Here is a 57,671-nt window from a genome sequence, read left to right on the forward strand (position 1 = left end):
AAAAACAAAATCCACGACGAGGTCTCAATGGAGGCGATCGCGCGTCGCACGCCGGGCTTTTCCGGAGCAGAGCTAGCTAACCTACTGAATGAAGCAGCTATTCTCACAGCACGGCGACGCAAAGAAGCGATTACCATGCAGGACGTGGAAGACGCGATCGACCGTTTGACCATTGGCTTAAGCCTAACGCCGCTGCTGGACAGCAATCGGAAGAAAATGACGGCCTATCACGAAGTGGGTCACGCCTTGCTGACTACACTACTGAAGCACGCCGATGCGCTCAATAAAGTCACTATCATTCCGCGCTCCGGTGGCATCGAAGGCTTCACCCAGTCGCTACCCGATGAGGACGTTATTGATAGTGGGCTCTATACTCGCAACTGGCTGTTAGACCGCATCACAGTGGCGCTGGGGGGGTTGGCCGCTGAGGCCGAGGTCTTTGGCGATTTAGAGGTGAGCACAGGCGCAGGTGGCGACATCAAACAGGTGACGAATTTGGCGCGGCAGATGGTCACGCTCTACGGCATGTCAGACCTGGGCCCTGTTGCTCTCGAAAGCATGGGCAATGAGGTGTTTTTAGGCCGCAACATGATGCCCCGCTCGGAATACTCCGAAGAAATGGCCTCTAAGATTGATCGACAGGTGAGGGCGATCGCCAACTTCGGCTATAACCGCGCCCGCGAAATCCTGCGAGACAACCGTGCTCTAATTGATTATCTGGTTGATCGCCTGCTGGAAGTTGAAACGATGGAAGGCGACGAATTCAGGCAGATTGTCAGACAATACACTGACATTCCTGAAAAGCGGGCAACGCCCACCGAAGTGACGGCCTAGTAGACTATGGCAGAAGTAGGCTCACCCTATAAAACGCTCGGAAAGCTTATCTGCCTCAATTTTGTAGAGCTTTGCTCTTCTCGTAGAGTATTTTGAATTCCGCGTAGCGGTACTAGGCTATTGCCGAGAAGCTCTCGGTCAGGTCACCTCAGGACATGGCTTTGGCAACGAAGTTTGTTGAACTTCAGCAACAAATTAGGCTGGGAATTCACAGAACCCTTTAGTGTGGAGTGGTGGGGAGCTGGCCTAGGTTCGCTGAATAACTATTCAAAATAATGCCGCTAACTATCCTAGTAGTGGAAGACGATGAGGGAACGCGAATATCTTTGCAAGATTATCTCGAATTAGAGGGATACCTTGTTGTCGTCGCGGAGGACGGCTGGAAAGCTCTACAGGCTGTCAGTGAGTTTCAGCCGCAGCTCATCATCACAGACATCAGCATGCCTCGGATTGACGGCTATGCTTTTCTGAAAAGCCTGCGTCAACAGCCTGCTTGGCGGTTGCTGCCTGTTATCTTGCTGACCGCTCGAACGGCTACTCAGTCTAAGGTGCAAGGCTATCAGGTAGGCTGCGATGTCTACATTGAAAAGCCCTTTGAGCTAGATGAAATTGGTGCCGTGGTGAAAAACCTGCTGGCGCGATCGCAGCTCATCCAAACCGCCTGGATGCAGTACCAAACCCTTCCCGAACCTGTTCCACCCGCCGATCAGACGCCAACTATCCCCAATGAGCCGCTGGAACCCGTCCTCAATTTTTCTTTCACCGATCGCGAACGATCCGTGCTAGACCTGCTGACAGAAGGCATGTCAAACGCACAAATTGCCGCCACACTGTTCTTGAGTCCCCGCACCATCGAAAAGTACGTGACTAGCCTGCTCCGTAAAACCGACACCAGCAACCGAGCAGAACTCGTCCGATTCGCCATGGATCATCATTTGGTGGATTGAAGCTTAATCTTGAGGTGATTGGGTCACTCTGACCTGAAAGTCACTGCCTGAAATTCCCCAAATTGTTATCCGTTCCATGCAAATTGTTCTATTGAGGGTATGCCACAGGTCTCAAGCACCGGTTGTGGAAGGAAAGGGGGAAATACTGCCCAAAGCTTGAAAAGACCCAACTGAACCCTCTTTCTGCGAGGTCCAGGACGGCGGATTCGTCCTGGTCGTAGGCCGAAGGACGCGCGAAGCTGGGGGGCTGAGAAAAAGAAATTTCCCCCAGTCGCCCGCTATAACGAAGCCGGTAGAGTCGTCGTATGACCCATTGTAAGCAGCAGCCAGAAGCCCTACCGTCGTCAACTTTGACTGACTTTATCAATGGATAGCAGACTGGGGGATTTTAGGGGCTATATCGAACTGGCTATCGGGTTAATTGTCTCTGAACTTAGCCATACCGAACAGCGAATTACGCTGCTCTGAACAGGACCAAAATTTAATGAACCGTTCCTGAGATAATGGTCAGTAGCCACAATGGCGTCATAGCGCGATCGCCCCACTCCGAATATTTCTCAATGGCCTACTACATCTCCCCTCGTTTCCTCGACAAGCTTGCCGTTCACATCACCAAAAATTACTTGAACTTAGACGGCGTGCGCGTGCCGCTCATTCTAGGCATCCACGGACGCAAAGGAGAAGGCAAGACCTTTCATTGTGAACTGGTGTATGAGCGCATGGGCATTGAGGTTGTGAATATCTCGGGGGGCGAACTGGAGAGTCCTGATGCAGGAGATCCGGCCCGACTGATCCGCTTGCGCTATCGAGAAGCCGCTGAACTCGTGCGCGTGCGCGGCGTTATGGCTGTTCTAATGATCAACGATTTGGACGCTGGGGCTGGGCGATTTGACGCCATGACCCAATACACCGTCAACACTCAGCTCGTCAACAACACGCTGATGAACATTGCGGACAACCCCACTAATGTTCAACTCCCAGGCAGCTACGACGACAAGCCCATCCAGCGAGTACCCATCATTGTCACCGGGAATGATTTTGCCACCCTCTACGAACCCCTCGTCAGAGATGGCCGCATGGAGAAGTTTTATTGGCAGCCAGACCGCAGCGATCGCATCGGCATTGTCGGCGGCATTTTTGCACCCGATAACCTCGGTCAGGGGGCTATCGAGCAGCTCGTCGATACCTTCCCCCAGCAGGCGATCGACTTCTATGGGGCACTGCGTGCCCGCATCTACGACGAACAGGTTCGCGACTTTATCCACTCCGTCGGCATCAGCAGCGTCTCCAGCAAAGTGGTCAATTCCGATAAACCACTTCAGTTTGCCAAACCTACCTTTACCCTGTCTCATCTCCTCGACGTGGGACAGCAAATGGTCAGCGAACAGCGTTATCTGCAAGAGATGCGGCTAGCCGATCAGTACAATCGTGCCCTGCGGGAGCGATCGCTGCCTACCCACAGCCAACCTGCTAGCCCGCCGACCCAACCGTTCTATCGTGCCTACGACGCCCCGACCAGCAACGGCAATTCCCAGTCCTCTCAATCCTCCGAATCCCAACCCGTCAGCTTCCGAGTTAATCCGCAATCCAGCAGCAAACTCTCCACCGAAACCGTCAACCACGTACAGTCCTTGCTAAATCAGGGCTACCGTGTTGGCTTGGAACACGTCGATCAGCGCCGCTTCCGCACCAATGCCTGGAAAAGTTGCTCAACCGTTCACGCCCAGGACTCCAACGAGGCGATCGCAACCCTAGAACAGTGCCTAGTCCACTACCCCGACGAATATGTGCGCTTAATCGGCATCGACCCCAAAAACAAACAGCGCGTTTTAGAACACATCATTCAAAGACCCCATCAAACATGAGGGAGGACGTGACTCTGTTGTTCCTCTTTCTACCCTCTACCCTCATCCTGCTTGCCCAAGACTCAGCGCAGCCTTTTAGAATAGACAAACGTGATTGTTAAGGGTCAGCGAACGACTATGCCAACGCTTCAAGAAATTGCGGGTTACGCCGCAGACAGTGCAAAGAAACAAGGCATTCAAAAATACGACGTGTATGGGTCCTCGGTGGACGAAACGAGTGTTCAGGTCGATAGGGGAGAACCCAAACAGGTCAAGGCATCGCAGCGATCAAGCGTCATTGTGCGGGTGTGGAACGAGCAGGGTTTAGTCGGCGTGACAACCACCACGGATGTTGACCCCAATGGAATTGACCTAGCGCTACAGACTGCCGCCGATGCCAGCACTTTTGGCGCTAAAGATCACGTTCCCGACTTTAGTCCCGAGGCCACCGCGCCCGTGGCTGCATTGGAGTATGAGAAGGCTGCCCCTGCCGACGTTCAAAAGCTAATCCAGACCCTCGTGGATGCTGAGCGAGAGTTGTTGGAAGCTCATCCCGCGATCGCTTCAGTGCCCTACAACGGCATTGCCCAGCGCGATGTGGACCGCTTCTACCTCAACAGCGAGGGGGCGCTCCGGCAAGAGGGACGCAGCTACGCATCGGTCTATCTCTACAGCAAAACAGAACAAGACAATCGCAAGCCGCGATCGGCTGGAGCCATGCAGTTTGATCGCGGTCTCAACAGTTTGGACGTTCAAGCCTGCATTGATGAGGCCAGCGAAAAAACGATCAGCCACCTGGATTATCACAAGATTGATTCGGGTAAATACACCGTCGTTTTCTCGGCAGAAGCCTTTTTAAGTCTGTTTGATGCCTTCTCCAACCTGTTCAATGCCCAGAGCATTTTGGACAATCGCAGCCTGTCTACGGCAGAGTCCCTAGGAGAGCAGGTCGCTGTTCCTCTACTCACCGTCTACGACGATGCTCTCCACGCCGAGAACATCAGCGCTGAGACCTTTGATGGCGAAGGCACCCCCACCCGACGACTGCCCATCATCACAGACGGCGTTTTACGCAATTTCATTCACAGCGCAGGCACCGCTAAACGCATGGGAGCCGAGCCGACCGGACATGCCAGCATTGGTGCCAAGGTCAGCGTCGATGCCAACTTCTATCACATTATGGCCGGACAGCCTTCGAGTGAGACGCTGAGTCTGGATACCGCTGAAAACGTTGTCTTTATTGATGACGTACAGGCACTTCACGCGGGCGTCAATGCTTTGCAAGGCTCTTTCTCACTGCCTTTTGACGGCTGGTTGGTCAACAAAGGCGAGAAAACCAGCATCGAATCAGCCACCGTTGCAGGCGACTTCCGCGATTTGCTGAAATCCATCATTCACGTCGAAGCCGAAGCCGAAGTCACTCCCGGCGGTGTCTGTCCCCGCATTTGGGTTGAATCGCTCTCCATTACCGGAGAAGGCTAAACCTGAGACGTCTGCGTCATTCTTTTAGGGCTAAATCAACAGCGGCAGCGGCGTGGAGTGCTGTGGTGTCGAGCAGGGGAATCGACAAATCAGCTTGCTGAATCAGCAGGGTGATCTCGGTGCAGCCGGCAATAATGCCTTCTGCGCCTGCCGCTTTCAGCCGGTTGATGATGGTCAAGTATTCCTGGCGGGAGGCGGGGCTGATTTTACCTAGACAAAGTTCGTCGTAGATGATGCGGTGAATCGTAGCGCGATCGCCCGCTTCTGGCACCAGCACGCTCAGTCCATGCTGCTCCATCAGTCGATCTTTGTAAAACGCCTGCTCCATCGTGAACTGAGTTCCTAACAGGCCAACGGTCTGTAATCCTTGAGCTTTAATGGCCGCAGCGGTAGCGTCGGCAATGTGCAAAATGGGCATATCGATGGCGGCGGCAATCTCAGGCACGACCTTGTGCATCGTGTTGGTGCAGATGACCAGAAAGTCACCTCCCGCCGCCTGTAGCGATCGCGCCGCTGTGGCCAACGCCTTTCCGGCGGCAGCCCAATCCCCTTGGTGTTGCAGTACCTCAATCTCGTGAAAATCGACGCTGTGGAGCACAATCTTGGCAGAATGCAGTCCACCCAGCCGCGTTTTCACCCCTTCGTTAATCTGCTGGTAGTACAGCACCGTACTTTCCCAGCTCATTCCGCCTAACAGCGCGATCGTCCTCATATCTCGATCTCCATTCTCCTACCGACGCAAAATCTGACAAACGAGAGCGCCAACTCCGTCCGCCTCAAATTCTACCGTCACGTCTTTGAATGGACCGGCCATGGGAGTTTGGGTGCGATCGCGGCAGTCATATCGGGTCAGCGGTTGTCGCTTGCCATCTATTGTTGCGTCCACTCGATAGCGCCAGTGATACTTAGCGCTGCGCTTGACCCTTTCCAGGCAGATGTCCTGTCCGGCAGATTGACGACAGGTCGCTGCTTGAGCCACGTCTGCAAAGGACAGCAGGCAACTACACCCCACCGCTAAAGCTATGCCAAAACCCAATACTCGCGTCATCATCACGGGAACCGGTTTCTCTTTTCTACTCAACTACTCCCCACTCCCTATTCCCCACTCTTCACTCCCTTCAGACTTGACCCAAACAATATGAGCAAAGCGATATTTGAGCGATCGCAACTCCAAAATGTGATTAGTTTGCACTACCGCCCAATAGAAACAACCCCAGCATCGTGATACTGTTCCAGGCGCTATGGAGCAGCATGGGAGCGAGTAAATTCCGAGATCGCGTATACACGACACCTAAAATCATGCCCAACACCATCAAGGGCAAAACCTCTGACAGACTGAGGTGGGCGATCGCAAATACGAAACTGCTCAGCACAATGGCATTGCCGACCGACATGTATCGGGTCAAAGAGGGAAGCAAAAACCCTCTAAACAGAAATTCTTCGAACAGAGGCGCAGCGACAGAAGCAGTGATGAAGAAGATCGTGAGGGCCGCTGGATCTTGGGCCTCAAGGACCGTTTGCAATAGGGGATTGCTGCCGCCTTGCCCCTGCCAAATCTGCTGATTCAGAACCGAGACCGTCAGCATTAAAGGGAGCGCCACAATGTAGCCGCCAATTCCCCATAGAAACCAGTTACTTCGAAAATTGAACCGGAACCAGCCTTTGGGGAGAGGGCGATAGGACCGGAGGGCAAAAAAGAGAACCGCGATCGCCCCGACTGACATGGTTAAGTAATAGGCCAAAGCAAATAGAGCCTGACCGCGAATACCCTGGGTAGCTAACGGTCCTCTAAGGGGACTGATCAGCAAGGGGACAACCAGTTGCCCCATAAACAAAAATCCGCCGACCACCACCAGCCAGATCGTTTCAGCCGACCACGGCGTTTCCCAACGCTGATCGCGATTTCGGGCAAGCAGGGAATCAGCACCTTTCACCAATCGCTGCAAGCCAATGAAGATGAGTAAGCCGATTCCTAAAAGAGAGCCAATCGCGGGCAGAACACCGACAGTTGCCAAGGTGATCAGCAGGCCCTCCGCGTTCTCCGTCTCTGCGGCCTGAATCTGCGCCAGCTTTTCGGAGGCTTGGGTGCGATCGTACAGTTCTTCCAACGCCCGATTGCGAAACCAGCCCTGTAAGGTTTGGTCGAGCAGCACCTCGCTATCGGCAGGTACAGCATCACCCTGCCAAAGCTGAGTCAGTGTATCAGCAGTGAGCCAAAGCTGACTGCCTCTCGCCTGTCGCTCTTTCACCGCCTGCCAATGGGTCAGGGCCTCTGAGACGTTCCCCTGTTCCGCTTCGAGAATTCCCAATCGCAAGTCCAGCAAGTCCAGGAGTTCGGCCTGTCCCTCCAAAGCCGTCTGTAAGCGAGGGGAAGACTGTTCGGGGGCGATTGCTGTAGTCTCTTCCAGGGTTGCCAGCGCCGTTTTACGGACCGACTCATAGGTCTTTTGAGCTTCCCGCAAGGGTTCTTCCCCAAGCAGATTGCGGCGGAGTAGTGTGACCTGCTCTTCGGAGAAGCCGTCCCCCTCCCACGCAGTGGCCTGCAACAGCAAATCGGTTTGATACAGTTCCAATCGGCTAGCGACCTGGGGTTCATTCCAACTAGCAACGAGCGCACCGCCCATGAGGACGCTGACAATCACCGTCATGAGGATCAGCAAGATGCGACGAATTGTCGTAGGAAACTGAGGTGAAATTTCGGTATCCATATCGGAAATATTGAGTCAGCAAGGCACTGCTTTTCAGCGTACCTGCTATTTTGCCTTAGCGACAGGGTTCCGGCAGGTTGTCAGCGGGAACAGGCTGCCGGCAACAGTTGTCGATGCTGAAGTGCGAAGTCCAGCAGGTGAGCTGCCACGCGATCGCACACCCCCGGCTGCCCCATACGCTCTCGCAGTTTGCCATAGCCTACCAGCATGGCCTGACGAGCGTCGGTGTCCTCCAATAGCCTCAGACTGGCAGCGGTAATGCTTTCGACGGTCGCTTCCCACTGAATGAACTCCGGCACAATCTGTTCATTGAGAAATAGATTAACCGGGGAAACAAAATCGACTTTGAAGTTGAGCAAATAGTAGGCAACACGGGCGGTAATAGGATTGAGGCGATAAATGACAATCTGCGGCACGTTCATCAAAGCGACTTCTAGATTAACGGTGCCAGATTTGTTGAGCACCAGATCAGCCGCCGCGATCGCCTGCAAGCTATCGTTGTCGATCAGGCGAGCGTTGATCGATGAACGAGCGATCGCGGCCTCAATTCTAGAGCGGAGCTGATTCATCGAAAGGGGAATCAGGAATTCGACTTGCGGCTGCGATCGTTGAATCTGTTCAGCTACCGATAGCATCAGCGGCAGAATATAGTTCACTTCCTGATAACGAGACGCTGGCAGCAGCGTCACGACTTGAGCATCGGGTGCTATTCCCAGCTTTTGCCGGGCGACAGCTCGTTCTGGAGGCGACTCCAACTTGTCTACCAAGGGATGGCCAAAATAGCTTACGTCAGCACCATATCGACGATAGTATTCGGCTTCTTGTGGAAAAACCGCTACCATTCGGTCCGAAATGTCGACTAACGCCTGAGTGTCCTTCTGATTAAAAGCCCATACCCACTGTTGAGGAGCAATGTAGTAAGCCGTGGGTACACTCGGAAAGTGTTTTTGTAGAAACTTTCCCAAGGATAAATTGGACACCATGTAATCAATGAAGACCAGCAAATCCGGTTGCGTCTCTCGCAAAAACTGATGTGTCCGCCGCTGCATGAGAAAACTAGGAATGGCATGGGGGAGCGCCTCCAGCAGGCCAACAGAACCGATTGGCGTGGTGTCTCCAATCAGCTTAGCTCCCGCTGTTGCCATACGATTTCCGCCCAACGCAGACACTTCCAGGGATACACCCAAAGCGTTTGCTTGGCGATGCAAGGCCTGAACCAAGTAGCTGCCCTGTAGATCACCGGAAACTTCTCCAGTACTCACCAAAATGTGGAGAGGAGGGCACTGGACTGAGCGATCGCGCGAATTCTCCATTAGCTTGCCGTGCCGGACTTCTTGCTAATATCACCGGCCATTGGACCACGGCGTTTGCCTCCGCTTGCAGACGATTGCAGAAACGCCTGAAGATGCTGAACGTGTTCATTATTGGGCCACTGGTCCAAGCTAGAGACGGCTTCTTGCAGTGCCAGGTCCGAACGATACAAAGCTCGATAGGCTTCCTTCAGTTCTCGATAAAGACGGCCTTCCTTTGAATCTGCAATCCCGCTTCGGCGCAAACCTACCACATTCAGGCCCCGCACTCGGCACGGGTTGCCTTCAACAACCATATAAGGAGGAACATCGCGGTCAATACGGCTCATACCGCCTAGCATGGCAAATCGCCCAATTTGGACAAACTGATGAATCCCCAACACGCCGCCAATGACCGCATTAGACTCAATTTCAACATGGCCAGCCAAAGAGACCGCATTAGCAATGATGACCTGATTACCAATGACGCAGTTGTGAGCAACATGCACATAAGCCATCAGCAAATTGTCATCCCCAACCACGGTTGCCTCGCCAGCATGAGTGGCGCGGTTGATCGTGACGTACTCCCGAATGCGGTTGTTGTCGCCAATTTTGACCAGACTGATCGAACCGTCGTACTTCAAGTCCTGCGGTTCGATGCCAATGACCGCCCCTGGAAAAATTTGATTGCCCGCCCCAATCTCGGTGTGGCCGTCAATCACAACGTGGGCACCAATGTCTGTTTCAGGTCCAATCGTAACTTTTTCGCCAATCACCGCATAGGGACCGACTTTGACTGTGGGATGGAGAGTTGCCCCCGAATGAATCACCGCTGTTGGATGAATAAGCGTAGTCAAGGACATGCCTCCAGAACCCCGAGTATCAGTAAGACGCACAGACATTGTTAACAAATAAAGGGTTTCACTAATCAACAACGGAGAACATTAGGTCTCCTTCACACACCAACTGACCCTCGACTTCCGCTCGGGCATGCATTTTGCCAAACCGCTGGCGCTTAACGGTCAGCAAGGTCACCGTCATGACTAACTGATCTCCAGGCACCACGGGCCGCCGGAAACGCACTTTGTCGATGCCTGCAAACATGCAGAGACCATCAATTCCAGGCAGTTGAGTCAGCACCACACCGCCGACTTGGGCCATAGCCTCGACAATCAGCACACCCGGCATGATAGGACGTCCTGGAAAGTGCCCCTGAAAGTGGGGTTCGTTAAACGTCACGTTTTTGATCCCAATCGCCCTTTCCCCTGGAACATAGTCAAGGATGCGATCCACAAGGGCAAAGGGATAACGATGGGGCAGCAGTTCCTGAATTTCTTCCAGGGTAAACGTTGTTTTGGGGGTAGCTGATGTCACCTCCTCCGGGGGGGCTTGCACGGCGGAGGTGCCTTGGTTGGAATGAGTGTTTACCACGGTTGTCATCGGTTTCTTCGCAATGGCTGAATAGCCAAATCCTGCTACTGTCTTGAGTCTTTGCTAATTCTCCCACTTGAGAGCTAATTTACAAAGGAAATCTTAAGGAACAGTCTTCAGCCAGAGCGCAGTCTAAATGACGGCGGTAGCCTGCGAAAGTGCCTTAGCGAGTTGAGTGTGTAAGGCATGGCTAGCCTTGTAGGCCACGACGTGGGCTGTCGGAAGCGCCCCTAGCAGGCTGAGGTCGCCAATCAAGTCCAGCAGCTTATGACGAGCAGGCTCATTCTCAAACCGTAGGGGAGGATTGACCCAACCTTCGCGATCGCACACCAAAGCATTCTCCAGGCTGCCCCCTTTAATCAATCCCTGCTGCCGCAGATACTCAATCTGGTGTGCTAGCCCAAAGGTCCGAGCCGGAGCCACCTCATCCACAAAAGACTGGGTATCTGGCGACCAGCTATACCACTGATTGCCAATTGCCGGTAAATCAAAGTCGATGCCATAGGTGAACCGGGCTGCTGGAGCAGGCATAGCAACCACAAAGGCATCCTGATCGCGCACCCAAATGGGCTCACTGACAGTGATGACCGGGCGATCGCCTGATTGCACCTGACACCCTGCTGCCTGTAAAGCCTCTACCCAAACTTGGGCAGAGCCATCTAATAGCGGCATTTCCGGACCATCCACTTCAATCCGAGCATTGTCGATCCCCAAACCAGCCATTGCCGCCAGTAGATGCTCAACGGTTCTCACCGTGGCGTCACCCACCGCCAGTTCCGTCGAGAGCATTGTCTGTCTGACCGCCTCAATCCGAGCTGGAATCACAGGTGCATCTGGCAAATCCGTACGGACAAACACTCGCCCCGTGTGCGCTGCCGCCGGTTGGATCCGCACCTGAGTTTCAACGCCAGAGTGCAGGCCAATCCCGACTTGGGCCACTGCCTTTTCAACCGTTTGCTGCTGCGGCAGCGAAGTGCTAACCGCTGTTTTCATTCCGGACGGGATTGTCTGCGTCATTGTTTTAGAACCGTTCACCAATACCGAAGTGTAATCGTCCGTCACCCTGATCGCTGAAGCCATAGTCCACCCGAATTGGACCTAGGGGGGTTTGGACTCGGACACCAGCACCATACCCAAAACCGCTACCGGGTTTATCCCGATCAGGTCCAGGTGAACCAGGAACTGAATCCCCCGTGCCCAGATCGCTGCCCACATCTAGGAACACAGCCCCTCCCAAGAATGAGAAGAGGGGGAAACGATATTCCACAGACGCTTGTAGATAGGTCTGCCCGGTTCCCAGTTCGCCTTCCTCGTAGCCCCGGACTGAGTTAGTGCCCCCCAAGGTGAATGCTTCATAGGGTGGGAAGTCGCCCAAGATGGTTCCCCCCTGAACATTGATAGCAATGGTTTGTGCACCTTCATTGAAGTTCAAGAGAGAAACGGGAATGTAGTAGCTGTAGCTGGCTCTGAGGCGATTGAAAAAGATACTGCCCTGACCCAAGGGAATCGACTGTTCAGTCCCCAATCGCAGAACGGAGCCACTGGTTGGCGCGAAGGAGTCGTTTCGTAAATCCTGCACCACCCCAAACTGCACTGTCCACAAGTCATCGGCTCCAGTGCCGCTAGCCGTGAGTGGATTCCCAGCCTCGTCTTCCGTAAAGGTATCCCCGTCGCTATCGGTTGTTCGAATCCGCTGGTAGAGCGTCCCTAGAGAGGCCGTCCAGTTATTGCCGAGGGGACGCCGGAAGGTAACACCGCCGCCAAACCGTTGAATCCGAACGCGATCGTCATTCGCCAGATTGATTTCGTTATCGCCGCCGTCAAAGACGAGGGAAACGGAGCGACGAGCAAAGCCGCTGAGGGTATAGGAGGTGCGGTTAGGATCCCCACCAATCCACGGGTCGGTAAAGCTAACGTCGAACAGAATATCTCGGGTACTGAGCTGCGCCTCAGCTGAAAACTTCTGGTTGTTGCCACCAAAGTTGTCTTGGCGATAGCTCAACGTCCCAAACAAGTCACCAGTGAAGTTGAAGCCCACACCCGCAGCAACGGATCCTGTGTTGCGCTCAACAACGTTAACGGTGACATCCACCTGCCGGGGATCTTTCTCACCCGGATTCAACGTCAGACTAATATCATCAAAAATGCCTAACCCAAAGGCTCGCTGTAGATCCGTTTGAATTTGATTTTGCTGGAACACGTCCCCTGGCTCGGTTTCAAATTCACGCAGGATGATGAAGTCTCGGGTCTTCCCAGCAATGGGGTCACCCTCCTCGTTTTCAGTGAGTCCCTCTTGTGTCATAAACCGAATGTTGATGTCTTCGATGACCCCTTCAGCGACTTGTAGCGTGACAACACCGTCCTCGCCAATGGCTGGAGCGGCGATCACCTGCGCCAACACATAGCCGTTGTCCTGATACCAGTTGTTGAGTTCGAGGATGCCCTCCTGGAATTCCAGAAGGTTGATGATTTCTCCGTACTGGGGCTCGAAGATGTCATCGACGATTTCAGTGGGCAGAACTTCGCTCCCCTCGATTTCGACTCGACTGAGTATCGGGTTCGGTTCTACCACGTAAGTCACTCGGACCCCGAGCGGCGTATCCGAGGGAACCGCCCGCACGTTAGCAAAGAAGCCAGTGGCAAAAATATTGTTGATGTCTTGCTGAATTTGCGATCGCGTCGTGGTCTGCCCAGGACGAGTACCAATCGCATCATAGACCGTATCTTCTAGCTCCAATTCAATGGGCTGTCCGGTAGGGTCGGCCACTGCTACCTCAGCCACCAGCACCTGAGTCTCAGCAGTCGCCTCGTCCTCCGCCTCATCCGTCTCCTCGTCGTCTAGCGCCTCATCCGCTTCGTCGTCCTCTGCCTCATCTATAACATCAGGCGTCTCGACCTCTGGCGCTACCTCTTCGGGGCTATCGGCAGGGACATCGTCCGGTTGCTCAGGCAATTCCTCAGTTTGAGCCAGATTGAACCGGACATCAAAGCCAACAGCCTCGGTTGAGATATCAGCGGCTGATGTCGCGATATCAGCCGCACTTTCGCTAGCGGCATCACTGACTTGGTTTAGCTGATCAATGCTGACAAACGTCGAAGTCGTTTCAGAACTATCACCGCTCGGGAAAGACAGATCGACTTGAGTGTCTGCGCTTGCTGCGGATGAAACAGGCTCCTCAAGGGTTTCCTCAGAAGCGGCAGATGCTTCGGTTTCAGCGATCGCTGGCTCCCGCTCAACCTCAAGGGGAGCGATCGTGGTGGCCGGCTGCTCAGGAGAATTAACCAGCTCAGCAACGCTAACTGTACGGGCACCGATCTCTTCTGCCAGGATTGGCAAGGTTTCGCCGCGAGCTTGAGAGGCAATTCCCAATGTCGCTGAAAGAGTCAGAAGTGCTATGAGGCTAGGGGATTGACGCATACTGGCTACGACTAAAGTAAATGGAAAGTACAGAAAAGCGCTAGCTGAGGTGTTGAAACGGATGACGTTTCAACAGTTTCTGCTGACCTTTGCGATAAACGGAAAGATTTTACCGCATTGGGCGAACTACTTTAGGCTGATCTGGGCCAGAATTCTTTGAAGGACTTCTTGATAAGCTTCAGCAACTTGACCTAAATCTTTTCGAAATCGGTCTTTATCTAAAATGCGAGCAGAAGCGTCTGTTTCTACTCGATCCCAAAGGCGGCAAGTATCCGGGCTGATTTCGTCGGCCAAAATAATGCTCCCTTGATCATCAAGGCCAAACTCAAGCTTGAAGTCAACTAAGATGATTTGACACTTTTCAAAGAAAATCCGCAAAGCAGTGTTTATTTGATTAGCTAGACGAATCAAGTCTTTTATTTGTGCCTCGTCAGCCAGTTGCAGGGCTCGAATGCGATCGCGGGTCAGCAGCGGATCGCCCAGTTCGTCATTTTTGTAATAGAACTCCACTAAACTCGGCTTCAGCGGAGTCCCCAACGCTATCCCGGTCTGTTTACACAAACTTCCCGCTGCCACATTCCTAACGACCACTTCTAGAGGAATGATGTCAACTCGGCGGACTTGCATTTCGCGATCGCTGATCGTCTCGATCCAGTGCGTCGAAATGCCCTGAGATTCAAGGAGTCGAAACAGATGGGTTGCGATCGTGCAGTTGAGCTTGCCCTTATCGGCAATTTGGCCCTTTTTTTGAGCGTTAAACGCCGTTGCATCATCTTTGAAATAGCTAACTAGAACGCCGGGATCCTCCGTTGAATACAGGACCTTAGCCTTACCTTCATAAACCTGCTGGCGTTCCATCGTGAATCGTCTCTACTTCGTTGTCATCGTGTGCACCCCATCCCAGTCAGGCGGCGGTGGGTTGTTCAGATAAGCTCGGGCACGGTTGATATGAATACCGACAGCGCGATCAGTTTTCAACTCAGCCGCCTTCTCGAAAATTTTAATCGCCTTCTTGAACTGCATACTGGTATAGGCAGTACGACCCTCTTGATACAGTTCCAAAAAGTCTTGCATGGTCTGGTCGAGGGGATTCTTTTTGAAATCCAGCAGTTCAAAAATGCTGACAGGCTGAGTTTTGCCTTTCACACGGGTTTTATCGAGTTCACGCACCCATATTTTGTCTTTGCAAAGCTCGTAGGTGTGTTCACTTAACACGATGTCACAGCCGTACTGTTTCGTGACGCCTTCTAGACGCGAGCTGAGGTTAACACCATCGCCAATCACGGTGTATTCCATCTTGCGCTGCGACCCAATGTTTCCAGAAACGACTTCCCCAGAGCTGATGCCGATACCAATACGAACTTTGGGCTGACTCTGAGCGACACGCTCCTCGTTGAAGGTGACCAACCGCTGACGCATATCTAAGGCAGATTGGACGGCTGCCCAAGCATGATTTTGTAACGGCAAAGGAGCACCATAGACCGCCATGATGGCATCTCCAATGAACTTATCCAGGGTGCCTTCAAAGGTAAAAACGGCTTCCACCATCGTCTCGAAATAGGCATTGAGCATCTCCACCACTTTGTCGGCTTCCAGATTCTCGGTAAGCGTTGTGTAGCCTCGAATATCTGAAAAGAGAACCGTGACCTCTCGCCGCTCGCCCCGCATCAGCATGTCCTCACCCAATGCCATCACTCGCTCAGCCACGCCCGGCGTCATGTAGCGATAGAGCGTTGTCTTCATCCGCTTCTCTTGGCTGATATCTTCCAATACCAACAGACCGCCACGCACCCCACCTTCAGGATTCGTGAGGGGATTAACCGTTAAATTGATGCTCCGCTCCAGGATCTGCACCTGTCTACGATTGAAGGGAACTGTGTCGTGCTTGTGACCCCAAGGCCAGAACTGATCGGGATCACTCAAGTCGGGTAGCAGCAGCAGCGCATCGGCGGGAGCTGGAGGCTGATTCGCCAGCATCGCTGTTGTAATCGGCGCTGCCATCTTCAGCGTTTGTTCTGGCACATAGTGCTTAGCCCCCGTCTCTAGGCTGTCTTCTAAGCGAAACTGGAGTTTTTCAATCGGAATGATCTCCCAGACATAGCGATTGACGAGCTGTTGCTCCCAAGCATCTCGCAGGGTGCGATCGCTATCATCGGTTGATTCAGGACAGCCCAAAAGTTCCAGAGCCGCGTCATTGATTGTGACAACTCGACCACTCATGTCCGTGGAAATAACAGCGTCTGACAGGCTTTGCAGAATGTCTTTCTGGTACTGCTTTTCCACCAGAACATTCTCAAACAGCTGAGCATTCTCCAGCGCAATCCCTGCCTGAATGTTGAACGCCCGCATAAATTCCTCATCAGAGCTGTTGAAAGACCCTTGCTTCTTGTTGATTAGCTGAGTGACCGCTATCAGCTTGCTAGAGGAATCAAACACAGGCATACAGAGAATATTGCGAGTTTGATAGCCCGTTATCTTATCTGAGGAGGGGTCAAATCGGGGATCTTGGTACGCATGGGGAATGTTCAGCGTCTCCCCGGTAGAGGCGACAAATCCCACAATGCCTCGATCCGCTGGAATACGTAACTCCATCAGCGTCTGTTCATCGCCCGACTTCACCTTCGACCACAGCTCATTCTTGGCCTCATCGATAAGCCAAAGCGTGCTCCGGTCTGCATTCATCAAATCTCGGGCCTCTGCCATAACGGACTGGAGGGTCTTCTCCAGTTCCAAACTTTGCTCCAAAGAAGAGATCGCCTTCAACAGCGAAGACACGCCCTTCTGATTTCGAGCTGCAATGTAGAAAGAATTGCAGCTTTCCAAGATGATCCCAATAGACGAGGCAAACTCCCGAAAGCTGCGCTCATCCTGGCTGTCGAAAGGGATCGGCTTACCGTTGGAGTCCAGCTTATTCAACAGCTGAACGACGGCAACAACCGTTTCCTCGGTTTTATTGAAAACGGGAATACAGAGGATGCTATGGGTCCGATAGCCCGTCTCCTGATCCGTTTTACTGCTAAATAGACTGCTCGAATAAGCATCAGCAATATTAAGACATTCCCCTGAAGCGGCAGCATGTCCAGCGACGCCTCTTCCTAACGGAATGCGAATTTCTAAGCGTCCTTCACCGTCTCCCTGAGCAATTTTGGACCAAAGTTCTTGTTTATCCCAATCCACCATAAAAATGGTCGTGCGATCAGCGTGGAGAATCTGACCAATTTTCAGAGTGAACGCCTCCAGGATTTGCTCCAGCATCGTCTCCAAGGCTTCGTTGTTGATCATGTCGATCGCCCGGAGAAAATGCTCAAACTCTCGTGTGATCTGCTCTAAGAGATTAATGAATTGCGGAGCGGGCAAATCTTTTACCCGATGGGTCAGACTCCCTTGCCGATTCGCTTGGGAGAAGGTCGCCAACATGCTTGAGTTAGACGGTGCCATAGTGGATCGCTGCTATAAGCAATGAAGATGAGAGGGAAAAAATAAGAGCAGGTTGGGACGCCGGCGATCGTGACAAAGTTTGACTCAATTTTCAATCGTCCAACTCAATTCCAGCCAGACGTCTTATGCACAGAGAAAACTCTGAGTGACAGCCCGATACCTACTACTCTACCGCTAAGTGATTTGAACAGACGTACTAAGGGCGTGTGCTCTACAGATTAACCAGTGACTCAATTAAATACACAAACATAGATGCCAATATGAATTAAAAAATAAGGTGTTTTAATTCATAATGACCTATTGGTTTGCCTGAGTCTACCCGCATATCATCAAGAGACGACACTCAAGTGAGCAGCCTGATTCTACAAAAGCGAGCAGGGATTCACAAGACAACATACAGAGGAAAGAAATCATTTTCCGAAATAACCGAGACAAAAACGATTTATTGTTACTCAGACTGACACGAAATATCTATAAGTTGACGTCTCCTGAGGGTTTAGAGTGCCTGTCTAAACGACAAGACATCAGCTCTGCAAGTCCGATGCCCTATGAGATGATGTTTGGGAATTGTTCGTATAACTTCTCCGTATGATTTGGATCGACTGGCTGATTGTTCTGGCGTATCTCGTTCTCACCCTTTGGTTAGGGCTGTACCTTTCCCGCCGAGCATCCAGGTCGTTAGTGGATTTTTTTGTGTCGGGGCGATCGCTCCCTTGGTGGCTCGCGGGCACCAGCATGGCAGCCACCACCTTCTCTATTGATACTCCGCTCTATATTGCAGGTGTCGTTGGCACTCGGGGCATTGCCGGCAACTGGGAATGGTGGAGCTTTGGCATCGCTCACGTTGTGATGATCTATGTCTTCTCGCGACTGTGGCGGCGATCAGAGATTGTGACCGATGCTGAACTGACAGAACTGCGATACGGCGGACGCACAGGAGCCGCTTTACGGGGCATCAAAGCCTTCTTGTTCGCAGTCCCCATTAACTGTATTGGCATTGGTTATGCCATGCTAGCGATGGTCAAAGTCATCACAGCACTAGAGCTTTGGGAGAGTTTAGGAGTCGCTCTGGGCGACAACACCAAACTTTGGAGCGTCATTGGCGTCAGCATATTTGTTTTGGTCTATGCTGGGTTTTCCGGCCTTTGGGGCGTCGTCGCAACGGACTTTTTCCAGTTCTTTCTAGCCTTGTTTGGGGCGATCGTGGTTGCCGGAGCAGCCTTGATCCATATCGGTGGCATGCCCGTTTTGATTGATCAGATCAAGACCCAGTTCGGACCAGACACCTTAGCGTTAGTGCCCATGAATTGGGGAGAGGGCGGACTGCGGTGGAGTGAAACCGCCGGTATCTCGGCTAATACGTTTTTGGCTTATATCGCCCTACAGTGGTGGGCGTTTCGCCGTAGCGACGGCGGTGGCGAGTTTATTCAACGCTTAGCGGCTTCCAAAAACGAAGCGGAAGCCGAAAAAGCAGCCTGGTTTTTCAACATTCTGCACTATGTGGTACGGACATGGCCTTGGGTGGTGGTAGCGCTCGTCGCGTTGGTCGTTTATCCCGGTCTCGAAGACCGAGAGCTGGGCTATCCGAAACTGATGCTCGATTTTTTGCCCCCTGTTTTGCTGGGACTAGTGGTTGCATCGTTGATTGCAGCCTTCATGAGCACAGTGTCTACGCTGATTAACTGGGGCGCGTCTTATCTCACGAATGACCTCTACGCCCGGTTCATCGCGCCGGATGCCAGCGGGGAGCAGTTGGTCTTTGCGGGCCGAGTGGCCTCAGTTTTGGTAACCGTCTTGGGCGCGATCGCCGCCTTCTACTCTGACAATGTAACGACCCTTTTTCGCCTGGTGATTGCGATCGGGACTGGCCCCGGTCTGGTTCTCATCCTGCGCTGGTTTTGGTGGCGCATCAACGCCGCCGCCGAACTCGCCTCAATGCTGGCCGGCTTTCTCATGGGTCTGCTCACCATGCCCGTAGCCGATCCCAATGCCATTCAGAATCCCTTAGTTGCTCTTTTGTATGGCATCCAAACCGAAATTCCCATCTTGGAAACGCGCGATTTCGGCGAACGGCTGTTGCTGATTACCAGCGTGACGACCGTCATTTGGGTCGCAACTATGTTGCTGACCTCCTCAGAAAGTCCCGAAATCCTTGATCGCTTCTATCGCAAAGTCCATCCCGCTGGTCCAGGCTGGAACCCTCAGCGAGTTCGGGCTGGAGAAGCCCCAATTCGATACCTCACCTTTTCCGGTAGACTCCCTCATCTATTTCTAGAACCCCCCGGCGTTTTGCCTGAGCAGAACATTTTTCTTCAGCTACAGCAGGTACTTGCAGCACTCTGTCTGCTGTTTGGCAGCATGTTTGCTGTGGGAGGCTTCCTATTGTTGCAGCCTAATATTGGCTGGTTAAGTTTGCTTTTCGCCGCCGCCGGCAGCCTTTGGTTACGCCAGCTTAGGCGATCGCGCATCACACCCATGCCTCGTCCAGGGCTAGAGGATGTCAGCGGCGGTTAGGATAAGAGTGGATGAGTTTCAAGCTCTAAACGACTTTAAAGCGCTCTGACCTGTTGCTCTTATCCTTCTTTTGCCTTCATTCTTTCCTTATCCTTATGGCTTTCTTTCGGTCTTATATTGCTCCATTGCTAATTGTGCTCACCTTCTTGATTGCCATGCTGGCAGTGAGTGCGCGGATCTTTTTGCCGAACGACATGATGGCTCCTGCCCCCATTGAAGAACCCATTGGACAAGCAGATACCGATGTCTTCTCAGCAGCAGACGATGTGGTTCCAGACGTATCTTGGCTAATACAAGGATTGCCGGATCAAGCGTCATAGTCGTTGAACTAGAGAGGCTTCTGAATGTCGTTCGAGATCCCCGGCTATCAGCTAAGGCGAGGGTCGCGCCTGGACAGAGCGCTGCTACTGAAATTCCTCAGTCAAACTTACGAGGAAACAGCTGGGACGCGGACGTTTTTCCATCTAGAGCAGCAGGTAGAGCGACATTTTTCTAACCAAACGCCGCTATGGTGGGTTGATCCTGAACAGGAAACTCTGAGTCCAATTGCCTGTCTGTGGTTAGGGAATGCCGTGGATCAACAGCAAGGCGATCGCCATAGCTATGTGCTCATGCTGTACGTTGCACCCGAGCATCGACGGCAAGGCATTGCAACAGCTCTGATGCACCATGCTCAAGACTGGGCCAACGCGAGAGGCGATCACCAAATTGGGTTACAGGTCTTTGCCAATAATCCGGGGGCGATCGCGCTCTATCGCAAACTGGGCTATCACACCCACTCGCTATGGTTGACTAAACCGTTGACAAAAACCTGAAGCCAATCCTCTCAGCTATTTATACTGTGGAGGAATGCTGAATCAGCTATGGTGACTGCAATGAGTACGCCCACGGTGTCGCTTCCTACTCCTCTCATTCTGGAACTCACACTAACGGATGAACAGTACTATCAGCTCTGTCAACACCACCGCGATCTGAAGTTTGAGCGTACTGCTACGGGAGAGTTGATTGTGATGTCACCCATAGGGGGAAACACGGGCAGGTACAACGTCAAACTCACGACTCAACTCGATCTATGGAATACCCGAACTCAGCTAGGTGAGGTGTTTGATTCATCAACAGGGTTTAAGCTGCCGAACGGCGCTGATCGCTCACCTGATGTTGCTTGGGTGAGAGGCGATCGCTGGCATACACTTACCCCTGAGCAGCAAGAAAAATTTGTTCCCCTCTGCCCTGATTTTGTCATTGAGCTAATGTCGCCTAGTGATTCCTTAGAGCGTACTCGTCAAAAGATGAATGAGTACCTTGAAAATGGAACTCAACTGGGCTGGCTTATCAACCGAAAAGCAAAGCAGCTAGAGGTTTTCCGTCCCCGTCAATCTCCAGAGATACTCAACGCACCTAACATCATCTCTGGAGAAACTGTTCTGCCCGAATTTCAATTGAATTTGAGCGTAATTTGGTAATGGTTTTTCCTAATTAGATCTTGAGTCAGCGTCCCACAAGGCATCGATTTGAAAAATGTTAGGTGGCGTCATCACGGTTTACGTTTTGCGAGACGAGCATTTCTAGGGTAAGTTTAACCAACAGCACATTCGCCATACGGTTCTGGAAGGCAGATTTTCAATACAGCCGTTGATTTCTTCAGCATTCAACCCTCGCTTGTATAAATCGAGAGGATTAATCGCTCAGTAGGCAACGCGATTAATATCAGTCTTTGTGAAATCATTTCCTTTGAACAGCAAAGGTTATTTTGAGATTCTGGCAAGGGCATAAGAACAGCAATCGCCATTTGTTCCTTCTACTTTTTCAGCCTCAATCTCGCTGAAAGCGTCCTCTTTAGAGCTACCCTCAGCCGGATAACTTGAACAAGCCAAGATTCTATAGTGTCTGCATTGTGAAGGTTAGTGAAGAATGAGGCTTTCTCGACAATTTCTTCTGGCAAAACCAAAAAGGCAGTTTGCCTATTCACTGCGATAGGTGCTTCCCAAGCCGTGTCGTCATCGGCTTGCTGCTCAACGATGTCATCAATTTCTACTTCGGATAGTTCTCTGCTTCGGTTAGGGCGGATACTCATAGTGGCCATCCAGTGATGATGCGAACAACGTTACGTTCTTTGAGCTGAAAGATTATCTTGAGGAGACGTCCCTTAAGCTACAGCAACCAACACCATGAACACTAAGCTGATCGATTCTCTAATTCACATCATTCAATCCCTTACCGTTGAAGAGCGTCAGGCCCTAGAGGCTGAACTTCTCAATGCAAATTCTGCACCAATGCACACTGCAGAAGCTGACCAACTCCCTGACTTGAATAGTGAACCTGTGTTGCAAGGTTCTAAAGCCTCGGACCTCCTGCGATTTGCTGGTACCTGGACCGGCAATGACTTCGAAGAATGCTTAGAACTCGTTCATGAAACCCGTTCTAAGGCTGAGTTTTAATGGTATATCTCCTTGATACCAATCATTGCAGCCGCATCATTAATGGTGATACCACTCTAATCGACCGTCTACAGCAGAATGCTAATGTCGGTGTGTCTACCAGCGTTATCGTTCGAGGTGAACTTATCTTCATGGCTCAAAATTCTCAACAGCGAGCTAGTAATCTTCAGCGAGTTCAAGCCTTTCTTACAGCCATTGACCTGTATCCAATAAATAAGAGCATCGGCGATCGCTACGGCGAACTCAAGGCTAAGCTCTACGAACAATTTGCCCCTAAAAAGCGCGATCAACGCCGACGCACCAAAATTCAAGACCTCGGCTTCGATGACAATGATCTTTGGATAGCCGCTACAGCCCTTGCGTATAATCTCACCGTAGTTTCTGCAGACAGCGATTTTTCCCGCATTCAACAGGTACAACCTTTGCAATTAGAAACTTGGTTTTCCCCTTGATCTTTGTTCTTTCGTTTGGCTGCTTTGTAGGGACGTTCTGATTTATTCAAGTTTTCTTCAAATGACGCTTTCGACAAGAGATTACACTTCTGTAAACGTCAAACTTTTGTCAAAGTTGCTGATTTCTTCGGCATTCAACCCTCGTTTGTCCCAAATGACAATACGACGAACAGTAATGCCTCTTCCGCGACATGAGGACTTCCTCCATGCAATCTAGGTGTGTGTAACCAGCGTGCCGATGTCAATTGATGCGATCGCCATTTGTTTCTTCTCAGATTTATACAAACTTTTCAGAGAGGCAATTACAGTGCTAATTACCTACTGGCATTGAGCACAGTGAGACCCACAATTTCATCTTCATCGTCATAGCGAATCACGATATCTTCATCAGTTAACTCGCTATCACTGGAGGATTTGGGAAGATTGTAGAAATCGATGTAGAGAACATCTGCTTCTGAGTCATAAAGCATCGAGAACGGACGCTTGGGCAAATCATGGAGCACAGGTAAGAATTTTAGGTAGTCTCGTGCTTCTCTGAGGTTTGCTATGGCCATCGTTGTTGCCTCCTATTGAGAGAGTTGATTCTGCGGGTTGAGAAGGCAGTGATTATAAAACCATCTTCATTTTCTTCCCGGTAAACGACAACTAGCCATCGTTCTGACTCTAGCTGTTTAACTGCCATCAAAGCATTCATTACCCGCTAAGATGCGATCAGGATTTGTAAGGGTCTCTAGAACAAGCTGCTGCTTATCCGCAAGAATGCTGTGGCGAACAACAATATGCTGCCAGCGTTCGTCTAGTAAACGGATGAAAACGCCATTACGAGAAATTGCTTTCTTCGGCATTCACTCCTCGCTGCGATCGCCCTTATCGTTGCATAGAATAGTAGGCTGTACGTCAGCAATAACCCGTTCAATTAATCCGTCAAGGTCTTATTCGGCCTGTTTGGTCGTGATTGCATCCATCAAAATCTCCTTCGAACTGCTGTCGTTCAACTGTCGTTCATTGACCTGATTGGCTGAGAGGAGAAAAATCGCCTCGGGACAGCGTGTGACTTCAAGAGCGCAAATACTGGCCCAAAAATATCAACTAGTTTTGCATCTCCGCGGCAGAGTGAGTGAAGGTTAACTCTAGACGCTTTGCTTCCGCAGCTTGCATGGCCAAATCAGTCTCTACCTCGGTTTTGTTGGCGTGGTAGTAAGTAAGAGCTGCATAAGCTTCTGCAAGCGTTAAATTCCCGATGCGATCGCAGATTTCCTCTGCATTCAACCCTCGCTTGTACCAGGCAACAATGCGACGCACGGTAATGCCTTTACTTGCAATATGGGGACTCCCGCCATGTAGGCCAGGTGTACGTGTAACCAGTGTGCCGATGTCAATTGATGCGATCGTCATTTGTTTCTCTTTATATTTATGTAAGCCCTTCAGAAAAATCGTTATGGTGCAACGCTTGTTATTCGTACTTACTCATTCTCTATTGCACCAAGAGACTTCAAGGTATTTTTGACAGTTTCAGTCAAACCTTTTGTTCCAGTAATATTCATTTCTTGATATGGTTTGATACGCTTCAAAGTCCTAATACAAGAACCATCTCGAATATTCCATATCTTAATTAATCCGTTTTCATCAGCACTAATAATCTTATCTCCTTTAGCATTAAATTGAATTGAACGAATAGATGAAAGATGGCCCTCGAATGTTGCTAAACATTTTCCATTCTTGCTGTTCCACATCTTCACTAGACAATCATCACTACCAGTTACAAGAATCTGACCATCATTGTTAAAATTGACTTTTTTGATCTGGGCACTATGACCTTGAAAGGTTTGTGTACAATCACCAGTACCAATATTCCAAATTCTTGCGATATAGTCATCGCTAGCGGCTGCAAAAGAACTACCGCTTGGATGTAGTGAAAAAGATCGGATCCAATTCGAATTGCCTTTAACTGTCCTTAAACATTCCCAGGATTCGCAATCCCATATTCTTAGAACAAAATCTTCGCTGGTGCTAAAAAGCAACTTTGAAGTCGAAGCAAATCTTACTGTCTTGATCTGCCCCATATGCCCATACAGTGTTCTGATGCAGTCTCCAGTATTGAAATCCCATATTTTGACTGTTTCATCTTCACTTCCCGTAGCCAGAATCTTGTCCGTGCATGAAAAATTCAGTGTATTTACGACATCATTATGACCATGTAGTGTTCTTATGCACTTTTTAGTTTCGATATTCCATATTTTAGTCGTGTGATCAGAGCTCCCGCTAGCGAGAAACTTACCATCACGAGTAAAATCGATAGAAAGTATCGGATTGGCATGTCCACTTAAGCGATATACGCTACTTTCTTTGCATATGTTCCACAGTTCTATGTCGTAGTTTTGCAAAGGAAAAGTTTGAGAACTAACTGCTATTGTTTGTCCGTCTGGACTTGGTTTTATCGCCTCAATCCAATCTATATGACTCTGGAGTATATCTATACATTTTCCTTCGTAAACATCCCAAAGTCGGATTGAATTGTCTTGACTGCCACTAGCTAAGATACGATTTTCAGTATGAAAACTTATAGATTGCACCCAAGTAGTATGTCCCTTTAAAAGTCGAAAGCATTGTTCTGATTCGATATTCCATACCCTGACTATAGAGTCACTACCTGCGCTAGCGAAAAGATTTCCATCTCTACTAAAATCAACTGAATTGATCTGCCCTTTATGCCCAGTAAAAGTTCGAATGCATTCTCCCGTAGATATATCCCATAGTTTCGCAGTACCATCTTGACTACCACTAACGAGCAAATTCTTGTAGGGATGAAAGTCAATTGATTTTACCCAATTCTTATGGCCAGATAGTTTCTTTAATATGTTTCCAGTTTGAAAATTCCAGAGAATGACCGTGTAATCATCTCCACTGCTAGCGATGATGTTTCCATCCTTACTAAAAGTTGCAGAACGCATGTATCCAAAAGTGCCTAAGGATAACTTTCTGAGGCATTCACCAGTTTCGATATTCCAGAGTGCTAAAGTGTGATCCTCACTTCCGCTAGCAAGAATTTTTCCGTCAGGACTGAAAGATACAGAGCGTACTGGTCTGTCATGCCCTTTCAATATCGTAATGCAATTGTCTTCAAGCAAAACCCTGTTCGAAATATCCCAGAGTTTAATGCTTCTATCATAGCTTCCAGTTGCAAGAAGCCTACTATCAGGACTAAATGCAACTGCTCGAACAAGATCTGCATGACCTGAATGACTTGTAAGTTTTCGAGCATCGCTGTCCCAAAGGCAAATTTCTCCGTTCAAATGACCCGTTGCCAACAAAGAACTATCTACATTAAATGTGACTGAGAATACAGCACCAAAAGATTGAGCAAAATTGTTGCGGCTAAAAGTTGCATAAGAAAAATTGGTTTCCCTCAAGATAGCGCGAGTGAAGTCGCCACCAACAATAATAGTCCTGCTCAAATCTAATTTGGCTAAAGCTGCATGGTTAAATCTTAAGAGAAGCGTTGCGGCATTACCGGCAATGCTTCTAACTTCTGAAATAGACTGATTGCGAGTATTTAGAATTAGATGTAGTAGTTTTTTTTGAATTGACTCCTTCAAATCCAACATTGGCAAAATAAGTTCGATTACTGCCTTTTCTAAAACTTCCTTTCCGAATGTGCTGTTCAAGTTGACGTGATCTTTGAAGTATGCCAAATCAGCCATTTCGGAAAAGTCAGGTGCGAGAATGTCTAGTTCAGCAGCAAATTTGTAAGCAACAAAAAACTCAAGTAAAGATCGGTGGGCTGGGGTGTAGTCGCCTTCGGCGTTGCGGATGAGCATGGTTTGGCCCATCATGTCGTAGTGCCAGTGATCGAGGTCTTTTTGTTCTTCCACGGCGGGGCCGAATAGCTTGCGGATGCGATCGGGGAATTCGCGATAGTTGATGCTCATACGATCGCTGCTCAGCATTTCCCAGGACAGCTCACACATAAAATAGAGCTTGTCGGCCATTGAGGTGAAGGTGCGTTCGGCTTTGATGTCGCGCTCCATTTTGTGGCGGACGGCGTAGAGGTAGACGCGGGACATGTCTACGGGTTTGCCAGCTTCGATGTCGGGAAGGGCTTCTAGGATTAACTCTGTAAGGACGGGGCGGCGGGCCAGGTCAAGCAGCTCGGGATTGCCCATGATTTGCTCGACGGTGGCGGGTTGGGCTTGGTGGGAAAGGACTTGATGAATCTGCTCGTCGTCGAATTTTTCTAGCTCCAGCACTTCAAACTGAGGGGTTTCTCCAGTCAAGTCCTTCGTGGAGGCTTGCAGTTCGGCGTTAAGCAAAGCACGGCCTTCTTTGGCTTCGGGGAAGTGTTCGGTGCGGCAGGTGAGGATGACTTTGGCTCCGGGCACGACGACCTTTGCCAGTTCCCAGAAGTTGTTGATCATCTGCTGGCGATCGACCCGAGCCGCCATTTCGTCAAAGCCATCGAAGATCAGCAGCAGCTTACCCATACGATTGAGCTGTTCAAATGCTGAATAGCCGGGAATGGGAATCTCATGCTTGCGGAAAAAGAACTCGGAGAACAGAGACTCGACGCTGACGGCTTTGGCGTAGTCTCGTAGGGGCACGACGAGGGGCAGTCGCGGACGCTCTAAGCCTCGCTGCTGGGCTTCGCGATACCGCTGTAGGGCTTGCCAAGCATAGTGGAAGGCGAACCAGGTTTTGCCCGTGCCAAATTCGCCCAGCACCGAGATGTGCTCTTTGGCCGGATCGTCGAGCCAGAGGTCAATGTAGCCGTCTATCCAGCCGTCGCGATCGCCATAACGACTCACCCCAATCCGCTGCCGCGTATCCGGATCAATCTCATCTTTGAGGCAGGCCAGGGGCACGTATTTCTGGTCAATCCCTCGCTTTTGAATTTCCGCCTCCAACCAGGTGAGGTAGCCGCTGAAGTCAGCATCCTGGTCGAGCAATTCATCTAGGGTGTAGCAGCCCAAGCCGTCATTGTCCGCTTTTTCTACCTCATCGCGGGCGGCTCGGCTAATGCGACGGGCAGTGACGAGCCAGCCTTCATCCGTTTGGTGTGTCTCAACGGATGCCTTCAGGTCTTCCACATCGCTCAAGCCCGCTTCGCCATCGATACCGCGCACCAGGATGCGATCGTATCGCCCCCGGCGAATTGGAATGTTGATAATCCACTCAAAGTGGTCATCCTGCCAAACGTCATGAGATTCAAAGCGAAAGCCTAGGGTCTCAAACCAGCCGCGTATTTGTTGTGCTAGTGCAAAGGCTTTGCACTGCTCGGCGCTGAAGGGTTCGGTTGCTGCTGCTCCAGGCAGGGCGGCATAGTCTTGAGCGGCCAGCCGCGCCATTTCAGTCCGCATCCCCTCAATAGTCGGCAGGCGATTCAGACGCTCTTGCAGACTGCCGATTTGCCGATGCATGGAGTCCAGCTTTTGCTCAGCCAAAATTTCAGCGGGGGTGCGGGTGCGTTTGGCCACTTCGATAAAAACGGCGGCAAAGGCGTAGAACTCCCGTCGAACATCAACATTATTGGCTTGGAGATCGGACTGGAGGGGGTGACTGGCGAGAAAATCTTCGCCGTTCTTCAGCAAAATCGAGGGGGTGTTGCGGTCTAGGGCTTCGCGAAAAAGGGCTTGAATTGGGGTTTGGCGAAAGATTTCGAGCACAGGACGGGGTTTGCCGACGCCGTATTCCACCAAGGCGTATTGATATACCCCGATAAAATCCTTGGGGGGATGGTCAGGATCGAGGTTGAGCCGTTTGAGGAGCTGAATGACGCGCTCGTTGCGATTGATGCTCTCCATAGCAGTCTCAAAGAGCAGATTCATCAGATTATCCAGACCAAACACAGGCTCTCTCCCCACGCTTTTCTCTAGTGAAAGTCAGGTTGCTCAAAAATGCTCGAAATCTTACAAATTGGTCAACAAAACCTCAATGAGACACCGACAGGTCTGATGTCAGTTAGTCCCTGATCCAGCACTATTCCGGGCATGGGAGCGTGAGGGCATGGGAGCGCAAGAGTGGCTGTCGTCCTATACAAAACACATAAAAACGTTAATACTGGTAACAGGAAGTTAACGGGCGTTTGTAAACAGTAGTGGGTGCTACTGCTGCGATCGCCTCACCAGCAAAAGGCCAAGATTCTTCTTAATGCTCCCTTCGGTGCCGTATCGCTAGTTGCCGCATGATTACAGAACTGTTTCCGTTTTCCTTCGCTGTGGATCGAGTTGTTGTTGCCGGTGCAACGTTGTGGGCGCTTGCCTTATATCTGGCCTTTTCCCCTCTAAGCGATTGGGTAACCGAGCAGTTGACTCGCTGGTTTAATTTTGCAGAGCGCTCTCTTTACATGTCTCAGGAAGAATTTGAGAAGACGCGCAAAGGACGAGAGTCTCAGAATGCATTCTGGGCGTCAATGTTCAGCGTTCTACCGTTTGTGGCAGTCGGTGCGCTGCTTCACTACGGAGTCGTCCTCAGTCTCGGAGACAGTTGGTCCATCAGTTTGGGGCTGTTATTTGCTGTTGGCAGCGGCGTCTATGAGCTGGGCCGTCGTGACAGTCAGACGTCTGATTCTGAATAGTTTTTGGGGCAACGGAGTGTTTTTTCTTATCCTCTGCTAGATTTTATGGACGGTAAGCAGAGTATCATTCATCAACATTTGCCATCTAAATCATCTACCGTGCCAAGCAAAGGGATAAAGGCAGCGGGATAAAACTCCCTGTAATAGGGCGTAGCGTTGTCGGTTGCCTCAGCGATGTCGGCTGCAACTACCTGTCGTTAAACTCAGTCAATTTAGCTCCATGTTCAGAAGGCCGTACATCCGTGAGGGGTTTCGATCGCTCATCTCGCTCATAGCAATTGCGATCGTTTGCCTGTCATTGATGGCCAATTCATCTCAGGCACAAACCGAAACGACTCCTGAGCGATCGCCGCAAGGATTTCCAGTCACCCTCCAGGACCAAACCCTGTTCTACATCGAGGCAAGAGTGGGTTCGTTCCCGCCCAGCTTTCGGGCAAGGACAATTTCTGAGCGCATCGAAGCTTTCGCTAGAGATGTAGAACAAGAGCCTGACAGTTTGAGGATTGTCGTCAACGAGCTAGCCGATACGGTTGACATCACAGCGGGCGACGAAGTGCTGATGACGATCGCGGATGTCGATGCTGAAGCCGCCAACGCCACAGAGCGGGCAATGGCACAAGACTACGTTGACATTATCCAAGCAGCGGTTGAAGAGTATCGGCGCTCCTACAGTCTTCAGAGCATTCTCCTGGGGCTTATCTACACGCTGATTTTGACCGTTGTTTTGGTTCTGAGTTTTGCGTTTTCAAATCAACTGGTCGCATTCTGTAGCCGCAAGCTGAAGACGTGGCAGGGCGATCGCATTCGAGGACTGCGCTTATTTGGCACAGAAATTATTCCCGCCGATCGCGTGGCCGATTCGTTCATAGAACTGCTGAGAATTGCTCGATTAGCCCTATTCCTGGGACTGCTCTTGATCTACACCAGTTTAGTCCTGAGCTTTTTTCCGTGGACGAAACGACTTTCGCAAGATATTTTTGGCTATTTCCGCAGAGCGGCATTAACGCTGGGGCAAAACCTGATTGGCTACTTGCCCAACCTGTTTTTCATCTTTTTCATCATCATCTTCACGGCTTACACCCTACGCCTAATCAAGTTCACTTTTGCTGAAATTCGCCGGGGCACCATCACCATTCCAGGCTTTTATCCAGAGTGGGCCAGACCCACTTACAACATTGTTCGCTTTGCCATAATCGCCTTCGCCGCAACGATCGCCTTCCCCTACTTGCCGGGATCGGATACGCCGGCCTTTCAAGGCATTTCGGTGTTTTTGGGGATTCTCTTTTCCTTGGGATCCAGTGGCGCAGTGGCTAATTTTGTTGCCGGGATTATCCTGACCTATAGCCGAGCGTTTGTGGTGGGCGATCGCGTCAAAATTAGTGAAACCATAGGCGATGTGGTGGAGAAGACGCTGTTAGTCACTCGGGTCAATACGCCCAAAAACGTTGTGGTGACGATTCCCAACTCAATGGTTTTGGGCAGCCACATTGTTAACTACAGTGGCTCTGTGCGCTATGAAAATACGCCGGCCCTCGTGCTCCACACCACTATTACCCTGGGCTACGACGTTCCCTGGCCCAAGGTTCACAAGGTCATGATTGAAGCAGCTCGACGCACCGAGAATATCCTGACAGAGCCAGAGCCGTTTGTTTTGCAGACTAGTTTGGATGATTTCTACGTCAGTTATGAGCTGAATGCTTACACGGACAAACCCGCAAAAATGCCGCGCACCTATTCAGGGCTGCACCAAAATCTGCAAGATGTGCTCAACGAAGCTGAAATTGAAATTCTTTCCCCCCATTACTCAGCCGTGCGCGATGGGCATCAGCTAGCTGTTCCTGAGAAATATTTTCCTAAGGGCTATACCGTACCTGGATTTCGCGTATCTCCTGTGGATCCCGCTTCGGAAACGAATGGCGACAAGACAAACTCCGCGCAGTCCCATCACCCTTCGGAATGATTCTGCTGACACGGCAGAAGACACCGTTAGAACAATTAGGGGTCGGCGTCGAACCTTGGGGGCAGGCCCCCAAACCCCCGATGTGGGACCTGACGTCCCCACACCCCTCGCAGGATAGACTCCAATATCGGCAGGTTGTAGGGAGCCGCGATCGCCTGGATGAGATTGAATTTTGACCATCTCAATACCAGCGACTATTTGGAAAACATCTTGCCGCACCGCATTCCGAGCAATGTCTCAACGGGCTTTACGCTTGCAGTATCGCGGCCAAAACGACGAAAGGGAGCTGTGAGAATCCCCACAGCTCCCTTTCAAAAAAGCTTTGCACAGTACCGCCATGGACTTCTCAAGAGAAGTAACAGCCGCCCTTAAAGATACTTTTCAAGGGTATTCGCCAACGTGGTTTTAGGAACCGCACCAACCACCATATCGACCCGCTGGCCGCCTTTGAAAATCATTAGGGTAGGAATACTACGAATCCCATACTGGCTGGCAACACTCGGGTTCTCATCAGTATTGAGCTTAACGACCTTAACCTGCCCGTCGTACTGTTCTGAAATTTCGTCTACAACCGGAGCGACCATTCTGCAAGGCCCACACCAGGGTGCCCAAAAATCGACTAGAACAGGGAGTTCGCTTTCAAGCACGTCTTGCTTGAACGTAGAGTCTGTTACTTGTGCGGCTGCCATGCCTCAGATGTCCTTACCTTTCCTAATTACCAGAATATTACCATAGCCAATATCGAGTCTATTCTGTGAGAGGTTTTGCATTCGGACATACTCTGTTGCAGGTTTCTACCTTTCTCAGGATTTACAGCATCAATTTCGGCTTTGATCTAGACCTCGCCATTTTACGAATCAGCCTTTGAAAGGCTTGCAGGATTAGAACTTAAGCACTCCAGCCTACAGAGTTTATAGTTAAATACCGCTCGACTGCGTCTCTTCCTAAAGCCAAGGATTGTCCTCAATAGATCAAGTATTAGTCAAATATTCTTCCCAAAAGCGCAATTTTGAATTGCTTATACCGGTCTTCAAGTCAAACCAGTACGCCCTGTCCCCACTCCCTCTTCCCCATTCCTCACTCCCTCCTAACCCCACTCAAATAACAAAGCCTGTATTGAACTGAACCCTAGTCCTAGCCAAGATGGGGACGCAAACGCTGCACGAGCTGATCCGCGACAAGCACCCCTTCAATACGTTCTACCGGCTGAGCATTCTTGAACAAAACCAGTGTTGGCAGCGCATGAATCTGATACTGCGACGCAAGCTGAGGGTAGCGATCAGTATCGATTTTGACCACTTTGATCTGGCCTTTGAGCTGAGCATTCACCTGTTCCAAAATGGGAGCCATCATCTGACAGGGACCGCACCAAGTCGCATAAAAATCTACCAGAGTGGGTAATTCGCTCTGGGTCAGCAAATCAGCAAAGCTGGTGAACTGTTGTTTGGTAGCCATCAAACCCGAACCAAAAATCGACGATTCCATCCTAAGCGCCATTCGTAGAGCTCGGGGTCGGAGATCCGAAACCTTTTGATATAAGATCACCCTTTGGGTCTAGGACGACGTTTAGGAGACGGCATTATGGCAGCAGGGTTGACTGACAAAGTAGCAATTGTGACAGGCGCATCCCGAGGCATTGGACGAGCAACTGCACTGGCCCTGGCTGCCGAAGGTGCCAATGTCGTCGTCAACTATGCCCGATCGCGCACCGCCGCCGACGAGGTGGTCGCCACGATCGCGGACACGGCAGGCAGCGCGATCGCCCTACAAGCCGACGTCTCCGATGCCGAGCAGGTCGACAGTCTGATCAAAGCCACGATGGACAAGTGGGGGCGCATCGACGTGTTAGTCAACAACGCTGGCATCACTCGCGACACCCTGCTGCTGAGAATGAAGCCCGAAGATTGGCAAGCCGTCATCGACCTGAACCTCTCCGGCGTTTTTCTCTGCACCCGCGCCGCCAGCAAGATTATGCTGAAGCAGCGATCAGGCCGCATCATTAATATCGCGTCCGTTGCGGGACTCATGGGTAATCCGGGACAGGCCAACTACAGCGCCGCCAAAGCCGGGGTCATCGGCTTCACCAAAACCGTCGCCAAAGAAATGGCAACCCGCAGCGTCACCGTCAACGCCGTCGCACCCGGCTTTATCAAAACCGACATGACGGAAGACCTATCCAACACCGAAGACATACTCAAATACATTCCCCTAGGGCGTTACGGCGAGGCCGAAGAAGTCGCAGGACTCATTCGCTTCCTCGCCAGCGACCCAGCAGCGGCCTACATCACCGGACAGGTCTTAACCATCGACGGCGGCATGGTGATGTGATGGGGTTTCTGCCAAGAGCTTGACGACAACAATAGGGACTACTTGACCGCCTTTGGTATCAATTCTGACTTGCCTCCGGGAACCAAATCGACTATTATCAGCAACCATAGCTGCCTCCGTGCAGCTTGCTCCCCGAAAATTTGGTCGGCGGCACTGGCAAGTGATACCAGCACAAACCAGCGCCTAACCCATAGACAGAAACAGGCTGTCGTATAGGCTGCACCTATTTTAGGTCGCCCTACCGAAGCGCTTCGTCTAAGGGCGATCGAATCTTCGGGGATTCACCCAAACTGATTCTTGTTGGAGGAATCCCCCGTGATTACAATTCAATACGTCCTGCCGTCTCACCACACCGAGGCGGCACCGCCGTCGTTGCCGAGCCAGCCCGCTCATCCCCAACGACGACATAAACGCCTGCGCCTCTATCTTGTCGGCACCGAAGCGGATACCCAAAGCGCGATCGACCTCTTCCACCTGCGGAACTGTATTGAGCGCATCGAGTGGAGTCCCAAAATCGACGTCCCTGAAAACGGCGTGCTGATCCGGCAGGATCCCGGCGATGTGTTGCGATACTTACAGCGCGACAGACTGTTCGAGTAGCGGAGTGACCCGAACCCCGGTTTCTTGGCAAAGTGGTAAAGACTGATTTGCTTCTCGATAGAAACCGGGGTTCGGGTAAAGGAGAGCTATACTCAAACCAACTCATAAACCCTCCAAAGACTATGCTCCAAGAACTCGAAGCCGTATTCGATGGAACAGTTCTTCAACTTGACGGTCCCCTCGATTTAGCTGCGGGGACAAGGGTAAGAATTATTGTCGAAAGCGTTTTGCCTGATGAGACTAAGAAGCAGCCAAAAACGTTTCTTCAAACTGCTCAGTCTCTGAAGCTAAAGGGTAATCCTGATTGGTCAGAGAATATTGATCAATATCTGTACGGGGAAACGCTTTCTGACAATGACTGAAGTTTTTATGGATACTTCTTTTGCGATCGCATTGTCTTCCGTAACCGATCAAAATCATCCAAAAGCTATTGAGCTTGCTGGACAAATCCAGACAGATCAAACTCGTTTAACAACTACCCAAGCAATTTTGCTGGAAATCGGTAATGCACTTTCTAAAGCACGGTATAGAGCCGCTGCCATTCAACTTTTAGAATCTCTGGAAGCCGATCCTACCGTCGAAGTTATTTCGTTAACCGATAGCCTGTATGAATCAGCATTCAATTTGTTTAGACAGCGAGAAGATAAGGAATGGGGATTGGTAGATTGCATATCATTCGTTGTTATGCAGGAACGGGGAATGACTGACGCACTAACTGCCGACACGCACTTTCAGCAAGCAGGTTTTCGGGCACTGCTCAAGTAACTGAAAGCCTCGTTACTCAGCCACTCTCAAATCCAAAACGCCAATCCACAATCTGCAGCGGCAGGCATTTGAGTCAAACATACCCCATTCCCTGCCCCTGCTGCACAGAACGCTAAAATGCCTTACTTCATCGCGGCGAAATGCTCCAGCACCAGCCTGTGAATAAACCGATACCGTCCCCCCACCCGCTGCTGCAGCAACCGCTCGGTACAGTGATTCAGGAAACGAGCATAGTCCCAAGGAATAGCATTCGCGCGATGAAGCACAACACGTAAAGCAAAGTGCTGTACGAGACTATACCAGCCCGCCAGTCCGCCTCCGACCAGAAAGGCGAACGCAACTCCTTGGAGAAAGGCGATCTGTAGATCGAAGGTCCAGGCTTCAGGATTGAACCCATTCTCTGCCACTGAGTTGGCAAACTGGCTTCCCAAATTAACCAAAATTCCACCTGGGTAAGACAGTAGCGAGACAGGCACAATGTTTTTTGCGGCTTGAATGATGCCTTGATTAGGAGTGACTCGCGATGTAATGTCAGTCCTCAGCCCGCCAATCAGCCCAAAAATCAGCCCTAAAATCAGCCCGCCAATCAGCCCGTAAAACAATCGCTGACTGCGCGTAGCCAGCATCGTGGGCTGCATCTTCTCAATCAAAAACTCATCTTCTGATTGAGCCTGGAGCTGCTTAGCTAACCACACGAGCCAGTGCCGTGTTTGTCTGGCGGTGGGCTGTTGCCCCGGTGGGTATTCCCGGCTTTTAATCGTCTCGTGGAGACGCTGCTCTACATAAGCATCCAGCAGGTAACTCATGCGGGCCTGGGTCGTCTGCTGTCGCTGCCATTGTTTCAAGTCAATGCCGTCTTTCGCCAAAATCGACACGCTCAGCAGCAGCGGGGTCCGCACCAGCTCCAGCAGCGCCGCGTCCCCGTTCAAAGAGGTCCACAGGCTCTCCGCTTTCAGGGAGCGTAAGTACGTCTCCAACTGCGAGTCAGTTAGCGGTTCCAGGCACACGGCTCCGTTTAGCGCCAGCTTGGTGGCATACAGCTCATACTCCTCCCGCCGACTGCACACCAGCAGGCGACTCGGCCCCTCCCCAGAAATCAGCCAATCGTTGATCGCCTGCACGACAGGCTCCTGTCGGGTTGCGGGCAGCTCGTCCAGGCCGTCCAGCAGGGGCAGCAGCGTTTTGGTTTGGAGCCAGGTTTGTCCTAGCTTGGGCGATACACCATACTTCTCCTTAAGTTCGCTGAGTAGCCAATCCGTAATGCTCTGGTTTGCCCGCTGCCACGACGACACATTAAACATCACCGGAATGGGGTGGTCTGGCTGGTCATTGGCCCGCTGAATCAGGACGGCAGCCAGGTCCAGCATTGTGGTGGTTTTGCCCGAGCCGGGATTCCCCAAGATCAGCAGCTTGCCGCCCACATCCGAGCGGTCAAAGATATCGGCAATGGAGGTGTTGGCGTCTAGCTTTCGTGTGCCCTGGTCAGGAATACGGAGTTCCCGGTCCCAGGGGCGGCTGACCTGACTGCACTGCTCCGTCATGCCCAGGCGAATCAAGATCGCATTGTGTAGCGACAGGCGTAGCCGATACACCACCTCCGTCCACACGGCATCGACCAAAATTCGCTCGTTGGCATCTGGGCGGTTGCTTTTAGGCTTGTTGTCCGGCAGGCCAAACTGACCAGCATCCGTGGGTTCCGAAGCCTGATCGGTTGATGGCACCGCAGCCTGCCCCTCCGACTTGGTGCCGGGTTCAGATGGAGGGGCATCTAAGGGCGCTGGAGAAACTCCGAGAGAATGTCGTCAACCTGCTCCAGGGTGTAGCCAGAGGACGATCCTTCCACCCAATCCAAAAACTCGGAAACCCGTTTGCCTTGGGGCGCTTCTCTGCCGGAGAGGGTGCCAGCGGGCAAATTCAGGCCAAACAAAAGCTGTTCAAATTGCGGAGACGGCAGCCGCGCCAGGGTATCGAACAGTTCATCTCGAAAGCCTCGACTAGAGGCTGTTTTGAGGGTTTGTCCATTTGCTGTTGGTTCACCTGCTGCCTGCCCACTGATAGCCTGCGCTCCCTGCAAGAGGGTTTCTTCTAGAAAAATTGTGACGCTATTGTATATCAGACTATCGGCCTTCTTGTCTGGTGCGATTTTGCAGATGGTGATGTGGTCAGCATCGACTCCGACGGGTACCGCGCCTGGAATGCCGGGGTCAGCGCTGGTTTGATCCACCACTAGACCAATGGGCTTGTAGGGTCGAGTTTCAAAATAGACTTCGATGGGGATCTCTCGTAACCGGGGCTGGTTGCGGTAAACGTTGTTGAGTTCTCGCAGGCGAGCGTGATTGTCTTCCAGCTCTTCGACACTGACACTCAGGTTGAGCGCCCCTTGCAGCGTCCGATTGATGAACTGCATCCAGTTGGAGAGGTTCGCGCCGGAGTGGGGCGTTGCCAAAAAGACAATGCCTTGGGTGTTGTCAGCGATCGCCTTCCAGCGAGGATTGCCAAAATCCAACGCACTGCGGAGCATCTGTTTAACCACCAAACCGCCCATGCTGTGGGTAATAAACGCGATCGGCTTGCGACCGATGCGTTTATTCGAGAGGACTTGCAGAATATTGTTGGCGCGATCGGCCAGGGGCATGGTGCCGCCCCGCCAAGCAGAGGGTTCAATGTCGTAATCCAAAGACCAAATATTTAACTGAGGATAGTCCGTCCCTAACCAAGCTGGCCAAAAGTTGAGATCTTGCGGCGGCAGTTCGCCATTCTGAGCCTGCTTTAGCTTGCTGTTACGGGTATCGGTAGGGTCGGCATACCAAGTCCCCAAAGCGCTGCCGCCGAGACCATGCACAAAAATGACATCGCCCACAGGATTGGGGCTGTTGTTCTGTTGAATAGAAATGAGCTTGGGATCTGGCATTAGGTTGAGCAGAATACAGTCTTAAACATAAGAACCCTAAAAAGCTGCGATCACTCAGCAGCGATCGCAAAAAGTTGATTCCACTGTATGCGCTGTCCCCGAAATGTGCCAGTAATTACGTAGCCAGTAATTACGTAGGGTGGGCAACGACCTGTCAAAGCAGTCATCACACTACACCGATCGCTTCCTTGCCCACCATCCCGAGTGTCCGTAGGACGGGGTGTGCCTTTCCGAGAGATTAACCCACCCCGTTAGCCCCTCCCCGGAGGGGAAAATAACGGGTTCTTCCTTAGCTCGAACTGACATTAAGAAACGTGGGAGGGGCTGAAAGGAAGAGGCGATCGCCACCACGCCTCCCGATCCCGAGGTCTGTTTTCAGCCTAAGCTGAGACTATTGTTTAAGTGTCATTGGGTGTTGCCATGAAGACTTTCTCCGCTAACATCAACATCGCTCGCCCCCCCGAAGCAGTCTGGGCTGTCCTCATGGATACCAGCAGCTACTCAGAATGGGCGACAGGGGTTCACCGGCTGGAAGGGCAAATTGAGAATGGCGCATTACTAAAGCTGTCCACAGTTTCCAAACCTCAAAATTTCATGGATCTTCGGGTTAGCAAAGTAGAGAGTCCCAAGACATTTACGGTCAGTGGCGGGCTGCCGCTCAATCTGTTTAGAGGCGATCGCACCGTCACCTTGACTCCCCAACCGGACGGCACAACTGAATTCGAGATGCGTGAAGTATTCAGCGGCCTCCTCGAACCGATACTAGGCCGAATGCTGCCCGACCTGACCGAGTCATTTGAATCCTATGCGGCTGGTCTCAAGCAAATGTGTGAGGGCTAGAGGTGAACAGCACAGCAGTAAACCGTAACGCTGTCGGGTTCACTCCTCCAGTTGCTCTTGGTAAAAACCGTTCAGCAAATTCTCCAATTTCTCAGGCTGGGTGCAGTCAACCACGCCATCAAACGCATCGACTAAACGAGCAGCGGTTTCCCCCAGCGTGGGACTCAGCGCCCACACGTCCTGAACCCACTCGTCAGACGGGCTATCGCCGAAGATTAAACGTTTGAGGAGGTCTTTGGTTTCGTCGTGGGAAAGAGACATGGGCAAAGATGACAATAGTAAAGATAAATGGATTTTGGGGTGAGGGCGATCGCGACAGCCGCGCCGATAGTGGGCCACAGCACTCATGGCGCACTCATGGAATGGCGATCGCGCTTTACTGGACAAGCCTTAGCGTCAAAGCAAAGCGGGCAATGCCTCCAGCACTCCATAGTAGGACGAAAACTGCTGTTTGCTGAATCCAGGGTACAGGAGTCGAACCTGTCTAAGGCGAATTATGAGTTCGCTGCCTAATCCGCTCGGCCAACCCTGGTAAGTTCCCCCATTCTATGCGACAAAAGAGAGTTTCGCGACGCTGTTTACATTCCCTTCGCTATTGCGGGGTTACAGGCCCATCAGGTTGCACAGCTTGTAAACAATGCGAGCACCGACATTGCCATCCCACTCGCTGCCGCCAACTTCAGAGACATCAAAACCAATGATTTGGCAATCGCTCCTCACCAGTTCTCGCAGCAGACAAAATGCCTCTTCCAGCTCCAGTCCACCAGGAACGGGAGTGCCTGTACTGGGGCAAAGCTTGGGATCAAGGCCATCCACATCAAAACTGACATAGACCTGCCGAGGCAGGGGGGCAATAATTTGTCGGCACAGGTCCAGCCAGGGAACACCGCTGTACTGCTTCTCTTTCAAAACAGCGTCGTAGTGAACCCAAATACGGTCGGGGGACTGCCGAATTTTGGCAACCTCGCTGTGAGAGATATCGCGAATGCCGACTTGGACGAGCCGCGAGACCTGAGGCAGCGCCAGCACGTTACTCATGATCGAGGCGTGGGAGTATTGAAATCCCTGATAGGCATCCCGCAAGTCAGCGTGGGCATCAATGTGCAGGATGCCGAAATTGGGGTGATGTTCTGCCAGCGATCGCAATAGACCCAGCGGAATGCTGTGGTCACCACCGATTGCCCCCACTCGTTTACCGAGGGCGATCGCTCGGTTGGCCTGGTCATACAGCCAGTGATTCACACCTTCGCAGGCAGTGTTGATCGTGGCTAAAGTCGCGGACAGCTCAGCATCTGTGGCAATGTTAATCCCCTGCTCAGTGGCCCTAACGATGCTGGCAGCGAGGGGGCGCAGTTCATTGTTTTTAGGCAGCATCCAGTCCGGTATTGGCGGCATAAAAATGCCCTGCTGCCAGCCATCGGAATTGTCTAGATCATACAGGTCGAGTTGGGGTGATGCCTCCAGAATGGCCGAGGGGCCAGCGGCAGTCCCGTCGTGATAAGACACCGTCACCTCCCAAGGTACCCCCAGGAGGATGATTCCAGCAGTGTCATAATCAAACGGCAGCCCACAAAAGTTGCCGTTTTCTAGACCAACACCGCTGGGATCAAAATTGCGGACAATCTCTTCGCGACTAGCCATCGAGCATGGTTTGAATAGAGGTGGGCAGACAAAAGGCCGCTTGGTGAATGCCAGCGTTGTAATACTGGAGCTGATGCGCTTGGGCAAATTCGACGGCGCGATCGTGCTCCAGCGCCTTCACCGGATGCAGGCCGGCTTTGGAACAGAATGAAAATCCCCACATTCCTGTCGGATAGGTTGGAATAAAGGCCAAGTAACAGTGAACAAACTCTGCGCCAAAAATGGCCTTCAAACAGTGATTGAGATCCACAAAGGCCCGCTGATTAAAACGGGGAGATTCGCTTTGGGCCGTCATCAGACCATCGGGACGCAGACAGCGATAAACGTCTTGATAAAACGCCTTGCTGAAAAGCCCTTCTGAAGGCCCAACTGGATCCGATGAATCCACCACAATCAGATCATAGGATTCGGCTGGAGCATTTTTGACAAACTCAATACCGTCCCCAATGATGAGGTTGAGTTTGGGATCATCGAGACCGGAGGACAGGGTTGGCAAAAACTTTCGGGATGCGCGCACAACGGCTTCATCAATTTCGACCATGGTGAGAGACTTCACCTGCTCGTGTTTGAGGATTTCTCGAACGCTGCCGCCATCGCCCCCGCCGATAACCAACACCTCCTCAATCTGGGGCTGCACCAACATCGGCACATGGATAATCATTTCGTGATACGCCTTTTCGTCTTTCTCCGAGCACATCACCATGCTGTCTACCGTCAGCATTTTGCCGTACTCGAAGGTGTCGAAAATTTCGACGGTTTGATAGGGCGACTTTTCGTAAAAGACGCGATCGCCCTTGTGACGAATTGATAGGGCAATATTCTCGTTGCGATCGGTAAACCAAACGCTGCGGCTATGACGGGGCGTGACTAGCTTTTGAGTCGCAGTATCTCGTAGATCGCCCAAATCAATGTCCGACTTTTCCAGCAGCTCTAGCTGACCTCGGTTGAGTTCCACGGCTGATCCATGATGGGCCTCAAACTCAGCTTTCAAAATCTCGTAAGAGGTCCAGGGATTGACTGAATAGCCACACGTGAACAGATCAACTGCGGCATATCGATATTCAGGCCAGGTATGAATGGCGAGATGACTTTCTTGAATGACCACCACCCCAGACACCCCAAAGGGCGAAAAATGGTGAAAGACCGAACTAATGATAGTAGCCCCCGACTCTTTGGCCGCTTTCAACATGCTGCTCTCAATGTGGGGGACATCGTTAAGAATTTCGCCAGAACAGCCGTGGAACTCCACGAGAATATGACGCCCGAGTGAATTCATGGTGGTGACACTCCCCAATGGTTATCGACAAGGAACAGGTGGCTGGAGACGGTTATTCATGCATTGCCTCCAAGAGGTCAAATCAACAACGCCGTCTAGGGTGTCCAGAAAACAACGCGACTGGATGTCCTGATGAGGTTTTTTCTATTGACTAGAGGATGCTGCGATCGCGATATAGCCGTCGCCAGTTCCGTTAGGACAAGACGGCGAAGCCATCTGGCTATGGGCTAAGGATCTGGATGTTATTAGATGCACAAGCCTAAGATGGCTAAAGCTATCAATACCAAGCCACAGTTCATTGTGGACCAATTCTGAGTCGTTCCCATCTCACGGTAGGAGAGATTCTAGGATGAGAACACCAGTTTAGGGAAAACGTCCCTGAATTCTTTGACGCAAAAGCTGCTGCACCCTACCGCCTAACAGCACAGCCGCAAACACCTGTCCCAAAACCAAGCCCCACCATAGTCCGACGCCCTGCCAGTGGAGCCACTGCCCCAACCAATATCCCCCGCCCAACCCGATTAGCCAATGAGCCACAACGTCGATGGTCGCAAGAAGATGGGTGTCCCTCAGGCCCTGCAATGTGCCTAAACTAATCAACCGAAAGCCTTGAAAGATTTGAAAAATGACACCAATCCTGAAGATTGTCACTGCGGCCTGAAGAGTCGCCTGATTCTCAACCAGTTGCGTATCCAGATAGAACCCAACAATCAACTTGGGCAACAGCCAAAGGGGGATGGCGAGAACGCAGGCGAGAACACAGTTTAAGATCAGGCTAACGTCCATGATTCGTTTGGCCGTATCAGGTCTGCCTTCCCCAATCTTGTGAGCCGTCCGCATGGCAGTGGCGTATGACATGCCCCAAGACACCATCAGCAGCAGTTCAGTCGTAGTCATCACAATGCGATGGGCTGCCAGCAGGTCAGTACTCCAGGTTCCCATGAGCAGAGCCGCCGCCGTGAGCGCTCCATACTCAGTGCCATAGTCCACCGACAGCGGCCAGCCAAGATGCACAATCTCTCTAAAAACAGGGGGATTGAGCCGCCTGACTGAGCGAAAAAGCTGCCACTGTCTCAAATCTCGGCGCTGCGATAGAGAGAGGGTAGCAATGCCAAACATCAGCCAAAAGACCAGAGCACTGCTCCAGCCAATGCCCGTCAGTCCCAGCTGCGGCAGTCCCCAACGGCCATACATCAGAGCATCGTTGAGAAAAACATTCAGCGGAATGCTGACTATCATTAGCAGGGTCAACAGACGAGGCTCCATCAGGGCACTGGTGATTTCTTTAAAGGTGAACAATCCCAGAGCAGCCGGTAATCCCCACGAGATCGCCCTCAAATAACCCACCGTTTGAGTCACGATTTGCGGTTCTTGTCCGAGCTGAAGCAAGATACCTTCCAAATTCCAGAACAGGGCGATCGCCGGAATCGACACCCCCAAACTTAGCCACAGCGCCTGAGCATTGATGATCCCCACTCTGGCATAGTCTTTTGCTCCGTAGGCTTCCGCTGCAAGTGCTCCCGTCATTTCCAGCAGCCCCGTGAATAGCGCTAGCGACGTCCAGAAAATAATCGCTCCGAGTCCCCCAGCGGCCAAAGCCGAAGTGCCCAACCAGCCCATCATGAGCGTATCCACAAAGTTCACCATGCCTTCTGCGACCTGGATCAGCGTCAAAGGTATAGCTAGCTGAAATAAGGCTTTGATCTCCTGAGGGAATTGCATCGGCAGTGCCTCTGATTTGCAATATCGATAGCCAAAAGGATTACCCACTGAATGCAGTGTTGGCGCGAATGCATCCTATGCTGTGGCAAGAGCTATTTGCAAATCGGAGAAGTCTGTATGTCCCCCGCTACCCTCATGACCTTTATCTACGGAGTCCTATCGATTGTTGGCGGCATTATCGGGTATGTGCAAGCGGGTAGCAAACCCTCCCTCATTTCAGGCATCATTACCGGAATTTTGCTGCTGATTGCAGGCGTAGGGCTATTACAAGCGCAGGTCTGGGGATTCTGGCTAGCGATCGCCGTGACGCTGCTACTGGTCATCGTCTTCATCTTCCGCCTCATCAAAACCCGTAAGTTCTTCCCCGCTGGCTTAATGGTGGCAGTGGGAATCGGCACAGCGATCGCCTTGTTTGCCTAGTGCCCCTAAGCAGAATTCAAACTGCAAAATTAAGAATTCAAAACGGTTCACTACACACCCTACACCCCACTCCCCCTTCCCAAACTCCCCCTTACACCATCTGCAATTCCGCCATAAGATGCTCAATTTGGTTCGTAACAAGGTCATTCGGATCATTCCGCATCAAGGGAAGCAGCTCCCGCAGTACACGAGGAGAGGCAATGCGCAGGTAAGACAAAACCGCTTCTCGCACAAACCCCGTGGGATGCTTGAGACTAGCAACCGTGTTTTCGGCACTCACACTCCAGCGCTGAGATCGCGCCAGATGAAAACAACAGGCTAAAGCCCAATCAGACAGAAAATAGCGAAGATCTAATAGATGGCGCAGGCGATCGCTCGGCGACATAGGCTGGTAGACAAAGAGATGACTACTAGCCAGCTCCTGAATCTTATCTTGTCGGCTACGACGATCTAGAACCGTGAGAATAGCTCGTTTGCTAGGAATATCGAGAATATTGTCAAGAATCTCGATGCCTCTAGCGCGATTGGAGGCTGTTGCTCCCTGCCAACTCACCTGAGCAGCTTGAATGGCGCTGGGGGGTGAAATGAAACGAAGTAGCATAAAGATCCGTTCCAGCGCATCAGTCTGCAATTCCTTCAGTGCTCGCTGCAACAGTTCCGTCTCACGCCCCTGAATCGCATCATTGTCCAAATCGAGCAGAGCACCGTAAATTTGACCAATAAAGGTCAGTTCTTGGTTGATCAAATTCTCGACTCCATCCCGGCCAAAGCGATCAAGAGCCGAGTCAATTTCCTGCGATCGCTTCAGTCCAGATTCTTGGGACAGACGCAGCAAAATGCGAAGGATGGTGCGGCGGGTGCTGCCCCAAGAGGTAATCAGATTTTTCAGCAGGCAGTCAATCGCCTCACTGCTATCAATGTTGCCGATCGCCTGCCAGGCTTGACTGCGCGAACTGTCTGGTTTGTAGATGTCCAACGCGACCGACTCCAGCATAGGCAGCGCATCGTTGCCCAACCTCGTCAAAGCCTGACTTGCCGCTTCGCGAGTGGATTTGTACTGCAATGCTTTGAGCAAAGACGGGTAGTACTCCTTAAGATTGGTGGCCGCGATCGCCTCCAAGAGTGCTCGCCGGACCCGCAGAGACTCATCCTGCAAAAGACTCGGAATATACAATCGCAGAGACTGCATATAGTCGGCTTCCCCTAAAGCCCGGCAGCCCATCACGCGCTCTCGTTCTCGATCATGAGTCAGCATTTGCCGCAGCGTATTGATCGCCTCTGTCTTTTCCCGGGGATTGCCGTGCTTCAACATCAGGGAAGCCGCAGTTCCCCGCACAACAGGATCGATTTCGGGCTTGAGATAGACTCGCAGTCGGCTGATGTCCAAGTCATCATCCGTCAACCAAATATAGCGAAGCGATAGCGCCAATATTTCTGGCGCGGGATCGGTATTGATGAGTTGGCGAACTTCCTCAGCATGTTCCCGTCTGGGATGATCCAGCATGGCCTCTAGGCTCTGTCGCTGTAAGACAGGTGACAGGGTTGCCAGCCGGGGTGCCAACACCTCTCCGACGCCTCGGGGATCAAGATGCCCCAAGAGTTCAATACACGATCGCTTATCAGCCTCAGGTCCCGGTTTTTCCAGCTGATCGACAAAAGCCTTCTTAAGCACCCGCAGACTGGCATCCGTCATACTGAGGAGTCCTCGCTGAGCACTTTTAACCAACAGCTCTAAGTACTGCGATCGCAAGAAATAGATAGCCCCCAGCCAGACTCCAGCCAGCACCACCGTCACCGCTAGAAAGAACTGCGTTTGGAATACCTCGCCCGTAAATCCCAGCCAGTTCAGCACCCCAATCGTCACTAGAACAAAAACGCCTGTCCCCCCCATAGACAGGGGTTCAGCAATTCCCCCTACCAAAGACTGAAAGATTGTTCGCTGGCTATCTGGAATCGGTTGAAACAGTAGGGGGCGGGTACTCGCCACCACCGTATAGCGCAGCCATTCGTCGAAGAACTTAAGAATGACCATGCCCAGGAATAGAGCACCTGCCCCTAGGAAGACGGGATAGCTGCTGAAAAGGGTCAGCGTACTCACAGCCACAGTGACCAGCGGCAAAATAGACAGAACGGCAAAAACGCCCTGACGTTCGATTAAACGACTGGATGTGAACCATTGGGTCAGCAGTTCAATCAGCCCCAACAGGCCGCTAAAAATTCCTAGGAAAACAGCAATCTCATCGGCTTCGAGTTCAGCTTCAAGCTGTGTCAGATACCCGAACTCAATCAGATACATCAAAATTTGAGCTAGCACGAAGAAGCTGAACAGCATCACGACGTAGCGCCCCATCGTACCGCGCGATCGCTGAGCACTATGGGCTTCTTCTGCGGCTTCTGCTTGGCGCTTTAGGGAGTCTGGAAAAGCATGGTTGTAATTACGGCTGATGATCAGCAAAACGCCTGCGCCTGCCATCATGACGATGAAAGACAGCAGCAGCACGTTCTCCAATCCCACAAGCGTGATCAGCAAATAGACTGAAAAACCACTTAGGACATCGGCTACCAAGTTCCCACTGGTGATGAGCGGAAAGGTTCGCTTGATTTCGCGAATATTGAATAGCTGATTAGCGGCAATGGAAACATTTAGGTCATTCAACCCGTAAATAGCCTCCATCCACAGCCGCATGGCAAAAACCGTGATCGGCAACAGCGGCTCAATCGCCAGTCCCCATCGAAACAGCAGAACTGGAATGGCCATCAGAATAGCGATCAGGACAATGACTCGACGTAGCGGAAAAAATCGCTGCATCCAAGAATAAATCACGCTGAGGCCGAAGCCGATCATCGCACTAAAGATATAAATCCACGGCAGAGAAGACGCTCCATACTCGTCTAAGAACAGCGCCGCAGAACTGACCTCTAGCCACAAGATCCCCATTGAGGTCGCTGTGTAAAACGCAAACATTAACAGCGTGCGTTCTGCCTCATTAGGACGGAGATTGATAATGCGAAATAGCTTTTGCTGCCAGGGAGGGATTAAGGGAGATGCAGTCCGGCTGGATTTCATAGACTCGGGAGGAATGGAGAGTAGCGATCGCCATGCTGACAGGACAGCAGTTATTTCTTGGGCGACAACAGCATCATCATATTCCGACCTTCCTGTTTGGGAGCCTGTTGAATCTCAGCAAAATCCTCTAAATCACCGGCCATCCGCATTAGAAGTTTGCGAGCAAGGTCTGAATGCTGAATTTCACGACCACGAAACATCACAGTCGCTTTGACTTTATCGCCTGACTTCAAGAAACGCTGGGCATTCTTGACGCGTACATTGTAGTCATGGTCGTCAATTTTGTAACGCATCTTGACTTCCTTGACCTCAACATTGTGCTGTCGCTTACGCGCCTCCCGTGCCCGCTTTTCCTGCTCAAACTTGTACTTGCCATAGTCAATAATCCGACAGACCGGCGGGGTCGCTTTGTCACTAACAAGCACCAAATCTAACTCTTTCTCTTCTGCCATTTTGAGGGCATCACCCGGCGGCATCACCCCAAGTTGGGTTCCATCAGCATCAATGAGACGAATTTCGGGGAAACGAATATTCTCATTAATAGGGGGAACATTTCGAGGATTTCGGCTTCGCATGCTCAGCGTGGAATGAAACAGAAACGTGAAACAGTGGACCCTAAGCTTTCAGATGTCCGATAGGTAATCGATAAGTGCGGGCCTTTCTGGAGGGCATTACCCCATAGCCGACACCTCGTCTTAGACTTTGACCTCAACCACATCTCTAACGATATTAAAAGCGAACTCTTAATTTGCACATCCATTCGTTGCGAAGTAAAAAAAAATATTTACATATGACAATTAGCGAGGCTGAGGAGCCATTCTGTGATGGGTGCCTTGGCGGTATACTGCCATACTTTTTCGCATCGTCTCCAATGCCTTCTAGCTCTTAACAAGAACCTAGAGTCAGGCTAAGATTAGCTCTTGTCTGTTAAGGAAAGTGGGCCTGAGGTAGGTGCCGTCAAGATTATGAAACACACACTGTCAGTTCTAGTGGAAGATGAAGCTGGCGTTCTGACACGCATCGCTGGACTGTTTGCACGACGCGGCTTCAATATTGAGAGCTTGGCAGTGGGACCCGCTGAGCAGGTCGGTATTTCTCGGATCACCATGATCGTGCCGGGAGACGATCAGGTGATTGAACAAATTACTAAACAGCTTTACAAGCTAATTAACGTCCTCAAGGTGCAGGACATTACGGAGACCCCCTGCGTTGAACGGGAGCTGATGCTGATCAAAGTCAACGCAACAAGTACCAACCGCTCGGAAATTTTGGAGCTGGTACAGATTTTTAGAGCTCGCGTTGTAGACGTTTCTGAAGATTCCTTGACCATTGAGGTCGTTGGGGATCCTGGCAAAATGGTGGCGATCGTTCAGGTTCTCACTCGTTTTGGTTTACGAGAAGTGGCTCGGACGGGCAAAATCGCGCTCACTCGTGAATCTGGCGTCAACACAGAATATCTGAAATCGCTGCAAAGTAAGCTGCAGTAGCCTCCCAGACGGATGGTCGGCATCTCCGTTAAACAAGAGGCGGTACGGTCAGTCCTTTAAGCTGCCTTTGGGCCTCCGTCGCCAATCCTTTACCCTGCACAAGAACGCTGAACTTCCCCAGCCCCAGTGGATTCATGAGCTGATGAAGTGCTTGGCGGCGGCGAATCGCATAGTTCACAGTAGCGCTGTCGGTGCCTTGGAGTTGTGCCAGTTCATTGAGGCGATCGCCCAGCCCCAACGCCATTAAAAATAGCTCTTGAGGAACGTTTCCCAACGTCTCTAGCCCACACTGCTCACCCCGCCGACTGAGGGTCGTGAAGTCTACATGGGCAGTAATATCCTGCTGACCAATGTTGATGAAGGGATCATTGTGATGAGCGTGCTGGGTATAGCACTGAAGCGTTCCCTGCGATCGCAGTGGACTGTAATAGCGATCGGCAGAATAACCGTAATCGATGGTCAGCACATATCCCTGCTGAAGCTTCTGCGCCACCTGTGTCATCCAGTCCAAGGCGGCCAGGTTGACCTCGGTGGTGTAGCCCTGCGGGTAAGGCGGCGAAGCTATTTGGATATCGAGAGCGTCAAAATACGCGGTTAATCTTGAAGTCGAGAGCGGCCCCAAAAGTGATTTGAAGGGACGACTCGGATCCTCAGACAGCGTGACATAGTCTTCTTGCAGGCCGTTCTCCGTAACTGTGACGCGATGTACTGGAAAAGCGTCCACCAACTCGTTTGAAAAGACACAGCCTGTAATGGTTTCTTGCGGAATTTCTTCCCAGGTAGACCAGCGGATATCGAAGCCCTGAATCCTCCAAGATTCCAGTCGTTGTTGCTGGGCACTCCGAAGTGCTGGGGAGGTTTCAATTAGCGTGTAGTGGAGAGCCGCTAGACAGTCGGGATGACGCTCATGCAGATAAGTTAATATCGTGTGCGCCAGTAGCCCTTGTCCGGCTCCCATTTCAACCCAGTGAAAGGCTTGGGGCATCCCCAACCGCCGCCACAGGTCAACTAACTGCTCTGCCAACAGTTCAGCAAAGTCATTGCCCAGGTGAGCCGAGGTCACAAAATCCCCTGACTTCCCCAACTGTGAGGCACTCGTCGTGTAATAACCGTGCTGCGGATGATACAGCGCCAGTTCCATAAATGAGCAAAAGGTGAGCCGGCGCTGGGGCGATCGCTCGATGCGATCGCGAATCACGGCACACAGCTCAGCCACTCCAATCTGAGTCTGCATATGACCTACAGCTGAATCCGAATAGCTCGAACCTCAGGGTGCTCAAAAAACGCTTCCGTATCCGCTATTAGTTGAGGCCCCCACAGATTGTCGATCAGAAACTGAATTTCAGCGTAGCGACTATCTTTTTCGAGGGCAGGGATGCCTAGTTCTAATGCTTTTGCTTCATTGCCGCGAGCGAATTCTGCGACGGCGATCGCCAATTCCGGTTCCGGTTCCATAGGCGCGATTGCCAATGATTCTTGCCATCGCGAGATTGCCGCATCAACCTCGCCCTGCTCGTATTGCACCAGGCCAATGTTGTTGACAGACGGCCAGAACTCCGGATCAAGCTCAATGGATTTTTGATACTGGGCGATCGCGGTTTCAAATTGATTTAGCTTGAAATAGGTGTTTCCCAAATCAAACAGCGCCCCCGCGTTATCGGGTTCCAGCGACAGCCCGTTTTCTAAGAAATCAGAAGCCTTTTGATAGTCGCCTTTACGGAAGTGAGCAGTCCCTAAAGCGAACAAAACAGCTGAATTATCCGACTCCAGCACCTGAGCACGGCTGAGAGCCTCGATGGATGCATCAAAATCTTCGACTTGCAGATAGAGAGTCCCCAACAGCCCCCAAATAGCTGCATTATCAGGAAGCAGTTGAGAAGCCAGTTGAGCCTGAGCCAGGGCTAGGTCATACTGCTGGAGCTGAGCTAGTTGAGCTGCATCCTGCGCCAAAATCAACCCTTGTTCCTCTAACCGCTCATAGTCTAGCGGCAGCACATAAGGCAACAGAGCTTGAGCGTTCACAGGCGGGGCCATGATCCCCAAACCCACAGCCGCCAGCGCAGAAAATAAAGATATTCGAGTCAGCACGAATCCCTCTGTGTCCTTACAGCATCGTCATAAGCCAGCTTAGCTTACTCGTTCAGCAGTGGATTTTCAAATCACTTCTGTCAATTTTATCGCTCACTACAACTAGCTATCCGGAACTAGTACCGCCATGCGGAATTCAAAATTCAGAACTCAAAACTCAAAACTAAGGCAGATGGGCTTTCGCAATGTTTTGAATGGTGAGCCTATTTCTGCCGTAGTAGTGTACTAGCTTAATAAAAGATTTGCGATGCCGATGTAGATTTGAGTTAATGGATGCTCTGGAAATCGCAAGCTAAAAATATCACTACTGCCGAGCTGAATCATTTCTTCCGTAAGCGGCAAAATGGCAGCCACAGGCGCATTATAGGTCGCTTCAACCTCGGACTTCAGTGCGTCAAAGTCAAAAGAAGATAGCGCCTTGTTGACCAATAACAGCATTTTAGGCACTTCCAGACGACGGGCAATATCAACGGTCACAGCTGTGCCTTGAAAATCCTGACGGTCTGGACGCATGATGAGCAGCAGGACGTCCGAAATAGTAATTGATAGTAGCGTTTCCTCATTGAGTCCAGGATGGGTGTCGATGAAGAGGTAGTCCAGATTAAGCTGCTGAATCAGGCCCTGAAAGCCATCGTTTAAAAGCCCGACATCATAGCCCTCTCGCAAGACTCGGGCAATTTCGCCTGCTTTCAAACTAGAGGGAATAAGGTAGATAGCGCTCTGACTGGTACCAGCCCCTTCGAGGACATGGCTAACGTCATAAGCAGCCTCTTCCACTGAACAGCGTCCCCAAAGGTAGTCATTGAGAGCCAAGTCCATGCGACTCTCGTCAAAGCCAAACAAAACATGGATGCCAGGAGACTGAATATCAGTGTCAACAATACCAACACGTTTGCCCTGTCGCGCTACGGATGCCGCTAAGTTGGCCGTTGTATTCGATTTTCCGGTGCCTCCTCGAAAGGAGTGGACAGACACCACTTTGACCATATGTCTACCTTCCAGTGCAGTAGCACAACAACTTAGCAGCTATTCTATGCGGTTCAGAAGCAGTGCCATGACTGTTAGCGCAGGTCTAATCGTCTTTTGCTTCGGCACGCATGCCCTCTTAGAGTGCTGCGGATACTTAATGGATTAAGTGTATGAGAAACCTTACATTTATCCCAGCAACAGACTAAACCACTGGATAGTTAATTGGCAAAGAGGAATTCATACAGCCTGAAAAGCTACTAAAGGTCGGCGAACTTAATTGTTGAGCAGTATGCCCTAGAATTCTCAGCTTTTACCTTCAGGCTTTCAGCATTTCCATTTCGAATGCAATTTGGATGAACTGAAAGGGAAATCTAGAGACCTACTCTGATAGGGTTTTCTTAGATACCTTTAGGTTTAAGAAATACACTTAATTTTGACAGTATCCGCGATCGCACCCGTGAGGATCACAGACGATTCCACCTAGTCCGTTGATTTTGACGTATCCTTGGGTGTTTATTGCAGGCTTCAGAATTGCAGGCTTTTAGATTACGGGCTTCAGAATCAAGAGTGGAGGTCTAGAGCTTGCTTTGCCAGTCATTACTTAGATTTTTCGTTCACTATCTACCTCTATGCTGACGAGTGTTGACCGATTGCTATTTGTAAGGGGCGTTCCCATCTTTAAGGAGTTGAGGGATGATTTCCTGGTTCGGTTGGCCTCTATCATGGACGAACTGTCTTTTCCCAACAACCACACCATCTTCACAGAGGGACAAGAAGGCAGAGCGCTATACATTGTCGTCTCAGGACGAGTGAGTGTTCATCTTCGCGATCAGGAACTAGCGCAGCTCGAAAAAGGCGCTTGTTTTGGGGAGATGTCGCTGTTTGATGCCGAACCTCGATCCGCTTCAGTCACAACGCTGGATCCTTGCGATTGTCTAATGTTGACCCAACAGCAGCTCTACGAGGCGATCGATGAAACACCCGGAATTGCGATTAACATCATTCGCCTTTTGTCTCGCCGTATTCGTGAGCTAAACAACGACCTGAACAAGCGACAGCAGGAAGTGAGAGAGCTGTCTCAGCGCACTGGACTCATTTACACCCCGGTTCCTATGCGATCGCCAGTAGAAGCCAGACAGCATTCAGAACCAGAAGAGGCTGCCTACGGAGTCAACGATGCCACCGGCAGTTTTCCCTATGGCAGTCTTCCTTACTAATTCAGTGGCCTATGTCTTTGTCCCAGCGCCTTTGGAACGACAATCAAGATCTCGCTCAAGCCTCTCTTACTCATCCCTTTGTGCAGGGCATTTACAATGGCACTTTGGCTAAAGCCAAGTTTGCCTACTACGTGGGACAAGATGCCTTTTTTCTTGAAGCATTTGCCAGAGCCTACAGCATCGCAGCGGCTAAAGCACTCGACTGGCAAGGCTTTACAACCTTCCATAATCTGGCAGGGGGAGTTCTACAAGAACTGAATCTGCATGAGGAATACGCCAAACAATGGGGCGTCTCTCTACGGAACGTGCAGCCCGGTAGCGCCACCCGACGCTACACTGACTTTCTGCTGGCAACGGCTTGGTCGCAAGAGGTTGGAGTAACGGCTGTAGCTATGTCACCCTGCATGCGGCTATACGCTTTTATCGGCCAATCACTCGCAGCCCAAGGAATACCCGACCACGATTACAGTGATTGGATCCGCACCTATAGTAGCGATGAATTTGAACCTTTGGCCCAGCAGCTAGAAGCACTAGTTGATCAGTACAGCTCCGAGAGTGAGCGAGTCACCAACACGTTCCGCTATGCCATGGTCTGTGAGCGAGATTTCTTTGAAGCTGCTTGGGCAATTGAAGGATGAAGGATTAGGGGATCTCCAGGCGTGACCCTAGTGTTTCTCTCCTACATCGCCACTTCGCTTGAGAACCCGCTCTGTCTGAAACGGAGGCGCTGTAGAAGAATCAATAGTAATGCGGGGTAGGCGATGCTTAAAGCTGCAAAGAATTTCCCAAGAAATTGTTTTGGTCAGGGTGGCCCAATGGTTTGCTGTCAAGCTGTTTTCGCCTTCCCTACCTAGCAGTGTGACCTCGTTACCCTCCCGCAAGTTAGGAACGTCAGTCACATCAATCATCATCTGATCCATGGTGATGTTGCCGATCTGAGAGACCCGTTGTCCGTTAACCAAGACAGATATGCAGTTGGAAAGGGCACGGGGTACGCCATCGGCATAACCGATACCAACTACCGCTATTCGCATGGGACGCTCAGCAACAAACGTATGGCCGTAGCTGACTCCGGTCCCTGGCTGGATGTCTTTGAGATGAGTAATACGGGCCTTAACTTGCATCACGGGCTTTAGGGATACCGTCGATTCAAGATGAGGGGCTGGATAGAGACCATACAGCGACAGGCCAACTCGCACCATGTCATAGTGCAGGTCGGGATAACCCAGGGTGGCTGCGGAGTTGGCCAAATGACGTTTGGGCAGGGCGGGAAACTGCTGAGCGACCTGAGCGATCGCCGCCTCATAACGCTGATGTTGCTGCCGCAGGATAGTGGGATCGGGATCATCCGCTGTCGCTAGGTGCGAATAAATGCTCTTAATCTGCAAACCTGGTAATCGCTGCACAAACCGGACAAATTCAGCTGCCGATTGCCAAGGAAATCCTAATCTCGACATGCCGGTATCAATTTTTAGGTGCACAGGAAGTGTGGTTCCAAAGCGCTGGGCTAGCGCTTCGGAAAAAACGAGGGCCTGCTTAGGAGAGACTAAAGTCGGTTGAAGATTCCAATGGGCGATCGCGTCAACCTCTTCAAGACTATTCACTGCCCCCATAATCAAGATGGGCGCAGCAATTCCCGACTCTCGTAGCTCTACGCCTTCCGGCACCGTAGCGACACCCAGCCATCGTGCCCCCGTGGATAGCGCCACCTGAGCCACGGTTACAGCTCCATGTCCATAAGCATCAGCTTTCACGACTGCCATCAGCGTTGACTGTGCATTCAGGTGCCTAGCCAGCTGCTGAACGTTGTGCTTCAACGCTCCTAAATCAATTTCCACCCAGGCTCGACAGCGCCGCATTGGGTGCAGGGCAGGCGTTTTGTCCCAACTCAACATCTCATCACTCCTTAACCACACCGTAAGTTGAGCTAATTGTGCATCAACTTCAAGCTTGTACCAACCTTTCCGGAGACAAACGTCAGTGCAGTTAGAGTGTGACCCTTTAACATCATGGGCTTTTGAGATCCGACGCCTCAGCGTGTTGCCTTGCCGGCTCGCATGGACCAAATTGAGCTGTGGTAGCCATACTGAGTCAGAGTATTTTTAGAAAATGGCATCAAGATGAGGCGCTCTTTACAGTTTTAAGCAAAACCAAATTCAACGAATCCGGCAAAATACCATCAGATATTCTGATAATTTCTTTTTCAATCACACCTTAATCCATGTATTTTGAAAGCTATGATCAAATGTCAGGGATGCTTCGAATTTTTGCTCAGTTTGTATGCACTATTGACATCAGTAAGCATGCACTGAGAGTAGTCAGAAGAGTTCCTCAATCCAGACAATCTTCAACTGGAGAACATATGGATAGAGTGCCCACGTTTAAGCATTTTTAGCATCCAGAAAAGAGTGCTAAAGTCTGCTTTATGACTATTTCGGGACTAATAGTTTGTCAGAAATTGTCATCTATCACGACCTTATTGTCATCTATCAGCACCTTAAAGAAGCGTTTTTCTTTCGCTATAGGATGCGGATAGCTTCACCGAAAATCCACAAAAGCACACAAGTTATTGTCAGTCGTTTAAGAGTTGCTGAAGTTGACTCAATTAAGAACTGAATAAATCCTTTCAGTTTAGAAAGCGATCAAAGCTAAGCTGATTCTCTAAGACTAAAAATGCTATTGTTAACTTCTATAACATAGCGAGCTTTTCTTCAGTTTTAGGTTTCGACGCTGGTTCTAGTTGAGGCTGATTTGACCCAATCAGAGCTTTGAGTAGTCAAGGTTTTGTTATTTCGAAACTTTGAATCCATCAATTTGCTCTGTGTTATGACAGTCTTCTCCTTGAAATAGTGCTTCGAAGCACGCTTGACTCAGGTGCTGTTTAGGAATAAACCACTCCATGGAAAACGTGATTAAGAAATCTGATTTCGTACTATCGCCGTATATGAAGCGTGACAATGTTCGAGCAGCTTTTCAGATTTTAAACACTCTTGGCCCTTACATTTTTCTTTGGTTCCTGGCAGCTGAGGCAACCAAGTTCTCTATCTTTTTACTACCTCCTGTAGTCCTCTTGCTGGTTCTTTTCTCCCTCAGATGCTTTTCACTGATGCATGACTGCGGTCACTATTCGTTGTTTGAATCTAAGAAAGTTAATCGGGTTGTGGGATTCATATTGGGTTTAGTAAATGCAATTCCACAATATTGGTGGTCTAGAGATCATGCTTTCCACCATAAAACGAATGGTGACTGGGAGCGATATCGCAGCATTGGTGATTTTCTGTCCACGATCGAATTCGCCCAGTTGAGCCCGTTTGATCAAAAGCTATATGGCATTTTGAGGCACCCCTGGATGATTTTTCCAGGTGGTTTTTTCTACCTTGCCTTCAAACCTAGACTCATTCTCATTGATGAGACGTTTAGATTCATTGCTCATGCTGTCTCCTGCTGGCGCAAAAATTCGGCTATGACAAGAAGCGAGATAATTAGAACTTACAAACCTCAAAACTGGACGACAGCAGGGGAGTTTTGGGATGTTCTGTTGAATAATGTGTGCGTTATTAGCAGCTGGATCCTTCTGTGTCGATGGTTAGGAACAGGTTTCTTCTTAGGCACCTACTCGGTTGTGCTCATGCTCTCAGCCGCTATCTTTATCTGCGTCTTCTTTGTCCAGCATAATTTTGAAGGAGCCTATGCCCACAAAACAGAGGGCTGGGACTACCTACAAGGGGCTATTGAAGGCAGTAGCTATCTCGATATCCCCGAAATTCTCAAGTGGTTCACTGCGGATATCAGCTATCACAGCATTCATCACCTTTCTGAGAAAATCCCCAACTACAATCTCAGGGCTTGTCACCAAAGGAATCACCACTTGCTCACTCAGACCAAGACGATTCGGATTCGCGACATGCTGGCCTGCTCCAAACTCATTCTTTGGGATTCAGAGGACGATCGCCTCGTATCAATTCAGACGTTCTATCGGCAGCAAAGCAGGTCTAGCTTCTAGCAGCCTGATATTAGCTGCTTTATTGTCGGTCGATGAGCTGATGTGCCCTAGCGTAAGAAACTGCTGATTGCCCATAGGACAATCATGGTGACAATGGCAGCCACGCTCTGAACAACAGCATCAGAACTAGCACCCGACATAGCGGCTCCTTGAGGGCCTAGAATTTGGCCTAGCAAGATGCCTAGCGTCAACCCTGCGCTCAATCCCAAGATTGTGAGAAGAATGGCACGCCAGAAGCGATATTCTTTACGGTTGAGGAAATAAATAGCCGCCCCTACGCCGACTGCAAGCGCTAGGGAGGGAGCCGCCAAACTGACAATAGCAAGAATGCCGAAAACACCCGCTGGCAGCAAAACATCGTTGCGGGACGGTGTATCTAACAAACCTGACATCCAAGCAGGTCTAGAAATGTCTTCACCGCTCGACTTGGGTGCTGGTTTCTCGGGCACCTCTTCAGCAAATCGAATCCGGTCAGGAACCTTGATTTTGCCTTCCTGACGAAGCCGCAACCGCTCCATCAAGATGGCATCATAGGCAGCCTCAATCGCATCCATTTTCTTGCGATCGTCTCCACACTCATTCATGAGGCGATCCTTAGCCTCCTGAATTTCTTCAAAAGAAGAGGTCTCATCAAGACCTAGCGTATCGTAGTAGTTTTGGTCAGTCATCGACATCCCTTCGGTAGCCTGGCGAGTCTACTATCCCATTTACACTTTAGCCAGCAACTAGTCCTACTGACTTAGATGACCGTTTCTAGGGCGTGTCATCAATTCGGTACAGAACGCTTCGAGGACGCACATTACTGCGCCTACCCATGAAATCAGCTAAGAACTGAGCTGCCATTTTGCCGCTCTGAGACGGGTTAATGACGGTGAGGTCCTAGTGATTACGTTGCCAATAATTTAACTATACTAAGCGCACGATTAGGAAACTTGTTTGACTTAATGAAGAACTTTGTGGACAGACTGGGTACTCTTCATAAAGAGTCAACAGGATTAGTCTCGAAATTTT

51 protein-coding genes, 1 tRNA gene and 2 pseudogenes are annotated in these 57,671 nt (G+C 50.9%); 23 read left to right on the top strand and 31 right to left on the bottom strand.

Going from position 1 to position 57,671, the window contains the following annotated elements; all coding sequences use genetic code 11:
* From PN498_RS21360 to PN498_RS21375, 4 genes and pseudogenes are all read left to right on the top strand, one after another.
* Nucleotides 1–834: pseudogene (locus tag PN498_RS21360) on the top strand (cell division protein FtsH); the annotation flags it as partial.
* A gap of 275 nt (nt 835–1,109) precedes the next feature.
* Nucleotides 1,110–1,781, top strand: a complete 672-nt coding sequence (locus tag PN498_RS21365) for a response regulator transcription factor (RefSeq protein ID WP_272065438.1) — start codon at nt 1,110–1,112, stop codon at nt 1,779–1,781.
* Nucleotides 1,782–2,341: 560 nt separating this feature from the next.
* Nucleotides 2,342–3,646, top strand: coding sequence for a ribulose bisphosphate carboxylase small subunit (locus PN498_RS21370; protein ID WP_272065563.1), 1,305 nt, complete (start codon nt 2,342–2,344; stop codon nt 3,644–3,646).
* Nucleotides 3,647–3,763: 117 nt separating this feature from the next.
* Nucleotides 3,764–5,107 (top strand): TldD/PmbA family protein, encoded by a 1,344-nt coding sequence (locus PN498_RS21375; protein ID WP_272065439.1) that lies wholly within the window; start codon nt 3,764–3,766, stop codon nt 5,105–5,107.
* A 16-nt stretch (nt 5,108–5,123) separates the two neighbouring features.
* Here the strand turns inward: PN498_RS21375 and PN498_RS21380 are convergent, their stop codons facing one another.
* From PN498_RS21380 to PN498_RS21425, 10 genes are all read right to left on the bottom strand, one after another.
* The gene (locus tag PN498_RS21380) at nt 5,124–5,819 is read right to left on the bottom strand and encodes an aspartate/glutamate racemase family protein (RefSeq protein WP_272065440.1); all 696 of its coding nucleotides are present in this window, start codon (nt 5,817–5,819) and stop codon (nt 5,124–5,126) included.
* Between the two features lie 18 nt (nt 5,820–5,837).
* Nucleotides 5,838–6,158 (bottom strand): hypothetical protein, encoded by a 321-nt coding sequence (locus tag PN498_RS21385; protein ID WP_272065441.1) that lies wholly within the window; start codon nt 6,156–6,158, stop codon nt 5,838–5,840.
* 130 nt (nt 6,159–6,288) lie between these two features.
* Nucleotides 6,289–7,815: a CPBP family intramembrane glutamic endopeptidase gene (locus PN498_RS21390; RefSeq protein ID WP_272065442.1), complete on the bottom strand. Its 1,527-nt coding sequence runs from the start codon at nt 7,813–7,815 to the stop codon at nt 6,289–6,291.
* Nucleotides 7,816–7,895: 80 nt separating this feature from the next.
* Entirely contained in the window at nt 7,896–9,128 is a 1,233-nt protein-coding gene (gene lpxB, locus PN498_RS21395; protein ID WP_272065443.1) for a lipid-A-disaccharide synthase, read from the bottom strand.
* On the bottom strand, nt 9,128–9,961 hold the full coding sequence (gene lpxA / locus PN498_RS21400; RefSeq protein ID WP_272065444.1) for an acyl-ACP--UDP-N-acetylglucosamine O-acyltransferase: 834 nt from the start codon (nt 9,959–9,961) through the stop codon (nt 9,128–9,130). The genes lpxB and lpxA overlap by 1 nt, the downstream gene beginning before the upstream one ends.
* Before the next feature lie 67 nt (nt 9,962–10,028).
* Nucleotides 10,029–10,544 (bottom strand): 3-hydroxyacyl-ACP dehydratase FabZ, encoded by a 516-nt coding sequence (fabZ, locus tag PN498_RS21405; RefSeq protein WP_272065445.1) that lies wholly within the window; start codon nt 10,542–10,544, stop codon nt 10,029–10,031.
* 123 nt (nt 10,545–10,667) lie between these two features.
* The gene (lpxC, locus tag PN498_RS21410; RefSeq protein WP_272065446.1) at nt 10,668–11,552 is read right to left on the bottom strand and encodes a UDP-3-O-acyl-N-acetylglucosamine deacetylase; all 885 of its coding nucleotides are present in this window, start codon (nt 11,550–11,552) and stop codon (nt 10,668–10,670) included.
* 4 nt (nt 11,553–11,556) lie between these two features.
* Nucleotides 11,557–13,953 carry a BamA/TamA family outer membrane protein gene (locus PN498_RS21415; protein WP_272065447.1) on the bottom strand — a complete coding sequence of 799 codons (2,397 nt, stop codon included), beginning with the start codon at nt 13,951–13,953 and terminating at the stop codon, nt 11,557–11,559.
* A gap of 126 nt (nt 13,954–14,079) precedes the next feature.
* Nucleotides 14,080–14,811, bottom strand: coding sequence for a phosphoribosylaminoimidazolesuccinocarboxamide synthase (purC, locus tag PN498_RS21420; RefSeq protein WP_272065448.1), 732 nt, complete (start codon nt 14,809–14,811; stop codon nt 14,080–14,082).
* Between the two features lie 12 nt (nt 14,812–14,823).
* Entirely contained in the window at nt 14,824–17,391 is a 2,568-nt protein-coding gene (locus PN498_RS21425) for an adenylate/guanylate cyclase domain-containing protein (protein ID WP_272065449.1), read from the bottom strand.
* A 588-nt stretch (nt 17,392–17,979) separates the two neighbouring features.
* On the opposite strand from PN498_RS21425, the gene PN498_RS21430 reads away from it, so the two are divergent.
* The 4 genes from PN498_RS21430 to PN498_RS21445 all read left to right on the top strand — a co-directional run bounded on the left by PN498_RS21430 (nt 17,980) and on the right by PN498_RS21445 (nt 21,368).
* Nucleotides 17,980–19,905, top strand: coding sequence for a sodium:solute symporter family protein (locus PN498_RS21430; RefSeq protein WP_272065450.1), 1,926 nt, complete (start codon nt 17,980–17,982; stop codon nt 19,903–19,905).
* A gap of 95 nt (nt 19,906–20,000) precedes the next feature.
* Nucleotides 20,001–20,225 (top strand): hypothetical protein, encoded by a 225-nt coding sequence (locus PN498_RS21435; protein WP_272065451.1) that lies wholly within the window; start codon nt 20,001–20,003, stop codon nt 20,223–20,225.
* Nucleotides 20,226–20,249: 24 nt separating this feature from the next.
* Nucleotides 20,250–20,720, top strand: coding sequence for a GNAT family N-acetyltransferase (locus PN498_RS21440; protein WP_272065452.1), 471 nt, complete (start codon nt 20,250–20,252; stop codon nt 20,718–20,720).
* A gap of 60 nt (nt 20,721–20,780) precedes the next feature.
* The gene (locus PN498_RS21445) at nt 20,781–21,368 is read left to right on the top strand and encodes a Uma2 family endonuclease (RefSeq protein WP_272065453.1); all 588 of its coding nucleotides are present in this window, start codon (nt 20,781–20,783) and stop codon (nt 21,366–21,368) included.
* 335 nt (nt 21,369–21,703) lie between these two features.
* Here the strand turns inward: PN498_RS21445 and PN498_RS21450 are convergent, their stop codons facing one another.
* Nucleotides 21,704–21,979, bottom strand: a complete 276-nt coding sequence (locus PN498_RS21450; RefSeq protein ID WP_272065454.1) for a hypothetical protein — start codon at nt 21,977–21,979, stop codon at nt 21,704–21,706.
* A 94-nt stretch (nt 21,980–22,073) separates the two neighbouring features.
* On the opposite strand from PN498_RS21450, the gene PN498_RS21455 reads away from it, so the two are divergent.
* Complete coding sequence (locus PN498_RS21455) at nt 22,074–22,343, top strand: hypothetical protein (RefSeq protein WP_272065455.1); 270 nt, start codon at nt 22,074–22,076, stop codon at nt 22,341–22,343.
* Nucleotides 22,343–22,795, top strand: coding sequence for a type II toxin-antitoxin system VapC family toxin (locus tag PN498_RS21460; protein WP_272065456.1), 453 nt, complete (start codon nt 22,343–22,345; stop codon nt 22,793–22,795). Before PN498_RS21455 ends, PN498_RS21460 begins: the two co-directional genes overlap by 1 nt.
* Nucleotides 22,796–23,109: 314 nt before the next feature.
* On the opposite strand, the gene PN498_RS21465 is transcribed toward PN498_RS21460, so the two are convergent.
* The 4 genes from PN498_RS21465 to PN498_RS21480 all read right to left on the bottom strand — a co-directional run bounded on the left by PN498_RS21465 (nt 23,110) and on the right by PN498_RS21480 (nt 28,617).
* Nucleotides 23,110–23,349: a DUF2283 domain-containing protein gene (locus PN498_RS21465; RefSeq protein ID WP_272065457.1), complete on the bottom strand. Its 240-nt coding sequence runs from the start codon at nt 23,347–23,349 to the stop codon at nt 23,110–23,112.
* 117 nt (nt 23,350–23,466) lie between these two features.
* Nucleotides 23,467–23,640, bottom strand: coding sequence for a hypothetical protein (locus PN498_RS21470; RefSeq protein WP_272065458.1), 174 nt, complete (start codon nt 23,638–23,640; stop codon nt 23,467–23,469).
* 244 nt (nt 23,641–23,884) lie between these two features.
* Nucleotides 23,885–24,190 (bottom strand): DUF433 domain-containing protein, encoded by a 306-nt coding sequence (locus PN498_RS21475; protein ID WP_272065459.1) that lies wholly within the window; start codon nt 24,188–24,190, stop codon nt 23,885–23,887.
* A gap of 68 nt (nt 24,191–24,258) precedes the next feature.
* Complete coding sequence (locus PN498_RS21480; RefSeq protein ID WP_442951439.1) at nt 24,259–28,617, bottom strand: NACHT domain-containing protein; 4,359 nt, start codon at nt 28,615–28,617, stop codon at nt 24,259–24,261.
* Nucleotides 28,618–28,973: 356 nt separating this feature from the next.
* Between PN498_RS21480 and PN498_RS21485 the strand changes: the two genes are divergently transcribed.
* The 3 genes from PN498_RS21485 (at nt 28,974) to PN498_RS21495 (ending at nt 31,502) form a co-directional block, all read left to right on the top strand.
* Nucleotides 28,974–29,366: a hypothetical protein gene (locus PN498_RS21485; RefSeq protein WP_272065461.1), complete on the top strand. Its 393-nt coding sequence runs from the start codon at nt 28,974–28,976 to the stop codon at nt 29,364–29,366.
* Between the two features lie 220 nt (nt 29,367–29,586).
* Nucleotides 29,587–31,326, top strand: coding sequence for a mechanosensitive ion channel family protein (locus PN498_RS21490; RefSeq protein WP_272065462.1), 1,740 nt, complete (start codon nt 29,587–29,589; stop codon nt 31,324–31,326).
* Nucleotides 31,323–31,502, top strand: a complete 180-nt coding sequence (locus PN498_RS21495) for a hypothetical protein (RefSeq protein WP_272065463.1) — start codon at nt 31,323–31,325, stop codon at nt 31,500–31,502. Before PN498_RS21490 ends, PN498_RS21495 begins: the two co-directional genes overlap by 4 nt.
* 192 nt (nt 31,503–31,694) lie before the next feature.
* Here PN498_RS21495 and trxA (PN498_RS21500) read toward each other — a convergent pair whose 3' ends face one another.
* Nucleotides 31,695–32,015: a thioredoxin gene (gene trxA, locus PN498_RS21500; protein WP_272065464.1), complete on the bottom strand. Its 321-nt coding sequence runs from the start codon at nt 32,013–32,015 to the stop codon at nt 31,695–31,697.
* A gap of 445 nt (nt 32,016–32,460) precedes the next feature.
* Complete coding sequence (trxA, locus tag PN498_RS21505; protein WP_272065465.1) at nt 32,461–32,781, bottom strand: thioredoxin; 321 nt, start codon at nt 32,779–32,781, stop codon at nt 32,461–32,463.
* A gap of 126 nt (nt 32,782–32,907) precedes the next feature.
* On the opposite strand from trxA (PN498_RS21505), the gene fabG reads away from it, so the two are divergent.
* The 4 genes from fabG to PN498_RS21525 all read left to right on the top strand — a co-directional run bounded on the left by fabG (nt 32,908) and on the right by PN498_RS21525 (nt 35,019).
* Complete coding sequence (gene fabG / locus PN498_RS21510; protein WP_272065466.1) at nt 32,908–33,654, top strand: 3-oxoacyl-[acyl-carrier-protein] reductase; 747 nt, start codon at nt 32,908–32,910, stop codon at nt 33,652–33,654.
* Nucleotides 33,655–33,969: 315 nt separating this feature from the next.
* Nucleotides 33,970–34,254: a hypothetical protein gene (locus PN498_RS21515; RefSeq protein ID WP_272065467.1), complete on the top strand. Its 285-nt coding sequence runs from the start codon at nt 33,970–33,972 to the stop codon at nt 34,252–34,254.
* Between the two features lie 122 nt (nt 34,255–34,376).
* A complete protein-coding gene (locus tag PN498_RS21520; RefSeq protein ID WP_272065468.1) occupies nt 34,377–34,616 on the top strand; it encodes a hypothetical protein in 240 nt (79 codons plus the stop codon).
* Nucleotides 34,609–35,019, top strand: coding sequence for a type II toxin-antitoxin system VapC family toxin (locus PN498_RS21525; protein WP_272065469.1), 411 nt, complete (start codon nt 34,609–34,611; stop codon nt 35,017–35,019). The genes PN498_RS21520 and PN498_RS21525 overlap by 8 nt, the downstream gene beginning before the upstream one ends.
* A 122-nt stretch (nt 35,020–35,141) precedes the next feature.
* On the opposite strand, the gene PN498_RS21530 is transcribed toward PN498_RS21525, so the two are convergent.
* Together PN498_RS21530 and PN498_RS21535 are read right to left on the bottom strand one after the other, a co-directional pair.
* The gene (locus tag PN498_RS21530) at nt 35,142–36,740 is read right to left on the bottom strand and encodes an NACHT domain-containing protein (protein ID WP_272065470.1); all 1,599 of its coding nucleotides are present in this window, start codon (nt 36,738–36,740) and stop codon (nt 35,142–35,144) included.
* Nucleotides 36,741–36,787: 47 nt separating this feature from the next.
* Nucleotides 36,788–37,930, bottom strand: a complete 1,143-nt coding sequence (locus PN498_RS21535; RefSeq protein WP_272065471.1) for an esterase/lipase family protein — start codon at nt 37,928–37,930, stop codon at nt 36,788–36,790.
* A gap of 420 nt (nt 37,931–38,350) precedes the next feature.
* Between PN498_RS21535 and PN498_RS21540 the strand changes: the two genes are divergently transcribed.
* Nucleotides 38,351–38,770 (top strand): SRPBCC domain-containing protein, encoded by a 420-nt coding sequence (locus PN498_RS21540; RefSeq protein WP_272065472.1) that lies wholly within the window; start codon nt 38,351–38,353, stop codon nt 38,768–38,770.
* 39 nt (nt 38,771–38,809) lie between these two features.
* On the opposite strand, the gene PN498_RS21545 is transcribed toward PN498_RS21540, so the two are convergent.
* The 5 genes from PN498_RS21545 to PN498_RS21565 all read right to left on the bottom strand — a co-directional run bounded on the left by PN498_RS21545 (nt 38,810) and on the right by PN498_RS21565 (nt 43,409).
* Nucleotides 38,810–39,118 (bottom strand): hypothetical protein, encoded by a 309-nt coding sequence (locus PN498_RS21545; protein WP_334312278.1) that lies wholly within the window; start codon nt 39,116–39,118, stop codon nt 38,810–38,812.
* 111 nt (nt 39,119–39,229) lie between these two features.
* A tRNA-Ile gene (locus PN498_RS21550) sits at nt 39,230–39,302 on the bottom strand.
* A 71-nt stretch (nt 39,303–39,373) separates the two neighbouring features.
* On the bottom strand, nt 39,374–40,411 hold the full coding sequence (locus PN498_RS21555; protein ID WP_272065473.1) for an agmatinase family protein: 1,038 nt from the start codon (nt 40,409–40,411) through the stop codon (nt 39,374–39,376).
* Nucleotides 40,404–41,687, bottom strand: coding sequence for a polyamine aminopropyltransferase (speE, locus tag PN498_RS21560; protein WP_272065474.1), 1,284 nt, complete (start codon nt 41,685–41,687; stop codon nt 40,404–40,406). Before speE ends, PN498_RS21555 begins: the two co-directional genes overlap by 8 nt.
* Nucleotides 41,688–42,050: 363 nt before the next feature.
* A complete protein-coding gene (locus PN498_RS21565) occupies nt 42,051–43,409 on the bottom strand; it encodes an MATE family efflux transporter (RefSeq protein WP_272065475.1) in 1,359 nt (452 codons plus the stop codon).
* 117 nt (nt 43,410–43,526) lie between these two features.
* Here PN498_RS21565 and PN498_RS21570 point away from each other — a divergent pair, with 117 nt between their 5' ends.
* Entirely contained in the window at nt 43,527–43,829 is a 303-nt protein-coding gene (locus PN498_RS21570) for a TMEM14 family protein (protein ID WP_272065476.1), read from the top strand.
* A 91-nt stretch (nt 43,830–43,920) separates the two neighbouring features.
* Here the strand turns inward: PN498_RS21570 and PN498_RS21575 are convergent, their stop codons facing one another.
* Nucleotides 43,921–46,896 (bottom strand): HEAT repeat domain-containing protein, encoded by a 2,976-nt coding sequence (locus tag PN498_RS21575; RefSeq protein ID WP_272065477.1) that lies wholly within the window; start codon nt 46,894–46,896, stop codon nt 43,921–43,923.
* A 50-nt stretch (nt 46,897–46,946) separates the two neighbouring features.
* On the bottom strand, nt 46,947–47,471 hold the full coding sequence (gene infC, locus PN498_RS21580) for a translation initiation factor IF-3 (protein ID WP_272065478.1): 525 nt from the start codon (nt 47,469–47,471) through the stop codon (nt 46,947–46,949).
* A gap of 390 nt (nt 47,472–47,861) precedes the next feature.
* On the opposite strand from infC, the gene ilvN reads away from it, so the two are divergent.
* Nucleotides 47,862–48,383, top strand: coding sequence for an acetolactate synthase small subunit (ilvN, locus tag PN498_RS21585; protein ID WP_272065479.1), 522 nt, complete (start codon nt 47,862–47,864; stop codon nt 48,381–48,383).
* Nucleotides 48,384–48,411: 28 nt separating this feature from the next.
* Here ilvN and PN498_RS21590 read toward each other — a convergent pair whose 3' ends face one another.
* The 3 genes from PN498_RS21590 to PN498_RS21600 all read right to left on the bottom strand — a co-directional run bounded on the left by PN498_RS21590 (nt 48,412) and on the right by PN498_RS21600 (nt 51,458).
* Nucleotides 48,412–49,617, bottom strand: coding sequence for a class I SAM-dependent methyltransferase (locus tag PN498_RS21590; protein ID WP_272065480.1), 1,206 nt, complete (start codon nt 49,615–49,617; stop codon nt 48,412–48,414).
* 5 nt (nt 49,618–49,622) lie between these two features.
* On the bottom strand, nt 49,623–50,471 hold the full coding sequence (locus PN498_RS21595) for a tetratricopeptide repeat protein (protein WP_272065481.1): 849 nt from the start codon (nt 50,469–50,471) through the stop codon (nt 49,623–49,625).
* A gap of 225 nt (nt 50,472–50,696) precedes the next feature.
* Nucleotides 50,697–51,458, bottom strand: coding sequence for a MinD/ParA family ATP-binding protein (locus PN498_RS21600; protein WP_272065482.1), 762 nt, complete (start codon nt 51,456–51,458; stop codon nt 50,697–50,699).
* 611 nt (nt 51,459–52,069) lie between these two features.
* Here PN498_RS21600 and PN498_RS21605 point away from each other — a divergent pair.
* Both PN498_RS21605 and PN498_RS21610 read left to right on the top strand, forming a co-directional pair.
* Nucleotides 52,070–52,498, top strand: a pseudogene (locus PN498_RS21605) (Crp/Fnr family transcriptional regulator); the annotation flags it as partial.
* Between the two features lie 170 nt (nt 52,499–52,668).
* Nucleotides 52,669–53,295 carry a TenA family protein gene (locus PN498_RS21610; RefSeq protein ID WP_272065483.1) on the top strand — a complete coding sequence of 209 codons (627 nt, stop codon included), beginning with the start codon at nt 52,669–52,671 and terminating at the stop codon, nt 53,293–53,295.
* A 27-nt stretch (nt 53,296–53,322) separates the two neighbouring features.
* On the opposite strand, the gene alr is transcribed toward PN498_RS21610, so the two are convergent.
* The gene (gene alr / locus PN498_RS21615; protein WP_272065484.1) at nt 53,323–54,552 is read right to left on the bottom strand and encodes an alanine racemase; all 1,230 of its coding nucleotides are present in this window, start codon (nt 54,550–54,552) and stop codon (nt 53,323–53,325) included.
* 1,049 nt (nt 54,553–55,601) lie between these two features.
* Between alr and PN498_RS21620 the strand changes: the two genes are divergently transcribed.
* Nucleotides 55,602–56,660, top strand: a complete 1,059-nt coding sequence (locus PN498_RS21620; RefSeq protein WP_272065485.1) for a fatty acid desaturase — start codon at nt 55,602–55,604, stop codon at nt 56,658–56,660.
* A 47-nt stretch (nt 56,661–56,707) separates the two neighbouring features.
* On the opposite strand, the gene PN498_RS21625 is transcribed toward PN498_RS21620, so the two are convergent.
* Entirely contained in the window at nt 56,708–57,328 is a 621-nt protein-coding gene (locus tag PN498_RS21625; RefSeq protein WP_272065486.1) for a CPP1-like family protein, read from the bottom strand.
* Nucleotides 57,329–57,671 lie beyond the last annotated feature (343 nt).

Source organism: Oscillatoria sp. CS-180 (assembly GCF_028330965.1).
Taxonomy (GTDB): domain Bacteria; phylum Cyanobacteriota; class Cyanobacteriia; order Phormidesmidales; family Phormidesmidaceae; genus Halomicronema.

Coding starts and splice junctions, on each gene's coding strand:
- PN498_RS21625 (WP_272065486.1), bottom strand. CDS start 57,328: ATGACTGACCAAAACTACTACGATACGCTAGGTCTTGATGAGACCTCT.
- PN498_RS21570 (WP_272065476.1), top strand. CDS start 43,527: ATGTCCCCCGCTACCCTCATGACCTTTATCTACGGAGTCCTATCGATT.
- PN498_RS21425 (WP_272065449.1), bottom strand. CDS start 17,391: ATGGCACCGTCTAACTCAAGCATGTTGGCGACCTTCTCCCAAGCGAAT.
- PN498_RS21475 (WP_272065459.1), bottom strand. CDS start 24,190: ATGACGATCGCATCAATTGACATCGGCACACTGGTTACACGTACACCT.
- PN498_RS21525 (WP_272065469.1), top strand. CDS start 34,609: ATGACTGAAGTTTTTATGGATACTTCTTTTGCGATCGCATTGTCTTCC.
- PN498_RS21480 (WP_442951439.1), bottom strand. CDS start 28,617: ATGAATCTGCTCTTTGAGACTGCTATGGAGAGCATCAATCGCAACGAG.
- PN498_RS21485 (WP_272065461.1), top strand. CDS start 28,974: ATGATTACAGAACTGTTTCCGTTTTCCTTCGCTGTGGATCGAGTTGTT.
- fabG (WP_272065466.1), top strand. CDS start 32,908: ATGGCAGCAGGGTTGACTGACAAAGTAGCAATTGTGACAGGCGCATCC.
- PN498_RS21380 (WP_272065440.1), bottom strand. CDS start 5,819: ATGAGGACGATCGCGCTGTTAGGCGGAATGAGCTGGGAAAGTACGGTG.
- PN498_RS21435 (WP_272065451.1), top strand. CDS start 20,001: ATGGCTTTCTTTCGGTCTTATATTGCTCCATTGCTAATTGTGCTCACC.
- trxA (WP_272065464.1), bottom strand. CDS start 32,015: ATGGCAGCCGCACAAGTAACAGACTCTACGTTCAAGCAAGACGTGCTT.
- PN498_RS21460 (WP_272065456.1), top strand. CDS start 22,343: ATGGTATATCTCCTTGATACCAATCATTGCAGCCGCATCATTAATGGT.
- PN498_RS21600 (WP_272065482.1), bottom strand. CDS start 51,458: ATGGTCAAAGTGGTGTCTGTCCACTCCTTTCGAGGAGGCACCGGAAAA.
- PN498_RS21390 (WP_272065442.1), bottom strand. CDS start 7,815: ATGGATACCGAAATTTCACCTCAGTTTCCTACGACAATTCGTCGCATC.
- PN498_RS21575 (WP_272065477.1), bottom strand. CDS start 46,896: ATGAAATCCAGCCGGACTGCATCTCCCTTAATCCCTCCCTGGCAGCAA.
- lpxC (WP_272065446.1), bottom strand. CDS start 11,552: ATGACGCAGACAATCCCGTCCGGAATGAAAACAGCGGTTAGCACTTCG.
- PN498_RS21465 (WP_272065457.1), bottom strand. CDS start 23,349: ATGGCCATAGCAAACCTCAGAGAAGCACGAGACTACCTAAAATTCTTA.
- PN498_RS21415 (WP_272065447.1), bottom strand. CDS start 13,953: ATGCGTCAATCCCCTAGCCTCATAGCACTTCTGACTCTTTCAGCGACA.
- ilvN (WP_272065479.1), top strand. CDS start 47,862: ATGAAACACACACTGTCAGTTCTAGTGGAAGATGAAGCTGGCGTTCTG.
- speE (WP_272065474.1), bottom strand. CDS start 41,687: ATGAATTCACTCGGGCGTCATATTCTCGTGGAGTTCCACGGCTGTTCT.
- PN498_RS21565 (WP_272065475.1), bottom strand. CDS start 43,409: ATGCAATTCCCTCAGGAGATCAAAGCCTTATTTCAGCTAGCTATACCT.
- PN498_RS21375 (WP_272065439.1), top strand. CDS start 3,764: ATGCCAACGCTTCAAGAAATTGCGGGTTACGCCGCAGACAGTGCAAAG.
- PN498_RS21440 (WP_272065452.1), top strand. CDS start 20,250: ATGTCGTTCGAGATCCCCGGCTATCAGCTAAGGCGAGGGTCGCGCCTG.
- PN498_RS21445 (WP_272065453.1), top strand. CDS start 20,781: ATGAGTACGCCCACGGTGTCGCTTCCTACTCCTCTCATTCTGGAACTC.
- PN498_RS21540 (WP_272065472.1), top strand. CDS start 38,351: ATGAAGACTTTCTCCGCTAACATCAACATCGCTCGCCCCCCCGAAGCA.
- PN498_RS21370 (WP_272065563.1), top strand. CDS start 2,342: ATGGCCTACTACATCTCCCCTCGTTTCCTCGACAAGCTTGCCGTTCAC.
- PN498_RS21490 (WP_272065462.1), top strand. CDS start 29,587: ATGTTCAGAAGGCCGTACATCCGTGAGGGGTTTCGATCGCTCATCTCG.
- PN498_RS21470 (WP_272065458.1), bottom strand. CDS start 23,640: ATGCCGAAGAAAGCAATTTCTCGTAATGGCGTTTTCATCCGTTTACTA.
- PN498_RS21495 (WP_272065463.1), top strand. CDS start 31,323: ATGATTCTGCTGACACGGCAGAAGACACCGTTAGAACAATTAGGGGTC.
- PN498_RS21450 (WP_272065454.1), bottom strand. CDS start 21,979: ATGAGTATCCGCCCTAACCGAAGCAGAGAACTATCCGAAGTAGAAATT.
- PN498_RS21520 (WP_272065468.1), top strand. CDS start 34,377: ATGCTCCAAGAACTCGAAGCCGTATTCGATGGAACAGTTCTTCAACTT.
- infC (WP_272065478.1), bottom strand. CDS start 47,471: ATGCGAAGCCGAAATCCTCGAAATGTTCCCCCTATTAATGAGAATATT.
- PN498_RS21385 (WP_272065441.1), bottom strand. CDS start 6,158: ATGATGACGCGAGTATTGGGTTTTGGCATAGCTTTAGCGGTGGGGTGT.
- PN498_RS21455 (WP_272065455.1), top strand. CDS start 22,074: ATGAACACTAAGCTGATCGATTCTCTAATTCACATCATTCAATCCCTT.
- PN498_RS21430 (WP_272065450.1), top strand. CDS start 17,980: ATGATTTGGATCGACTGGCTGATTGTTCTGGCGTATCTCGTTCTCACC.
- fabZ (WP_272065445.1), bottom strand. CDS start 10,544: ATGACAACCGTGGTAAACACTCATTCCAACCAAGGCACCTCCGCCGTG.
- PN498_RS21365 (WP_272065438.1), top strand. CDS start 1,110: ATGCCGCTAACTATCCTAGTAGTGGAAGACGATGAGGGAACGCGAATA.
- purC (WP_272065448.1), bottom strand. CDS start 14,811: ATGGAACGCCAGCAGGTTTATGAAGGTAAGGCTAAGGTCCTGTATTCA.
- PN498_RS21590 (WP_272065480.1), bottom strand. CDS start 49,617: ATGCAGACTCAGATTGGAGTGGCTGAGCTGTGTGCCGTGATTCGCGAT.
- alr (WP_272065484.1), bottom strand. CDS start 54,552: ATGTTGAGTTGGGACAAAACGCCTGCCCTGCACCCAATGCGGCGCTGT.
- PN498_RS21555 (WP_272065473.1), bottom strand. CDS start 40,411: ATGGCTAGTCGCGAAGAGATTGTCCGCAATTTTGATCCCAGCGGTGTT.
- PN498_RS21535 (WP_272065471.1), bottom strand. CDS start 37,930: ATGCCAGATCCCAAGCTCATTTCTATTCAACAGAACAACAGCCCCAAT.
- PN498_RS21610 (WP_272065483.1), top strand. CDS start 52,669: ATGTCTTTGTCCCAGCGCCTTTGGAACGACAATCAAGATCTCGCTCAA.
- PN498_RS21620 (WP_272065485.1), top strand. CDS start 55,602: ATGAAGCGTGACAATGTTCGAGCAGCTTTTCAGATTTTAAACACTCTT.
- trxA (WP_272065465.1), bottom strand. CDS start 32,781: ATGGCTACCAAACAACAGTTCACCAGCTTTGCTGATTTGCTGACCCAG.
- PN498_RS21545 (WP_334312278.1), bottom strand. CDS start 39,118: ATGAGTGCTGTGGCCCACTATCGGCGCGGCTGTCGCGATCGCCCTCAC.
- lpxB (WP_272065443.1), bottom strand. CDS start 9,128: ATGGAGAATTCGCGCGATCGCTCAGTCCAGTGCCCTCCTCTCCACATT.